This is a genomic window from Streptomyces sp. NPDC018610, assembly GCF_044391765.1.
Classification (GTDB): Bacteria; Actinomycetota; Actinomycetes; order Streptomycetales; family Streptomycetaceae; genus Streptomyces.
On the sequence record NZ_JBISAL010000011.1, the window covers coordinates 176,718 to 234,388 of the forward strand.

Annotated in this window: 45 protein-coding genes, 1 tRNA gene and 1 pseudogene (1 of these 47 only partly in view); 31 read left to right on the forward strand and 16 right to left on the reverse strand. The window is 73.2% G+C overall.

The window, feature by feature from the left end; all coding sequences use genetic code 11:
* The coding region (locus tag ACH5A8_RS27260; RefSeq protein ID WP_399006235.1) for a DEAD/DEAH box helicase at window positions 1–1,984 on the reverse strand (1,984 nt) is incomplete at its 3' end.
* Between the two features lie 495 nt (window positions 1,985–2,479).
* Between ACH5A8_RS27260 and ACH5A8_RS27265 the strand changes: the two genes are divergently transcribed.
* Window positions 2,480–3,226, forward strand: a complete 747-nt coding sequence (locus ACH5A8_RS27265) for a ferritin-like fold-containing protein (protein WP_399006237.1) — start codon at window positions 2,480–2,482, stop codon at window positions 3,224–3,226.
* Between the two features lie 71 nt (window positions 3,227–3,297).
* Here the strand turns inward: ACH5A8_RS27265 and ACH5A8_RS27270 are convergent, their stop codons facing one another.
* From ACH5A8_RS27270 to ACH5A8_RS27285, 4 genes are all read right to left on the reverse strand, one after another.
* Window positions 3,298–3,585 carry a hypothetical protein gene (locus tag ACH5A8_RS27270; RefSeq protein WP_399006239.1) on the reverse strand — a complete coding sequence of 96 codons (288 nt, stop codon included), beginning with the start codon at window positions 3,583–3,585 and terminating at the stop codon, window positions 3,298–3,300.
* A gap of 227 nt (window positions 3,586–3,812) precedes the next feature.
* A complete protein-coding gene (locus ACH5A8_RS27275; RefSeq protein ID WP_189705270.1) occupies window positions 3,813–4,040 on the reverse strand; it encodes a DUF3107 domain-containing protein in 228 nt (75 codons plus the stop codon).
* Window positions 4,041–4,201: 161 nt separating this feature from the next.
* The gene (locus tag ACH5A8_RS27280; protein ID WP_399006241.1) at window positions 4,202–4,846 is read right to left on the reverse strand and encodes a TetR/AcrR family transcriptional regulator; all 645 of its coding nucleotides are present in this window, start codon (window positions 4,844–4,846) and stop codon (window positions 4,202–4,204) included.
* Between the two features lie 295 nt (window positions 4,847–5,141).
* Window positions 5,142–5,357 (reverse strand): hypothetical protein, encoded by a 216-nt coding sequence (locus ACH5A8_RS27285; RefSeq protein WP_399006243.1) that lies wholly within the window; start codon window positions 5,355–5,357, stop codon window positions 5,142–5,144.
* 195 nt (window positions 5,358–5,552) lie between these two features.
* On the opposite strand from ACH5A8_RS27285, the gene ACH5A8_RS27290 reads away from it, so the two are divergent.
* From ACH5A8_RS27290 to moeZ, 8 genes and pseudogenes are all read left to right on the forward strand, one after another.
* Window positions 5,553–6,632, forward strand: coding sequence for an alpha/beta fold hydrolase (locus ACH5A8_RS27290; RefSeq protein ID WP_399006245.1), 1,080 nt, complete (start codon window positions 5,553–5,555; stop codon window positions 6,630–6,632).
* A gap of 8 nt (window positions 6,633–6,640) precedes the next feature.
* Window positions 6,641–8,530: a DUF3152 domain-containing protein gene (locus ACH5A8_RS27295; RefSeq protein ID WP_399006246.1), complete on the forward strand. Its 1,890-nt coding sequence runs from the start codon at window positions 6,641–6,643 to the stop codon at window positions 8,528–8,530.
* A pseudogene (locus tag ACH5A8_RS27300) lies at window positions 8,485–8,952 on the forward strand (ATP-binding cassette domain-containing protein); the annotation flags it as partial. The gene ACH5A8_RS27295 and the pseudogene ACH5A8_RS27300, both read left to right, overlap by 46 nt.
* A 221-nt stretch (window positions 8,953–9,173) precedes the next feature.
* Entirely contained in the window at window positions 9,174–10,901 is a 1,728-nt protein-coding gene (locus tag ACH5A8_RS27305; protein WP_399006248.1) for a DUF3492 domain-containing protein, read from the forward strand.
* 23 nt (window positions 10,902–10,924) lie between these two features.
* On the forward strand, window positions 10,925–12,118 hold the full coding sequence (locus ACH5A8_RS27310) for a hypothetical protein (protein ID WP_399006250.1): 1,194 nt from the start codon (window positions 10,925–10,927) through the stop codon (window positions 12,116–12,118).
* A 438-nt stretch (window positions 12,119–12,556) separates the two neighbouring features.
* Window positions 12,557–13,519 carry an NAD-dependent epimerase/dehydratase family protein gene (locus tag ACH5A8_RS27315; RefSeq protein WP_399006252.1) on the forward strand — a complete coding sequence of 321 codons (963 nt, stop codon included), beginning with the start codon at window positions 12,557–12,559 and terminating at the stop codon, window positions 13,517–13,519.
* Window positions 13,507–14,256 carry a spherulation-specific family 4 protein gene (locus tag ACH5A8_RS27320; RefSeq protein ID WP_399006254.1) on the forward strand — a complete coding sequence of 250 codons (750 nt, stop codon included), beginning with the start codon at window positions 13,507–13,509 and terminating at the stop codon, window positions 14,254–14,256. Before ACH5A8_RS27315 ends, ACH5A8_RS27320 begins: the two co-directional genes overlap by 13 nt.
* A 63-nt stretch (window positions 14,257–14,319) precedes the next feature.
* The gene (gene moeZ / locus ACH5A8_RS27325) at window positions 14,320–15,498 is read left to right on the forward strand and encodes an adenylyltransferase/sulfurtransferase MoeZ (RefSeq protein ID WP_399006256.1); all 1,179 of its coding nucleotides are present in this window, start codon (window positions 14,320–14,322) and stop codon (window positions 15,496–15,498) included.
* Between the two features lie 291 nt (window positions 15,499–15,789).
* On the opposite strand, the gene ACH5A8_RS27330 is transcribed toward moeZ, so the two are convergent.
* Together ACH5A8_RS27330 and ACH5A8_RS27335 are read right to left on the reverse strand one after the other, a co-directional pair.
* Window positions 15,790–17,343 carry an alpha/beta hydrolase gene (locus ACH5A8_RS27330; protein ID WP_399006258.1) on the reverse strand — a complete coding sequence of 518 codons (1,554 nt, stop codon included), beginning with the start codon at window positions 17,341–17,343 and terminating at the stop codon, window positions 15,790–15,792.
* Between the two features lie 116 nt (window positions 17,344–17,459).
* Window positions 17,460–20,411 (reverse strand): lysylphosphatidylglycerol synthase domain-containing protein, encoded by a 2,952-nt coding sequence (locus ACH5A8_RS27335; RefSeq protein ID WP_399006260.1) that lies wholly within the window; start codon window positions 20,409–20,411, stop codon window positions 17,460–17,462.
* 186 nt (window positions 20,412–20,597) lie between these two features.
* Between ACH5A8_RS27335 and ACH5A8_RS27340 the strand changes: the two genes are divergently transcribed.
* The 5 genes from ACH5A8_RS27340 to nudC all read left to right on the forward strand — a co-directional run bounded on the left by ACH5A8_RS27340 (window position 20,598) and on the right by nudC (window position 31,110).
* Window positions 20,598–20,984: an MGMT family protein gene (locus ACH5A8_RS27340; protein WP_399006262.1), complete on the forward strand. Its 387-nt coding sequence runs from the start codon at window positions 20,598–20,600 to the stop codon at window positions 20,982–20,984.
* Window positions 20,985–21,287: 303 nt separating this feature from the next.
* Window positions 21,288–24,878, forward strand: a complete 3,591-nt coding sequence (locus tag ACH5A8_RS27345; protein ID WP_399006264.1) for an ATP-dependent helicase — start codon at window positions 21,288–21,290, stop codon at window positions 24,876–24,878.
* A gap of 101 nt (window positions 24,879–24,979) precedes the next feature.
* Complete coding sequence (locus ACH5A8_RS27350) at window positions 24,980–28,594, forward strand: UvrD-helicase domain-containing protein (protein ID WP_399006266.1); 3,615 nt, start codon at window positions 24,980–24,982, stop codon at window positions 28,592–28,594.
* Between the two features lie 10 nt (window positions 28,595–28,604).
* Window positions 28,605–30,008, forward strand: a complete 1,404-nt coding sequence (locus ACH5A8_RS27355) for a dipeptidase (protein WP_399006268.1) — start codon at window positions 28,605–28,607, stop codon at window positions 30,006–30,008.
* Window positions 30,009–30,165: 157 nt separating this feature from the next.
* A complete protein-coding gene (nudC, locus tag ACH5A8_RS27360) occupies window positions 30,166–31,110 on the forward strand; it encodes an NAD(+) diphosphatase (RefSeq protein ID WP_399006270.1) in 945 nt (314 codons plus the stop codon).
* A 76-nt stretch (window positions 31,111–31,186) separates the two neighbouring features.
* Here nudC and ACH5A8_RS27365 read toward each other — a convergent pair whose 3' ends face one another.
* Entirely contained in the window at window positions 31,187–31,429 is a 243-nt protein-coding gene (locus ACH5A8_RS27365) for a mycoredoxin (RefSeq protein WP_399006272.1), read from the reverse strand.
* A gap of 122 nt (window positions 31,430–31,551) precedes the next feature.
* Here ACH5A8_RS27365 and ACH5A8_RS27370 point away from each other — a divergent pair, with 122 nt between their 5' ends.
* The 5 genes from ACH5A8_RS27370 to ACH5A8_RS27390 all read left to right on the forward strand — a co-directional run bounded on the left by ACH5A8_RS27370 (window position 31,552) and on the right by ACH5A8_RS27390 (window position 35,676).
* Window positions 31,552–33,849 (forward strand): ATP-dependent DNA helicase UvrD2, encoded by a 2,298-nt coding sequence (locus tag ACH5A8_RS27370; protein ID WP_399006274.1) that lies wholly within the window; start codon window positions 31,552–31,554, stop codon window positions 33,847–33,849.
* A 165-nt stretch (window positions 33,850–34,014) separates the two neighbouring features.
* Window positions 34,015–34,335 carry a hypothetical protein gene (locus ACH5A8_RS27375; protein WP_399006276.1) on the forward strand — a complete coding sequence of 107 codons (321 nt, stop codon included), beginning with the start codon at window positions 34,015–34,017 and terminating at the stop codon, window positions 34,333–34,335.
* A 173-nt stretch (window positions 34,336–34,508) separates the two neighbouring features.
* A complete protein-coding gene (locus ACH5A8_RS27380) occupies window positions 34,509–34,877 on the forward strand; it encodes a WhiB family transcriptional regulator (RefSeq protein ID WP_030183342.1) in 369 nt (122 codons plus the stop codon).
* Entirely contained in the window at window positions 34,874–35,197 is a 324-nt protein-coding gene (locus ACH5A8_RS27385) for a hypothetical protein (RefSeq protein ID WP_399006278.1), read from the forward strand. The genes ACH5A8_RS27380 and ACH5A8_RS27385 overlap by 4 nt, the downstream gene beginning before the upstream one ends.
* Window positions 35,198–35,337: 140 nt before the next feature.
* Window positions 35,338–35,676, forward strand: coding sequence for a hypothetical protein (locus ACH5A8_RS27390; RefSeq protein WP_399006598.1), 339 nt, complete (start codon window positions 35,338–35,340; stop codon window positions 35,674–35,676).
* A gap of 16 nt (window positions 35,677–35,692) precedes the next feature.
* On the opposite strand, the gene ACH5A8_RS27395 is transcribed toward ACH5A8_RS27390, so the two are convergent.
* On the reverse strand, window positions 35,693–37,060 hold the full coding sequence (locus ACH5A8_RS27395; RefSeq protein WP_399006280.1) for an ABC1 kinase family protein: 1,368 nt from the start codon (window positions 37,058–37,060) through the stop codon (window positions 35,693–35,695).
* Entirely contained in the window at window positions 37,053–38,270 is a 1,218-nt protein-coding gene (locus ACH5A8_RS27400; protein ID WP_399006282.1) for a TOMM precursor leader peptide-binding protein, read from the reverse strand. Before ACH5A8_RS27400 ends, ACH5A8_RS27395 begins: the two co-directional genes overlap by 8 nt.
* A 283-nt stretch (window positions 38,271–38,553) precedes the next feature.
* On the opposite strand from ACH5A8_RS27400, the gene ACH5A8_RS27405 reads away from it, so the two are divergent.
* The 4 genes from ACH5A8_RS27405 to ACH5A8_RS27420 all read left to right on the forward strand — a co-directional run bounded on the left by ACH5A8_RS27405 (window position 38,554) and on the right by ACH5A8_RS27420 (window position 42,454).
* Window positions 38,554–39,150 carry a M48 family metallopeptidase gene (locus ACH5A8_RS27405; protein ID WP_399006284.1) on the forward strand — a complete coding sequence of 199 codons (597 nt, stop codon included), beginning with the start codon at window positions 38,554–38,556 and terminating at the stop codon, window positions 39,148–39,150.
* Between the two features lie 154 nt (window positions 39,151–39,304).
* Entirely contained in the window at window positions 39,305–40,990 is a 1,686-nt protein-coding gene (locus tag ACH5A8_RS27410; protein ID WP_399006286.1) for a TerD family protein, read from the forward strand.
* A gap of 11 nt (window positions 40,991–41,001) precedes the next feature.
* Complete coding sequence (locus tag ACH5A8_RS27415; RefSeq protein WP_399006288.1) at window positions 41,002–41,682, forward strand: AIM24 family protein; 681 nt, start codon at window positions 41,002–41,004, stop codon at window positions 41,680–41,682.
* 16 nt (window positions 41,683–41,698) lie between these two features.
* On the forward strand, window positions 41,699–42,454 hold the full coding sequence (locus tag ACH5A8_RS27420) for an AIM24 family protein (RefSeq protein ID WP_399006290.1): 756 nt from the start codon (window positions 41,699–41,701) through the stop codon (window positions 42,452–42,454).
* A 75-nt stretch (window positions 42,455–42,529) separates the two neighbouring features.
* On the opposite strand, the gene ACH5A8_RS27425 is transcribed toward ACH5A8_RS27420, so the two are convergent.
* Both ACH5A8_RS27425 and ACH5A8_RS27430 read right to left on the reverse strand, forming a co-directional pair.
* A complete protein-coding gene (locus tag ACH5A8_RS27425) occupies window positions 42,530–43,045 on the reverse strand; it encodes an NUDIX hydrolase (protein ID WP_399006292.1) in 516 nt (171 codons plus the stop codon).
* Window positions 43,042–44,523: a zinc-dependent metalloprotease gene (locus ACH5A8_RS27430; protein ID WP_399006294.1), complete on the reverse strand. Its 1,482-nt coding sequence runs from the start codon at window positions 44,521–44,523 to the stop codon at window positions 43,042–43,044. The genes ACH5A8_RS27425 and ACH5A8_RS27430 overlap by 4 nt, the downstream gene beginning before the upstream one ends.
* A 192-nt stretch (window positions 44,524–44,715) precedes the next feature.
* Between ACH5A8_RS27430 and ACH5A8_RS27435 the strand changes: the two genes are divergently transcribed.
* The 4 genes from ACH5A8_RS27435 (at window position 44,716) to ACH5A8_RS27450 (ending at window position 48,010) form a co-directional block, all read left to right on the forward strand.
* On the forward strand, window positions 44,716–45,831 hold the full coding sequence (locus tag ACH5A8_RS27435) for an SDR family oxidoreductase (RefSeq protein WP_399006296.1): 1,116 nt from the start codon (window positions 44,716–44,718) through the stop codon (window positions 45,829–45,831).
* Window positions 45,832–46,093: 262 nt separating this feature from the next.
* On the forward strand, window positions 46,094–46,555 hold the full coding sequence (locus ACH5A8_RS27440; protein ID WP_399006298.1) for a molybdenum cofactor biosynthesis protein MoaE: 462 nt from the start codon (window positions 46,094–46,096) through the stop codon (window positions 46,553–46,555).
* 163 nt (window positions 46,556–46,718) lie between these two features.
* The gene (locus ACH5A8_RS27445; protein WP_399006600.1) at window positions 46,719–46,850 is read left to right on the forward strand and encodes a hypothetical protein; all 132 of its coding nucleotides are present in this window, start codon (window positions 46,719–46,721) and stop codon (window positions 46,848–46,850) included.
* Window positions 46,851–46,912: 62 nt separating this feature from the next.
* A complete protein-coding gene (locus tag ACH5A8_RS27450) occupies window positions 46,913–48,010 on the forward strand; it encodes a PDZ domain-containing protein (protein ID WP_399006300.1) in 1,098 nt (365 codons plus the stop codon).
* A 51-nt stretch (window positions 48,011–48,061) separates the two neighbouring features.
* On the opposite strand, the gene ACH5A8_RS27455 is transcribed toward ACH5A8_RS27450, so the two are convergent.
* Entirely contained in the window at window positions 48,062–48,604 is a 543-nt protein-coding gene (locus tag ACH5A8_RS27455; RefSeq protein ID WP_399006302.1) for a PPA1309 family protein, read from the reverse strand.
* A gap of 176 nt (window positions 48,605–48,780) precedes the next feature.
* Here ACH5A8_RS27455 and ACH5A8_RS27460 point away from each other — a divergent pair, with 176 nt between their 5' ends.
* The 3 genes from ACH5A8_RS27460 (at window position 48,781) to ACH5A8_RS27470 (ending at window position 54,087) form a co-directional block, all read left to right on the forward strand.
* A complete protein-coding gene (locus ACH5A8_RS27460) occupies window positions 48,781–51,801 on the forward strand; it encodes a UPF0182 family protein (RefSeq protein WP_399006586.1) in 3,021 nt (1,006 codons plus the stop codon).
* Window positions 51,802–52,016: 215 nt separating this feature from the next.
* Window positions 52,017–53,852, forward strand: a complete 1,836-nt coding sequence (locus ACH5A8_RS27465; protein WP_399006304.1) for a sel1 repeat family protein — start codon at window positions 52,017–52,019, stop codon at window positions 53,850–53,852.
* A 161-nt stretch (window positions 53,853–54,013) separates the two neighbouring features.
* Window positions 54,014–54,087, forward strand: a tRNA-Met gene (locus ACH5A8_RS27470).
* Between the two features lie 150 nt (window positions 54,088–54,237).
* Here ACH5A8_RS27470 and ACH5A8_RS27475 read toward each other — a convergent pair.
* Window positions 54,238–54,654, reverse strand: coding sequence for a Fur family transcriptional regulator (locus ACH5A8_RS27475; protein ID WP_399006306.1), 417 nt, complete (start codon window positions 54,652–54,654; stop codon window positions 54,238–54,240).
* A 144-nt stretch (window positions 54,655–54,798) separates the two neighbouring features.
* Here ACH5A8_RS27475 and ACH5A8_RS27480 point away from each other — a divergent pair, with 144 nt between their 5' ends.
* Window positions 54,799–56,250, forward strand: a complete 1,452-nt coding sequence (locus ACH5A8_RS27480; RefSeq protein ID WP_399006308.1) for a catalase — start codon at window positions 54,799–54,801, stop codon at window positions 56,248–56,250.
* Window positions 56,251–56,349: 99 nt separating this feature from the next.
* On the opposite strand, the gene ACH5A8_RS27485 is transcribed toward ACH5A8_RS27480, so the two are convergent.
* Both ACH5A8_RS27485 and hisN read right to left on the reverse strand, forming a co-directional pair.
* A complete protein-coding gene (locus ACH5A8_RS27485; RefSeq protein ID WP_399006309.1) occupies window positions 56,350–56,751 on the reverse strand; it encodes a cyclic nucleotide-binding/CBS domain-containing protein in 402 nt (133 codons plus the stop codon).
* Between the two features lie 216 nt (window positions 56,752–56,967).
* A protein-coding gene (gene hisN, locus ACH5A8_RS27490) for a histidinol-phosphatase (RefSeq protein ID WP_399006310.1) crosses the window boundary here: on the reverse strand, window positions 56,968–57,671 show its 3' portion. The gene runs 97 nt beyond the window's last position; 704 of the gene's 801 nt are visible here — the last part of the coding sequence; the start codon falls outside the window, past its right edge; its stop codon occupies window positions 56,968–56,970.

A 57,671-nucleotide genomic window follows, 5' to 3' on the forward strand; every position in this document is an offset into this window, starting at 1 on the left:
CGGTCTTGCGGGTGCGCTTCGGCTTCGCCTCGGTGGCCTCCGCCGTGTCCGCCGACTCCACCACGGCGGTGGCCGCCGGCGCGGCCTCGACGGCCTTGCGGGTACGGCGACGCGGCTTGGCCTCCGGCTCGGCGACGGCGCCCTCGGCGGCGTCCACCGCCGTCTCGGGGGCCGCGGCGGCCTTCCGGGTGCGGCGCGGCTTGGTCTCCGGCTCGGCGGCAGCGCCTTCGGCCGTGTCGACCGTCGCTTCGGCGGCCGGGGCCGCCTTCTTGCGGGTGCGGCGCGGGGCCGGCGCGGTCTCCTGCGCCTCGGGCGTGACGGTCGCCGCCTCGGCCGCGGCCTGGACGTCGCCCGTCGTCGCCGTCTCCTCCGCGGACCTGCGGGTCCTGCGGCGGCGCGCCTTCGCCGGGGCCTCGGCCGCGTCGACGGCCGGAGCCGTGGCGGTCACGGACGCGGCCGGCGCCGCGCTCTCCGCCGTCACCGCGGCCTGCGCCACGGTCTCGACGGCCGGCTCGCTCGCCGTCGTCGCCGTCGCGGCGGCCGTCGGCTGGCCCGGGGCGCCGCCGCGCGTGCGCCGACGACGGCGCGGGGTGCGGGTGGCCGTGGCCTCCTCGGCGGCCTCGGCCTCGGCGGGCGTGCCCGCGGTGGTCGACTCCGCCGCGGCGGAGTCCACCAGGGCGCCGCCACGGGTGCGGCGGCGACGGCGCGGGGTGCGCGCCGAGCGCTCGCGCTCGCGTTCGGCGGGACGTGCCTCGTCCCGGCCGCCACGACCGCCGCGGCCACCGCGGCCACCGGTCTCGCCGAGGTCCTCCAGCACCTCCGCGTCCAGACCGGCGCGGGTGCGCTCCGAGCGCGGCAGGATGCCCTTCGTGCCCTGGGGGATGCCCAGGTCGGAGAACAGGTGCGGGGAGGTGGAGTACGTCTCCGGCGGGTCGTTGAAGCCCAGCTGCAGCGCCTTGTTGATCAGCTGCCAGCGCGGGATGTCGTCCCAGTCGACGAGGGTGATCGCCGTGCCCTTGGCGCCCGCGCGGCCGGTACGGCCGATGCGGTGCAGGTACGTCTTCTCCTCTTCGGGCGACTGGTAGTTGATGACGTGCGTGACGCCCTCGACGTCGATGCCGCGGGCGGCGACGTCGGTGCAGACGAGCACGTCGACCTTGCCGTTGCGGAAGGCGCGCAGCGCCTGCTCGCGGGCGCCCTGGCCGAGGTCGCCGTGGACCGCGCCGGAGGCGAAACCGCGCTGCTTGAGCTGGTCGGCGAGGTCGGCCGCCGTGCGCTTGGTGCGGCAGAAGATCATCGCCAGCCCGCGGCCCTCGGCCTGCAGGATGCGCGCGACCATCTCGGGCTTGTCCATGTTGTGCGCGCGGTAGATGAACTGCGTGGTGTTGGCCACCGTCGCGCCCTCGTCGTCCGGCGCGGTGGCGCGGATGTGCGTGGGCTGCGACATGTAGCGGCGGGCCAGACCGATCACGGCGCCCGGCATGGTGGCCGAGAACAGCATGGTCTGCCGCTTCACCGGCAGCATGTCGATGATCTTCTCGACGTCGGGCAGGAAGCCCAGGTCGAGCATCTCGTCGGCCTCGTCCAGGACGAGCGCCTTGACGTGCTTCAGGTTCAGCTTCTTCTGGCCGGCCAGGTCGAGCAGACGGCCCGGGGTGCCGACGACGACGTCGACGCCGTTCTTCAGGGCCTCGACCTGGGGCTCGTAGGCCCGGCCGCCGTAGATCGCGACGACCCGCACGTTGCGCACCTTGCCGGCGGTCAGCAGGTCGTTGGTGACCTGCGTGCACAGCTCGCGCGTGGGGACGACGACGAGTGCCTGGGGGGCGTCGGTGAGGGCCTCGGGCCGGGCGCGGCCGGCCTCGACGTCGGCGGGGACGGTCACGCGCTCCAGGAGCGGAAGGCCGAAGCCGAGCGTCTTGCCGGTGCCGGTCTTGGCCTGGCCGATGACGTCCGTGCCCGTGAGGGCCACGGGCAGCGTCATCTCCTGGATGGGGAAGGGGGTGGTGATGCCGACGGCTTCCAGCGCCTCGGCGGTCTCGGGAAGGATGCCGAGTTCTCGGAACGTGGTAGTCAGGGTGCTGCCTCTTCTGTGTGTGTGCGGCGCGAGGCGAGCGCGGGGGTCGTGTCGTCTGACCGTGCCGGGGACGTCGGTCGCCTCGGGGGGCGACTCGATGGCACAGGACCACAGCCGACGCTCTAGCGCTCGTACCGCTGAGGGTGTCCCTCCGATCCCCGTACGCGCAGTGCCGTACGGTCAGGGAGGGCTGTCGGGTCGGAGCCGATCGGGCCACCGACCGGGCATCCTCATGCGTGCGCCCTGTCGGCATACGTCCGAATGCATCGGCGTACTCGGCGGGCGCATTACCACCATACCCCGGATTGCCGCACACGCGATGGCCGGTTTGGTCACGTAGTCGTCGTCACACTCGCTGACCAGGTCCTTACGGGGTGCGGTGAGCGGGCTATTGTGCGCTTCATGACGAGCTCTGACAAGTCCGACCACGTCTCCGACACCCCCGCCGCACGCACCGGGATCGCCGCCCAGGACTGGGCGACGGCCGCCGCCGACCCGCAGTACCGCGCCGCGGTCGTGGACCTGCTCGGCGCCCTCGCGTACGGCGAGCTGGCCGCGTTCGAGCGGCTCGCCGAGGACGCCAAGCTGGCGCCCACCCTCGCGGACAAGGCCGAACTGGCGAAGATGGCGTCGGCGGAGTTCCACCACTTCGAGCGGCTGCGCGACCGGCTCACCGAGATCGGTGCGGAGCCGACGGCGGCGATGGACCCGTTCGTGGCCGCGCTCGACGGCTTCCACAAGCAGACCGCGCCCTCGGACTGGCTGGAGGGGCTCGTCAAGGCGTACGTCGGCGACTCGATCGCCAGCGACTTCTACCGTGAGGTCGCCGCCCGTCTGGACACCGACACCCGTGAGCTGGTCCTGGCCGTCCTCGACGACACCGGTCACGCCGGTTTCGCGGTGGAGAAGGTGCGCGCGGCGATCGACGCGGATCCGCGGGTGGGCGGCCGGCTCGCCCTGTGGGCGCGGCGTCTGATGGGCGAGGCGCTGTCGCAGTCCCAGCGGGTCGTGGCCGACCGGGACGCGCTGTCCACGATGCTCGTCGGCGGAGTCGCCGACGGCTTCGACCTGGCCGAGGTCGGCAGGATGTTCTCCCGCATCACCGAGGCGCACACCAAGCGCATGGCCGCGCTGGGCCTGGCCGCCTGACGTGAGCCGGAGGCCTGTTCCGTCGCCGTCGAAGGCGCGCTGTCAGCGGGTGCGCCGCCGGCGGCGGCGGATCAGGCCGGCGCCGACCGCCGGCGCATTCTTCCCGCGGGGCGCACCAGCAGGGACAGCGAGGCGGTCGAGACGACCACCGCGCCGAGCAGGCTCGGCAGGAGGGGCCCGGAACCCAGCGCGCTGTGGGTGACGAAGTCGCCGAAGAGGGCGCCCGCGACGCCGGTCGACAGCACCAGCCGCCGGGACGGCAGCCGGTGGGACAGGCGGCGCAACAGCGCCATGCCGAACACCAGACCGAGCACGGCGGAGCCGAACGCCTCGAAGAACAACACGGTTCCCTCCCACATGGTCGGCCGGTGCTGACGGTCGTTCCGGTCATACCCCTGACCTGCGGAACCCAACCCTCCCCCATGGGCTGTTCGTGCGTCGCCCATGTGCCTGGCGGCCCAGGCGGGGCCGGGAGCGGAGACGGCCCGCCGAGGACGGAAACCGAGGAGGATTCGGGGAGCGAAGACACGAGGAGGGCCCGGCGGTTTCCGCCGGGCCCTCCTCGTGTCGCTGTCGCCTTCGCGTCCTACAGCGCGCCGAAGCCCACCTTGCGCGGGGCCGGCTCGCCCAGCTCGACGTACGCGAGACGCTCGGCCGGGACCAGCACCTTGCGGCCGTGCTCGTCCACGAGGGTCAGCAGCTGCGACTTGCCGGCCAGCGCCTCGGCCACCGCCCGCTCGACCTCCTCGGCGCTCTGACCGCTCTCCAGAACGATCTCGCGGGGCGCGTGCTGCACGCCGATCTTGACCTCCACGGCTATGTCCCTCCGACGGTCAGTGAAGTGCGCGACCTTCCGCGCCGTACCCAGCACACATTAGCCCGGTGAGGGGACGAACACGCTCCGCCGAAGCACGCCAGGAGCGAACAGGGCGCGGGAACAAACGCACGGACCGGCCGCGGGACGGGCGGCGTCGCTCAGTGCTGCTGGTCGCTGCCGTGCATCGGGAAGCCCGCGATGCCGCGCCACGCCAGCGACGTCAGCAGCTGCACCGCCTGGTCCCGGGGCACGCTGCGGTCGCTGTGCAGCCAGGAGCGGGCCACGACCTGGGCGAGACCGCCGAGGCCGGAGGCGAGCAGCATCGACTCCGCGCGCGAGAGGCCGGTGTCCTCGGCGATGACGTCGCAGATCGCCTCGGCGCACTCGTTGGTGACCTTGTCGACGCGCTCGCGCACCGCGGGCTCGTTCGTCAGGTCCGACTCGAACACCAGGCGGAAGGCGCCGCCGTCGTCCTCGACGTACGCGAAGTAGGCGTCCATCGTGGCCCGTACGCGCTGCTTGTTGTCGGTGGTCGACGCCAGCGCGCTGCGCACGGACTGGATGAGGGACTCGCAGTGCTGGTCCAGCAGGGCGAGATAGAGGTCGAGCTTGCCCGGGAAGTGCTGGTAGAGCACCGGCTTGCTGACGCCGGCGCGCTCGGCGATGTCGTCCATCGCGGCGGCGTGGTAGCCCTGCGCCACGAAGACCTCCTGGGCGGCGCCCAGCAGCTGGTTCCGTCGGGCACGGCGCGGCAGGCGCGTGCCTCGCGGGCGTGCCGCCTCTGTCTGCTCGATGGCTGTCACGCCGCCTCCCAAAGTCGTCCCTGTGCGGTGTGCGCCGCGCCGCCATCGTACTTTTCGGTAACCGTACTGTGCGCGGTGCGAGCACGAAATTTCACGGACCGGACGGTGGTGAAACCGGCGCAGAACGTTTCACACCGTTCCAGGCCGGGCAGCGACAGGCGTCCGTTCCGCCGTCGCCCGGCGGCGCTCCCGCGCCCCGTCGGCGGGCCGGCCGTCGGCGGGGCGCGTCACCGGTGGGTGCGTCACCGGCGCGGGCCCGCCGTGCCGGCGGCCGTCCGCTTCGCGGGCGACCACGTCACCGGTAGTCGTCCTCGTCGAGGGAGACGACCCGTGCCTGCTCGATGAGGTCGGCCTCGTTCCCGCGGTCCGGGTCCACTTCCGTCAGCGAGTCGTCCTGATCCGGCGCGATGTCGGTCTTCTGCTCTGCGGCGTCGCCCTCCGGCGCCTCGACGTCGATCTCGGCGCCGTTCTCATCCTCGAACGTGTCGGGCTCGGTCGGGTCGAATGCCATGCTGGGCTCCCTTCTCGTGGTCGTCCCCGGAACGAACGGGGGCTGATGCGGGTGCCCTCTGTACGAGCGTAGGAGACACCCGATCCGGACGCCATGCCGTGCACGGCCCGAACGTGAGTCCTTTGGGGCGGCATGGGGCCTATTTGTGACGGCGAACACATGAGCCATTGCGTGATCGTCTCGTAACATTGCCGCATGTCTTCGACCGAGCTGCCTCCCGTGCCGCCCGCCAACGTCCTTCCCAGGGTGGCACCCGTCGCGGCCGAAGAGGGCGAGCGGCTGCGCTCGGTCGAACTGCCGGGCATCACCCTGACGGTGCGTTCCCGGCCTCCCGTCCGCGAGGACCTCCCGCCCGCGCTCTACGTCCACGGGCTCGGCGGCTCCTCGCAGAACTGGTCGGCCCTGATGGCCCTGCTGGAGGACACCGTCGACGGCGAGGCCGTCGACCTGCCGGGCTTCGGCGACTCCCCGCCGCCGGACGACGGCAACTATTCGGTCACCGCGCACGCGCGCGCGGTGATCCACTTCCTCGACGCCTCCGGCCGCGGACCGGTCCACCTCGTGGGCAACTCGCTGGGCGGCGCCGTCTCCACGCGCGTGGCCGCGCTCCGCCCGGACCTGGTGCGCACGCTCACCCTCGTCTCGCCCGCGCTGCCCGAGCTGCGCGTGCAGCGCTCGGCGGTGCCGACCGGGCTGCTCGCCCTGCCGGGCGTGGCCGCCCTCTTCACCCGGCTCACCCGTCAGTGGACGGCCGAGCAGCGCGTCCGCGGGGTCATGGCCCTGTGTTACGGCGACCCCGAACGGGTGACGCCCGAGGGATTCCGCGACGCGGTGCGGGAGATGGAGCGGCGGCTGCAGCTGCCGTACTTCTGGGACGCGATGGCCCGCTCCGCGCGCGGGATCGTGGACGCGTACACGCTGGGCGGCCAGCACGGTCTGTGGCGTCAGGCCGAACGGGTGCTCGCCCCGACGCTGCTGGTCTACGGCGGCCGGGACCAGCTCGTGGGCTTCCGCATGGCGCGGCGGGCGGCGCGGGCGTTCCGCGACTCCCGTCTGCTCACCCTGCCGGACGCGGGACACGTGGCGATGATGGAGTACCCCGAGACGGTGGCGACCGCGTTCCGGGAACTGCTGACGGAGACCGGGGCGCGGACACGGTGGCGCGGGCCCGGGGAACCGGGGAAGCCGGCGGCACCGGGGGAGGGGGCCGCGGGCTCCGGAGGGACGGGGACCGATGCGGGGGCTTCCGGCATGACCATGGGCATGGGGGGCTGAGGGTCGAGGTGGGACGCCACAGCCGCCGCGGACCCGCCCCCAAGGGCGACAGCGCGCAGACGACCGGAGAGCGGGACGGCCAGGGCCGCCAGGACGGCCCCGAGGGCACGGAGGGACAGGAGCGGCGAGGACTCGGAAGCCGCCGGGGCGACCCGAACGGCCTCGCGGCCGGGGACGGCTGGGACGGTCGGTCGGGACCGGGCGCGATCGCCGCGCCGGGCGCGATGCCGCGACAGGGCGGGACGCCGGCGCCGGACGCGATGCCCCGGCAGAGCCAGGCGCCGGCCGGGCGGCCGCGGCAGGGCACGGTGCCGCCGGGGCGGCGGACCGGCGACGGCCAGGTCCCCGGGCAGCAGCGGCCGGGCGGCGGTCCGGTCCACACGGGACCGCGCCTCTCCGAGGGCACGCCCGCCCAGGGCGACCCCCGTCTCCCGGACGGCACGCCCGCCCGCGGTGTCCCCCGTCTTCCCGACGGCACACCCGCGCGGGGCGTCCCGAGGTTCCCCGACGGCGGCACGCCCGCCCGCGGTGTCCCCCGCTTCCCCGACGGCGGCACGCCCGCCCGCGGTGTCCCCCGCTTCCCCGACGGCGGCACACCCGCCCGGGGAGTCCCCCGTTCTCCCGACGGCACACCCGCCCAGGGAGTGCGGCGTCTTCACGACGGCACGCCGGCGCACGGTGTTCCCCGCCTGGCCGACGGCACCCCCGCCCGCGGTGTCCCGCAGGCTCGCGGCGGGCATCCGGAGCAGCGGGAAGCCGGCGGCGGCTGGGGCCGGCCGGGGCCTCGGGGCGAGGAAGCGGGCACCGGGAAGCGCGGGCGGCGAGGCACCCCAGGCGCCGCCGGCGCGGGTCCCTCCGCCGCTCCCGGCCTTCCCATTCCCCGGCAGCGGCAGGCGCCCCCCGGCGGCCCCCGGCAGGACTACCTCGACGCCTTCGACGAGGACGCCGACGTCTTCGTACCCCGGCCCCGCGACGCCGGGCAGCCCCCGTCCGGCCCCGCCGCCTCCACCGTGCCCGCCGTCCCGGCCGGGCCGGAAGGAGGGAACCGCGCCCCGGACGGCGCCGCGCCGGCCGCCGACGCGTCCACCCGTGGCAGGAACGTCCCCAAGGGGCGGACCTTCACCGGCATCGCCGCCGCGGCCGTCACCACCGTGCTCGCCGTCGTCGTCGCCGGACAGGTCACCGACGGCGGCGCGGGCACCCGGACCCAGGCGGCCCCGGGCGGCGTCGGCGACGTCCGCGGCACCACGGGCCCGGACGGCCAGGCGAGCCCGACGCCCTCCCCGCGCGCGGTGGCGCTGACGTACGCCCAGAAGATGAACACCAGGTATCCGCTCAGCCCGGCCCTCAAGGGATCGGGGAAGTTCGAGGCGGTGCCGGGCTACGCCAAGGCGCCCGGCAGGGGACGCAAGTACACCTACCGCGTCGACGTGGAGCAGGGTCTCGGGCTGGACGGCGCGCTCTTCGCCGACGCCGTGCAGAAGACCCTCAACGACGACCGCAGCTGGGCCCACGGCGGCGTACGCACCTTCGAGCGGATCTCCTCCGGCGAACCCGACTTCGTGATCACCCTCGCCAGCCCGGGCACCACCGCCACCTGGTGCGCCAAGTCCGGGCTGGACACCACCGAGGACAACGTCTCCTGCGACTCGGCCGCGACCGAGCGCGTGATGATCAACGCCTACCGGTGGGCCCAGGGCTCCAAGACCTACGGCGACGCGATGTACGCCTACCGGCAGATGCTGATCAACCACGAGGTCGGCCACCGGCTCGGCCACAACCACGTCACCTGCCAGAAGAACGGCGAGCTGGCGCCCGTCATGCAGCAGCAGACCAAGTTCCTCGACCACGACGGGATCCACTGTCTGCCCAACGCCTGGCCCTATCCGCGGAGTTGACGACCGGCGCGTGGATCGCGTCGACAATGCGCCGGATGGTTCGTTCGACTCCCTGCCGCGCGCGTGCCGTCGAAGCGCCGGAGCGCGTCGGCATCCCAACGCGGCGCGGCGCTCCGGTCACGGCGCACGAGTTCAGCGGCGGCATGCGCCGGCGCGCTCTGATCGCCATGGCGCCGGCCTGCGCGCCCGACCTGCTGATCGCCGACGAGCCGGCCACCGCGCTCGACGTGACCGTCCAGGCGCAGATCCTCGAGCTGCTGCACACGCTGCGCGAGGAGACCGGGACGGGCCTGCCGCTCGTCACCCACGACGTGGGCGTCGTCGCCGAGAGCGTGGACGAGGTGCTGGTCATACGCGACGGGCGGGCGGTCGAGCACGGACCGGTCGCCACCGTCCTCCGCGCCGCCGGCCACGGCGTGACGGGAGGCGCGTGAAGTGACGTTTCGTGGTCGAGTGATCCCCTAGCGCGACCGAACGCGACCCGCACGGGAAAGTCACGACCGTTCACCCCTTCTGGTGGCGCGATGGACAACCGTCCGTCGCGCCACCGGCATGTCCGCATACCTTCGTCCCGCTGCGCGCCGCCGACACCGTCCGGCGGCCATCAACACGGCAGAGACCGAAGGAGATCGGGGGTGCACGCGTGCGCATCGGACTGGTGACGGAAGGTGGCTATCCGTATGTGAGCGGTGACGCCGGACTCTGGTGCGAACGGCTCGTACGCGGGCTCGGACAGCACGAGTTCGACCTCTACGCGCTCAGCCGCAGCCGACAGCAGGAGGACGAGGGCTGGCTCCCGTTGCCGCAGCACGTCGGCCGGGTCCGTACGGCGTCCCTGTGGGCCTCGGCCGACGACGGCCCGGCGTACGGGCGCCGTGCGCGCCGCCACTTCGCCGAGTGCTACGGCGAACTGGCGGCGGCCCTGGCCACGGCGAGCAACGCCGACCTCTGCGACACGGCCGGCCGCGGCGGCCCGGACGTCGAGGCGGACCGTTTCGCCAGGGCGCTCTACGGGCTCGCCGAACTCGCCCGTGACGAGGGCGGGCTCGCGGGCGCCCTGCGCTCGGAGACCGCCGTCCGTGCCCTCGAACGCGCCTGCCGCGCACCCGGCGCGCAGCGCGCGGCGCGCCAGGCGCGCGTCCCCGACCTCCTCGCGGTCGCCGCCCACCTCGAACGCGCCCTGCGCCCCCTCTCGCTCGACTGGCACGAGGACGACGGCCTCGGCGCCGCCGACCTGTGCCACACGGCGGCCGGCGGCACGACCGCGCTGCCGGGACTCCTCGCCCGCCACTTCTGCGACGTCCCCCTGCTGGTCACCGAGTACGGCGTGCCGCTGCGCGCGCACTACCTGGCCGCCCGAGACGACGTCGCACCGGCCGAGCGGGCCCTGCTCGCCGCCTTCCACGGCTCCCTCGCCGCCGAGGTCTACCGACGGGCCGCCGTGGTCACCCACGGCAACGCCCACGCCCGCCGCTGGCAGGAGCGCTGCGGCGCGGACCGCGCCAGGCTGCGCACCGTCCACCCCGGCCTGGACGCCACCGCCTTCACCGAGGTCGGCGAGTCCCCGGAGCCCGCCGACCCGGACACGCTGGTGTGGGTGGGCCGCGTCGAACCCACCAAGGACCTGGTGTCCCTGCTGCACGCCTTCACGCGGGTGCGCACGGCGCTGCCGAAGGCGCGGCTCAGGATCGTGGGGTCGGCGACCGGCCCCGAAGCAGCCGCCTACCTCGGCCACTGCAAGGCGCTGGCCGCCCAGCTCTTCCCCGACGAGGCCACGGGCCCGCACACCGCCGGCGACAACCCGGTCTCCTTCGAGGAGATCGGCGGCCCCGAGGCGCCGAGCCGCGCCGACGCCTACGCGGCTGGCTCGGTGATCGTCCTGTCGAGCGTCGTGGAGGGCTTCCCGCTGGGCCTCGTCGCGGCCATGCTCTGCGGTCGCGCGACGGTCTCCACCGACGTCGGAGCCGTCGTCGAGGTCGTCGGGGGCACGGGTCTGGTCGTGCCCCCGCGCAATCCGCAGGCGCTCGCGGAGGCGTGCGCGAGCCTGCTGGGCGACTCCGAGCGCCGTGCCCGCCTGGGCGCCGCCGCCCGCGCCCGAGCGCTCGAACTGTTCACCGTCGAGCAGAACATCGCGGCGTTCCACGGCATCTACCTGGAGATCGTCTCGCAGTGCCCGGTCCGGCGCGTCGTCCTCGACCGCTCGGGCGAACCGCTCCCGTTCGCCGCCCCGGCCGAGGCCCATGTCGCCGGCCGTTGGACCGGCCCGCCCGCCCCCGCCGCCTCCCTCGCGGCTCGCGGCGGCCCCGCCTGGGCGGCCACCGCCCCCGCCCGGACCCCGGCCCCGGCGTCCCCCACGGAGGCCACCCGATGACCACCCCGAAGAACCCGAGAGACATGAGGAGTCCAGAGGTCCCCGGAGCGGAGCACCCGCCGCTCACCCCGGCCGGCCACGTCCTCGACCGGACGCCCCCGCCGGCGGTCTCCCGGCGAGGCGGCGCCGACCCGGTCAAGGTGCTGATGCGTCGGCACCGCGACCTGTGCGAACGCGCGGTCGACCCGCTGGAGATCGCCGCGGGCCTGGAGGCGCACGGCGTCACCGACCGCACCGCCGCCCGCTTCCGCCATCGCGACGTCTTCTCCCTCGCCGAGGAGATGTACGCCCGGGTCGCCCGCGACACGGAGACGTCCCCGCACTCCGGCACCGCCGACCGGCCCCGAACCGGTCCCGGCCCCTTCCTGCTCACCCTGCTGCCCGGTGCCCTGTGCGCCGCCGGGATCGCCGGACTGCGCCTGGCCGAGGGCCGGACGCGCCTGACGGTGACCGCGGCCGCGGTCCTCGCCGTCGCCCTGGGCGTGCGCGCGGTCCTCCGCCGCGGCCCGCTGAGCGCCGCCCGGCACCGAGCGCCCGGCACCCGCACCCCCGGCACCCGCGCCTGGACGTGCTGGCTCCTCGGCTACGCCGCGCTCGGTGACGGACTGCTCGGCGCGGCCGTCGGCGGCGGCCCCGACGGACTGCCCGACGGCACCGCGGCCGGCGGCCCCTGGCCCCTGTCCACCACCTCCGTCCTGGCACTCACCCTCGCCCTCGCCCCGGCGGCCTGTGTCGCCCACCTCTTCGCCGTACGCGCCCGGCGGCGACTGGCGGTCAGCCGCGGCCTGGACGAGTTCGCCGCCTCCGCACGGCCCCTGCTCCTCGGCGCGTTCGCCCTGTTCCTGTGCGCGCTGGCCGTCCTCCTCGCCGTCTGCGGCGCGGTCCTGCACGAGCCGGCCGACCAGGCGCGGATCCTCACGCTGGGCGCCCTGCTGCTGCTCGCCCGCCTCCTCACCGTCCACGGCTCCACCCACGCCCCGGCCGTGGCCCTCGGCGCCGCCGCCACGGCCGAGGTGACGGCCCAGGCCAGCGTCTTCGCCGGCCGCCTGCCGGGCTGCGACCCGCTCGCCGTCCCGGTCGACACCGTCGTCACGGCCTGGGGCCCGGGCGCGGTGCCCGTACTGGCCTGTGGAGCCGCCGCCCTGGCCCTGCTGGTCCATGCGACCCGCGCACTGAGCCGCGCCTCGGCCCACGCGCGGACGGAGGGACAGCCGTGACGGGCCTCCGAGCGGCAGCCACGGGGACCACTGGAGTGGTGGCCGTGGCGGTGGCCGTCACAGGCGTCCGGGTGGCGACCGTGACAGTCCCTAGGACGCGAGCGGCCGGCCACCGCGTGGGCCGCCTCCGAGCGGGTCGCCTCCGAGCGCCCCGTCTTCGAGCAGGCCGTCTCCGAGCAGGCCGTGAGCACCCCGCGCACCGGCGCGCACCGCGCGCGCCCCACCGGCGCACCTCCCTGTGCGACCGCACCACCACGTGCGACAGCACCCGGCCGGGGCCCCAGCCGGGGCCCGCCCACCGCACGTCATCGGCCGCCGGCCGTACAGCCGGCGCCGAACGCACCACCTTTTTGAAGGAGAACACCAGATGACCACCGCCCGATCCGGAGCGTCCGGAGCATCCGGAGCCACCGGAGCGCACACCCCGGGAGCCGCCCGATGAGGGTTCTGCTGATCGGAGCCAACGGATACCTCGGCCGATTCGTCGCCGACCGGCTGCTCGCCGACCCGGCCGTCCAGCTCACCGCACTCGGCCGCGGCGACGACGCCGACGTCCGCTTCGACCTCGCCACCGGCAGCCCGGGAGCGCTCACTCGCTTCCTGGACGCCGTCCACCCCGGCGTCGTCGTCAACTGCGCGGGCGCCACGCGCGGCGGCGCTCGCGAACTCACCCGGCACAACACGGTCGCCGTCGCCACCGTCTGCGAGGCACTGCGCCGCAGCGGCTGCGGGGCCCGCCTGGTGCAGATCGGCTGCGGCGCGGAGTACGGCCCCAGCCAGCCCGGGTCCTCCACCGCCGAGGACGCGGTGCCCCGCCCCGGCGGCCCGTACGGCGTCAGCAAACTCGCCGCCACGGAACTGGTCCTCGGCTCCGGCCTGGACGCCGTCGTGCTCCGTGTCTTCTCGCCCGCCGGGCCGGGGACCCCGGCGGGCTCCCCGCTCGGCCGCCTGGCCGAGGCCATGCGCCGCGCCATGCAGTCCGGCGACAGCGACCTCAAGCTCGGCGGCCTCGGCGTCCAGCGCGACTTCATCGACGTCCGCGACGTGGCCCGCGCCGTGCACGCCGCCTCGCTCTCGGCCGCCCAGGGCGTCATCAACATCGGCTCGGGCCGAGCCGTCCGGCTGCGCGAGGCCGCCTCCGTCCTCGCCCGCGTGGCCGGATACGGCGGCACCCTGCTGGAGCTCGACGCCCCGCCCGGCGGCCACCTCAGGGCCGCCATCGGGCACCCCCGCACCGATCCGGACCACCCGGCCCCCGTCGCGTACCCGTACCCCGACGGCTGCGGCAGCTGGCAGCAGGCCGACGTGCGCACCGCCCGCGACCGGCTCGGCTGGCGGCCCCGGATCAGCCTCGAAGAGTCCCTGGCCGACATCTGGATGGAGGCGGCATGCCGCATCTGACCAGCACCACGACCGACTGTCCGAGCACCGGGATCCGCACCGGACTCGGCGCCCCCGGCTGCGCCCACCCCCTGCTCGCCCCCGCCGAGTGGAGCGCGCTCACCCGCCCCGGCACGCACCTGGACTGGGTGGTCCTCGACGTCGCCGACGGCCCCGGCGTCCAACCCGACCCGCACTGCCTGGACGCCGCCGGGCGGCTGCGCAACGCGGGCGTCCGCGTCCTCGGCCGCCTCGACATCGCGTACGGCGCCCGGTCCCGGACCGAACTGGTCACCGACGCGCACCGCTACCTCGAGTGGTACCAGGTCGACGGCTTCCTCCTGCGGCACTGCCCGGCCGACCGTGCCACGCTGCCCGAGGTCCGCCGCACGGTCACCTCGCTCCGCGCGCTCCGGGCCGACGCCCACATCGTCCTCGGCCACGGCACCCATCCGTATCCCGGCTACGCCGAGAACGCCGACCAACTGGTGACCTTCAGCGGCCCGTGGCGCGACTACCGGTGGTCGCAGGTGGCGGAGTGGACCGCCGAGTATCCGCCCGAGCGCTTCTGCCACTTCGTGCACGGCGTCCCGCGCGGCCATCTCGGCGAGGCGCTGCGCATCGCCCGCTGGCAGGGGGCGGCGACGGTCTGGTTCACCGACCGTACGGATCAGGGCGATCACGCCGGCCCCTGGGAGGGCCTGCCCGGCTACTGGGACGAGATCGTCTCGCGTACCGGAACAGGTGTCTCGGAATGAAGAAGGGCGTGGCAGTGTTACGGGGAGAACAACCGTAGTGATCGACCGACCAACGGAGTCCCCGTGTCGTTGCCACCCCTGGTCGAGCCGGCTTCCGAGCTCACCGTAGACGAGGTTCGCAGGTACTCCCGCCACCTGATCATCCCCGATGTGGGGATGGACGGGCAGAAGCGGCTGAAGAACGCCAAGGTGCTCTGTGTGGGCGCCGGCGGCCTGGGCTCGCCGGCGCTGATGTACATGGCCGCGGCGGGCGTCGGCACGCTCGGCATCGTGGAGTTCGACGAGGTCGACGAATCGAACCTGCAGCGCCAGGTCATCCACAGCCAGTCCGACATCGGCCGCTCCAAGGCCGAGTCCGCGCGTGACACCGTCAAGGGCATCAACCCGTACGTGAACGTGGTCCTTCACGAGGAGCGGCTCGAGGCCGACAACGTGATGGACATCTTCAGCCAGTACGACCTGATCGTCGACGGCACGGACAACTTCGCGACCCGCTACCTGGTCAACGACGCGTGCGTGCTCCTCGACAAGCCGTACGTGTGGGGGTCGATCTACCGCTTCGACGGCCAGGCCTCGGTCTTCTGGTCCGAGCACGGCCCCTGCTACCGCTGCCTCTACCCGGAGCCCCCGCCCCCCGGCATGGTCCCCTCCTGCGCCGAGGGCGGTGTCCTGGGCGTGCTGTGCGCGTCCATCGGCTCCATCCAGGTCAACGAGGCGATCAAGCTCCTCGCGGGCATCGGCGAGCCGCTGGTCGGCCGCCTGATGATCTACGACGCCCTGGAGATGCAGTACCGCCAGGTCAAGGTCCGCAAGGACCCCGACTGCGCGGTCTGCGGCGAGAACCCGACCGTCACCGAGCTCATCGACTACGAGGCCTTCTGCGGCGTCGTCTCCGAGGAGGCCCAGGCGGCGGCCGCCGACTCGACGATCACTCCCAAGCAGCTCAAGGAGTGGATCGACGAAGGCGAGAACCTCGAGCTCATCGACGTTCGCGAGCCCAACGAGTTCGAGATCGTCGCCATTCCGGGCGCCCGCCTGATCCCGAAGAACGAGTTCCTCATGGGCACCGCCCTGGAGACCCTCCCGCACGACAAGAAGATCGTCTTGAACTGCAAGACGGGTGTCCGCAGTGCGGAAGTCCTCGCTGTGCTGAAGTCCGCGGGCTTCGCCGACGCCGTCCACGTCGGCGGCGGCGTCATCGGCTGGGTCAACCAGATCGAACCGCACAAGCCGGTGTACTGAGCCTCCGGCTCGGTCCGCTCCGTTCCTCCGGCGGGGGTCGCGCGCACCTCGGGTGCTCGTGGCCCCCGCCGTTCGCGTGGGCGGGCGCCGTCGGATTCGGGTACCGACCCGTCGGGCGGACGAGCCCGTCCTCCACCGTGCGTGACGCGACATACCGCCCCCCTCGTCGTGGGCCCCGGCGGATCGGCCGCCGGTGGCTGTCACGCCATGGTAGGCAGGCCGGGACGGACGGGTGAGGGCCTGTGGATAACCCTCTGACCTGGGGATTTCCGGTAGCCGGGGGGTGCCGGGCTAGGCGCAGACCGTTCCCGGCGCGGGGACCTTGCCGTTCAGCAGGTAGCCGTCGACCGCGTTCTGGACGCACTTGTTCTTGCTGTCGTAGGAGCCGTGGCCCTGGCCCTTGTAGGTCAGTTCGACGGCGACGCCCTTGCCCAGCGCGTCCACCATCTTCTTCGCGCCCTCGTACGGGGTGGCCGGGTCGCCGGTGTTGCCCACGACGAGGATCGGCGCCGAACCGGGCGCGCTCACATCGGGGTGGTCGGCCGCGCCCTTGACCGGCCAGTCGGTGCAGCTGAGCATGCCCCAGGCCAGGAACTCCCCGAACAGCGGCGAGGCGGCCCGGAACTCCGGCAGCTTCTTCAGCACGTAGGCGGTGTCGTACCGCTGCTTCTCGTCGGCGCAGTTGATGGCGACGTTCGCCGCCGTGATGTTGCTGTACTCGCCGTTCTGGTCGCGGCCGTTCAGCGCGTCGGACAGCAGCATCAGGATTCTGCCGTCCCCCTCGTAGGCCTCCTCCAGCCCTTCGGTGAGCGGCTGCCACAGTTCCTTGGAGTAGAGGGCCTGAGCGATGCCGTTGGTCGCCGCGGTCTCGGTCAGCCGGCGCGGGAAGACACCCGGGATCGGATCGCTGTCGAGCTTCCTGAGCAGGGCGGCGATGCGGTTCTCGACGTCCTGCGCGGAGTCGCCGAGGGGACAGTCGGCCACCTTCGACACACAGTCCCGCGCGAAGTTGTCCAAGGCCAGCTGGAACCCCTTGGCCTGGCCGAGCGAGCTCTGCTCGGGGTCCTGCGTGGGGTCGACGACCCCGTCGAGGACGGCGCGGCCCACGTGCCCCGGGAACAGGTGGGCGTACACACCGCCCAGTTCGGTGCCGTAGGAGATGCCGAAGTAGTGCAGCTTCTCGTCGCCGAGGACCTGGCGCATCAGGTCCATGTCGCGGGCCGCGTCCGTGGTGGCCACATGCGGGAGGACCTTCGCGGAGTTCCTCTCGCACGCCGCGTTGAACTGCTCGGTGTTCTTCAGATAGGCGTTCCGCTCGGCGGCGTCGTCGGGCGTCCCGTCCTGCTGGAAGTACTGGTCGAGCCGGCTGTCGCTCTCGCACTTGACGCCCGCGCTGCGGCCCACGCCGCGCGGGTCGAAGCTGACCAGGTCGTAGCGGGTGCGCAGCTTGGCGTAGTCGGAGGCGAACGCGGGCAGGGTGCTGACGCCCGAGCCTCCCGGCCCGCCGAAGTTGAAGATCAGCGAGCCGATGCGCTCGCCCGGCCCGCTCGCCTTCGCCCGGATCAGCGCGATGCCGATGGTCTCGCCCCGGGGTTTGTCCCAGTCCAGGGGCGCGCGCATGGTGGCGCACTGCCAGGCGCCGCCGCCCGGCAGCGGGGACGGCGCCGTGCCGCCGCCCTCGGCCGCGGAGGGCGGCGGACAGTCCTTCCAGGTCAGCTTCTGCGTCGCCAGGTCCCCGCCGCCGCCTCCGGGATCGGCGTCGTCGCCGCACCCCGCCACCAGGGCGGCCAGCAGGACGGCGGTCGAGGTCAGGGCGGCGGCGCGCAGCCCGCGGGGATTCGGCATGCCTTCATCCTCACGCCGTGGGGGGCCTGACGCGCGGGACGCGGGCCGTCCGGGCTACCCGGCACGCAGGCGTCCTCGTCCCGGACCTCCTGGCAGGAAGCTCGGGGACCCCTGGCCTAGAGGAACCCCTTGCGGCTGAGGTGGTTGAAGGCCAGCCAGCCCGGCAGCACCGGCAGCCACAGCGTCAGCAGCCGGAACATCAGCACCGCCGGCGCGGCCACCTCCTTGGGCAGGCCCACGGCGATCAGGCCGACCGTCAGCGTCGCCTCGACCGCGCCCACCCCGCCCGGGGTCGGGGCGGCGGAGCCCAGGGCGTTGCCGGCGAGGAAGACGACGGCGACGCTGGCGATGCTCAGCGAGGTCGACTCGTCGCCGAAGGCGCGGATGGAGGCGTCCAGGCACATCACGAAGCAGGCCGTGAGCAGCAGCATGCCGCCGATGCCCGTGACGAGCTTCTGCGGCCGCTGCAGCACGTCCAGCATGCGCGGCACGACGCCCGCGAACAGGGACCGTACGCGGGTGACGACGAACTTCCGCAGGAACGGCACGGAGGTGACCACCAGCACCAGCACCGCGACCGTCAGCAGACCCGCGATGACCGTCCGGGACGGCGACAGCGACGGCGTCTTCTCGGTGCCGGTGAGATAGCCGAACGACAGCAGCATCAGGATGTGACAGCCGAGCCCGAACAGCTGCGACGCGCCCACGCTCGCCACCGCCAGTCCGGGCCGTACGCCGGACCGCTGCAGGAAGCGTGTGTTGAGGGCCACGCCGCCGACCGCCGCCGGCGCCACGATCTTCACGAACGATCCGGCGACCTGGGCCGCCACGGTCCGCACGAAGGACACCCGCTCCGGCACGAAGCCCAGCAGCGCCATCGCGGCGGCCACGTAACTGAGGGCCGAGAACAGCACCGCCGCCACCAGCCAGCCCCACTGGGCGTGCGCGAAGAGCGTGCCGAACTGGATGTGCGTGAGCTGGGTGAGCAGGTAGTAGGCGCCGATGGCGCCCGCGATGAAACTGATCAGGGTGCGGGGCCGGATCCGCTCCAGCCGGGCAGGCTCGACCGGCGCCTGCGGCCTGATCCGCAGCACCTGGTGACGGATCTGCGTCAGCAGGTCCTCTTCGCGGGCCTCGTCCAACGCCTCGTCGAGGGCCCGCTTCTCCGCGCGTGCCTCGGCCCGCTCGGCCTTCTTGTCCGGCTTGTCGGGCTTCTCCGGCGCGGACGGCCCGGCCTCGTTCGCGGCCTGCTCCAGCCGGGCCTGCTTGGCCTGCCTGGACGCCTCCAGGACCGCCTCGCGCTCCCGCTGCGCCCGCTCCCGGGCCAGTCTGCGCAGCGTCGCGCGGGTGCTGCGCGTCAGCGCGATGGGCTGCAGCATGGGCAGGCAGTCGGCGACCGCGTCGGGCCCGAGGACACCGACGGCCGAGGCCACGGCGCGCTCGGCGCCCACCCGCAGGCCGAGCGTCGTCACCAGCTGTGCGACGTCCATGCGCAGCAGCAGGTCGCCGGCCGCGATCTCGCCACCGCGCAGATCGGTGAGGACCACCCTGCCGGAACGATCCACCACGATCGCGTCACCGGCCAGCCTGCGGTGCGCGATGCGCCGCGACTGCAGCGCGCGCACCTGCTGCCAGGTGTGGTGCAGCAACTCGTCGGTGATCTCCTCGTCGGCCAGCGAGTCGAGGGTGTGCCCGCCGGTGTGCTCGTAGACCAGCATCACCGCGTCGGGGCCCAGCTCGGAGGTCGCGATCAGCTTGGGCGCGTTGGCGCCGGCCGCGATGGCCGCGTAGGCGAGCAGCGCCTCCTGCTCCAGGGCCTGGCGCAGCGACTGCAGGCTGCTGCGGGTGGCGAAGCCGCGCAGGGTGAGGTTGCGCCACGCCCGGTAGAAGAAGCCTTGTGCCTGCTGTTCGCGGTCGACGACCGTGACGTCCAGAGGCGGGCCGTCCTCCAGGGTGACGAAGTAGCGCCGGCCGCGGTCGCCGCCGTCCGCGGCGCTCTCCGCCGGTTCCTCGCGGGCCGCGCTGACGGGGTGGAAGCCGACGGTCCGCAGGCCCGCCATCAGCGTCCGTCCCGTGGGCCGGACGTTCGGCGAGCCGACCGCGTACAGGGTGCCGTAGGCGATGGTCCAGCCGATCAGCACCGTCAGGATGATCGAGAACGGTGTCGTGTAGCCGGTGACCAGCATCGAGAAGGCGTCCAGCAGCAGCACGATCAGCAGCACCGAGCGCCAGCGCGGTCTGCGGGACATGCCCACCGCGGTCATGTACGCGATGACCGGGGCGAGGTAGCCGTGCACCGGGTCGGTCAGCGCGTGGAGGTCGCCGGGGGAGGGCTGGGTGAGCGCCTCCTGGATCGAGTGCGGGGCGGCCTTGGCCACCCACAGGTCGGTGGCGAGCGTCACCCCGTGCGCGAGGACCGCGGCGAGGACGCCGTCGGCGATGCGCAGGCCGTCGCGTTTGATCAGGCGTTCGATCGCGAAGGCGACCGGCACCAGGAGGATCGCGATGCTGGAGACCAGGCCGGCGATCTTGATGAGCAGGTCCGGCGCCTGACCGGTGCCCTTGTTGATGTCCTGCTCGAGGCCCGAGGTGGTGCCGTGCGCGAACGCGGCGATCGCCAGCAGGACGACGATGGCGAGCACGCCCACGAGGAGCCGCATCAGGTCCGAGGGGCGGTGCACGCGCGCGGGGAGCAGCGGTTCGTCGCCCTCCACCTCGTCGATGTGGGTCACGTCGGACGAGCCGTCGTCCGGCTTCCGCGGTGCCGCGGCCGCTTCCTGGTGCCGGGTCGCGCCCGCCTTCCGGCCGGCCGCCGTGCGGCCCTGTCCGACCGTGCCGTCCTGTCCGACCGCGCGGTCCTGCTCGGTCGTACCGTCCTGCTCGGTCGCGCCGTCCTCGCCGGTCACGCGGTCCTCAGCGGCCTCGTGGTCCCGACCGGCCGTGCGGGCCCGGTCGTCGCCGCCGTCGCCGCCGGTCGCGCGACATGCGCCGTTCGTGTCCGTACCTGGACGCGACGAGACCCCAGAGGTGCCCTCCGCGCCGTCGGGGTGCACACCCTGCTGCTTCATGCTCTCTTCTTGGTCTCGTATCACCGGTCACCGCCCGCACGATGGTGGCATGCCCGACCGACACTCGGGGGCATCAGGGTGCGGATGCGGGGTCCGCCAGTCTGCCCGAAGCGTCGCGCGGCGGCGACGGGCACGCCCGTTCCCCGGCCCCTCGCGCTGTCGGTGGTGTACGGCAGGATGGGTCGGATGAGCGAAGTGAGCCCTGCGGGCGCCGACGGCGCGGAGCATGCCGAGGAGCTGCCCGAGTACGCCGAGCGCGTCCTGGAGGTCGCCGAACTGATCCCGCCGGGCCGCGTCATGACGTACGGGGACGTCGCCGAGTGGCTGGAGGAGGGCGGGCCCCGCCAGGTCGGCCGGGTGATGGCCCTCTACGGGGGAGCCGTCCCCTGGTGGCGGGTCGTACGCGCCGACGGCAGGCTGCTCCCGGGACATGAGCTGCGGGCCCTCGACCGCTACCGCGCGGAGAGCACGCCCCTGAAGGAGGCGAGCAGGACGGCCGAGGGCCACCTGCCCCGGATCGACATGAGGCGGGCCCGCTGGGACGGCGGCGGACGTGCGCAGGGTCACACCTGACAGCTTCCGTCATCCGGCGGCCCGAAGGGGAGCCCGTGGCCCGTACGGGCGAATCCGGGCACGGGCCGGAGATGCCGTACGTTCGTGCATTGCGGGACACACGTGACGGCAGCGCTCCCGGGTGCGGACGGAGGGCGAGGGGAAGCCCTGCTTCCGCGGTGGCGTCGGCGTAGCGTCGGCTGAGCGTGTCCTCCCGCACCCCGCGGGCCCCGCCCCCTTCGCACCCGGAGGCGGCCTCCGCGACCACGGCGCCCGGCGCCGGCAGTGACAGACCCCAGCACACCACCAGGACCGGCGAACCACGTGAGCTCCTCCTCCACCACCAGGCCCCTGCCGCACCTCCAGGTACGGCAGGAAGACCGTGGCGCCTACCGGCTGGTGCGCACCCCGCCCCAGGTGCCCGAGCCCCCTCGCCTCGACGCCGCCCAGCGCGCCGTCGTCGATCACGAGGCCGGCCCGCTGCTCGTCCTCGCGGGCCCGGGCACCGGCAAGACCACCACCCTCGTCGAGTCCGTGGCCCGGCGTGTCGCCCGCGGCCAGGACCCCGAGCGGATCCTGGTGCTGACGTTCAGCCGCAAGGCGGCGGTCGAACTGCGTGACCGCATGGCGCTGCGCACCGGGGCGGCACACGCGCCCCGGGCGACCACCTTCCACTCGTTCTGCTACGCCCTGGTCCGCGCCCATCAGGACAGCGGGCTGTTCGTGGAGCCCCTGCGGCTGCTGTCCGGCCCCGAACAGGACGTCACCGTCCGCGGCCTCCTGGCGGGACAGACCGACCTGGAGCGGCTGGGCCTCGCCCACGTGCGCTGGCCGGACGAACTGCGGGCCTGCCTGACCACCCGCGGCTTCGCCGACGAGGTCCGCGCGGTCCTCGCCCGAAGCCGTGAACTCGGTCTGGGCCCCGACGCCCTGGCCGCCTTCGCGCGCCGCATCGGCCGCCCCGACTGGCAGGCGGCGGCCCTCTTCCTCGCCGAGTACCTCGACGTCCTGGACCTCCAGGGCGTCCTCGACTACGCCGAACTCGTCCACCGCGCGGTGCTCCTCGCCCGCCGCCCAGAGGTAGCCGACCGGCTCGCCGCGCGGTACGACGCGGTCTACGTCGACGAGTACCAGGACACCGATCCGGCCCAGGTGCGGCTGCTGCGGGCGCTGGCCGGGGGCGGCCGGACGCTGCTCGCCTTCGGCGACCCCGACCAGTCGATCTACGCGTTCCGGGGCGCCGACGTGAACGGCATCCTGCAGTTCCCGCAGATGTTCCCGCGCGCGGACGGCGCTCCGGCGCCCGTCGCGGTGCTGCGCACCTCGCGCCGCTCCGGGGCCGCGCTGCTGGGCGCGTCCCGGCTGCTGGCCCAGCGCATGCCGCTCACCCGCCTGCCGGCGGACAAGGCCCGCGCCCATCGGGAGCTCGTCCCGGAGCGGGACGGCGGTCGCGTGGAGGTCCACACGTACCCGACGCCCGGCACCGAGGTGGACAACATCGCCGACGTCCTGCGCCGCGCCCACCTGGAGGACGGCGTGCCGTGGGGCGAGATGGCCGTCCTGGTGCGCGCCGGCGCCCGCACCATACCCACCCTCCGGCGCGCCCTGACGTCGGCCGGCGTCCCCCTGGACATCGACGGCGACGACCTCCCCCTGCGCCACGAACCGGCGGTGGCCCCGCTGCTGACGGCACTGCGCGCGGTGGCGACGGCGGAGGCGGCGCGACGGTCCGGGACGACCGCCGAGCCCCCGGAGCCCGAGCCGACGGAGCCCGAGCCGACGGAGCCCGAGCCGACGGAGCCCGAGCCGACGGAGCCCGAGCCGACGGAGCCCGAGCCGACGGAGCCCGAAGCGTCGGACGGGCGCACCGCGGTCCGGACGGCGGACGGGAGCACGGAAGCCCACGCGGCAGACGGAGGTACGGAGGCCGAAGCGAAGGACCGGCACACGGAGGCTCAGGCGACAGACAGCCGCACGGAGACTCGAGCGGCGGACGGGCGTGCGGCGGCCGGGCACGCGGAGGACGACGCCCCCGCCCCCTGCTGGCTCGACACCGAGACCGCCCTCACCCTCCTCGCCTCGCCGCTCGCCGGCATGGACGCGGCCGACCTGCGCCGCCTCGGCCGCGCGCTGCGTGAGGAGGAACGGGCGGCGGGCAACCCCGTGCCGCCCCCTTCGGACGAACTGCTCGCCCGCGCGCTGGCCGAACCGGAGCGCCTGGTCGCGCACGACCCGGCGTACGCGCGGGGCGCCCAGCGCCTGGGCGCGCTGCTGAGGAAGGCCAGGGAGCGCCTGGCGGGCGGCGGCACCGCCGAGGAGGCGCTGTGGGACCTGTGGGAGGGCACGCCGTGGCCCGGCCGTCTGGAGCGGGCCGCGCGGCGCGGCGGCGCCGCGGGCCGCAACGCCGACCGGGACCTGGACGCCGTGTGCGCGCTGTTCGCGACCGCCGGCCGCGCCGAGGAGCGCACCGGCGGCCGGGGCGCGCTGAACTTCCTGGAGGAGATCGAGGCGCAGGACATCGCCGCCGACACGCTCACCCGGCGCGCCGTACGCCCCGACGCGGTGCGCCTGATGACCGCGCACCGCTCCAAGGGGCTGCAATGGCGGCTGGTCGTCGTCGCGGGCGTCCAGGAGGGCCTGTGGCCGGACCTGCGCCGCCGTGGCTCCCTGCTGGAGGCCGACCGCATCGGCCGCGACGGCCTGGCCGAACCGCTCACCCCGGGCGCGCTGCTGGCGGAGGAACGCCGGCTGTTCTACGTGGCCGTCACGCGCGCGCGTGAACGGCTGGTCGTCACCGCCGTGAAGGCGCCCGCGGAGGACGGGGACCAGCCCTCCCGCTTCCTCACCGAGCTCGGCGTCGAGCCCCAGGACGTCACCGGCCGCCCCCGCCGCCCGCTGTCCGTGGCGGCGCTGGTCGCCGAGCTGCGCGCCACGACCGTCGACCCGGGCGTGTCCGAGACCCTGAGGGAGGCCGCCGCCCGTCGGCTGGCCCGTCTCGCCGCGCTCGCCGACGACGAGGGCCGCCCGCTGGTGCCCGCCGCCCACCCCGACCGCTGGTGGGGGATGGACGATCCGACCGCGAGCAAGGTGCCGCTGCGCGACCGCGACGAGCCCGTCGTGCTCTCCGGGAGCGCCCTCGACCAGCTCGCCAACACCTGTGCGCTGCAGTGGTTCCTCGGCCGCGAGGTGAAGGCCGACGCGCCCGCCAGCGCCGCCCAGGGGTTCGGCAACGTGGTGCACGTCCTGGCCGACGAGGTCGCCTCCGGTCGCAGCCCCGCCGACCTCGCGGTCCTCATGGAGCGCCTGGAGACGGTCTGGAACGCCCTCGCCTTCGACGCGCCCTGGAAGTCGGCGCAGGAGCGGGACAACGCGCGCGTGGCGCTCGAACGCTTCCTGGAGTGGCACGTCCTGGACCGCTCCGGCCGCACCGCGGTGGCCAGCGAGCACACCTTCGACGTGACCCTGACGGCGGGCGGGCACCAGGTGCGCATCCGCGGCTCCATGGACCGGGTCGAGGCGGACGGCGAGGGCCGCGCCTACGTCGTCGACTTCAAGACCGGCAAGCAGGCGCCCACCGGGGCCGAGGTGGCCCGTCACCCGCAGCTGGCCGTCTACCAGCTGGCCGTCCGTGAGGGCGCCGTCGACGAGGCATTCGACGGCGTGCGCCCCGAGCCGGGCGGGGCAGAACTCGTCCAGCTGCGCCAGGGAGCGGCCAAGCGGGACGGCGGCGACAGCCTGCCCAAGGTGCAGGCACAGGAGCCGCTGGAAGGGGAGTGGGTCGGCGAGCTGCTGGCGACCGCCGCCGGGAAGGTCCTCGACGAGAGGTTCGCACCGACCGCCGGCCAGCACTGCGCGCACTGTGCCTTCCGGGCCTCCTGCAGTGCCCGGCCGGAAGGACGCCAGGTCGTCGAGTGAGGCACGTGACGAACCGCACCACCGGTGCCGACCTGCGTCTTTCCTGACCCGGAGGGGCGATCGGGCACGCGTTGTCAGTCCCCGCCGCTAGCCTCTTCGACGTGCCCGCCCGTATCACCGACCCCGAGCAGCTCAAGGAGCTGCTGGGGATTCCGTTCACCCCGGAGCAGACGGCCTGCATCATCGCGCCGCCCGCCCCGCAGGTGATCGTGGCCGGCGCCGGGTCCGGCAAGACGACCGTGATGGCGGCCCGCGTGGTCTGGCTGGTCGGCACCGGCCAGGTCGCCCCCGAACAGGTGCTCGGCCTCACCTTCACCAACAAGGCCGCCGGCGAGCTCGCCGAGCGCGTCCGCAAGGCGCTGATCAGGGCCGGCGTCACCGACCCCGACGTCATCGACCCGGACCACCCGCCGGGCGAGCCGGTGATCTCCACCTATCACGCCTTCGCCGGCCGCCTGCTGACCGACCACGGTCTGCGCATCGGCCTCGAACCCACCACCCGCCTCCTCGCCGACGCCACCCGCTACCAGCTCGCAGCGCGGGTGCTCCGCGAGGCGCCGGGCCCTTACCCGGCGCTGACCCGTTCCTTCCCGGACCTGGTGAGCGACCTCCTCGCCCTCGACGCCGAGCTCGCCGAACACCTCGTACGCCCCGAGGACCTGCGCGCCTGGGACGGCGGACTGCTGCGCGCCCTGGAGGGTGCCAAGCTGTCCAACGCCGACCTGCGCAAGGTGCCCGAGACGGCCGCCGCCCGCCGGGACCTGGCCGAGCTGGTGCTGCGCTACCGGGCCGCCAAGCGCGAGCGGGACCTGCTCGACTTCGGCGACCAGATCGCGCTGGCGGCACGGCTCGCCCGGGTCCCCGAGGTCGGCCGGCTCCTGCGCGAGGAGTTCCGGGTCGTCCTCCTCGACGAGTACCAGGACACCTCGGTCGCCCAGCGCATCCTGCTCGCGGGTCTCTTCGGCGACGGCACCGGACACCCGGTGACCGCCGTGGGCGACCCCTGCCAGGCGATCTACGGCTGGCGCGGCGCGTCCGTCGCCAACCTCGACGACTTCCCCGACCACTTCGCGCACGCCGACGGCCGCCCGGCGACCCGGCAGGCGCTCGGCGAGAACCGCCGCAGCGGGGGCCGCCTCCTCGACCTCGCCAACGGCCTCGCCGAACCCCTGCGCGCCATGCACGCGGGCGTGGCGGCCCTGCGCCCCGCCCCCGGAGCCGAGCGCGACGGGCTGGTGCGCTGCGCCCTGCTGCCCACCCACGCCGAGGAGATCGAGTGGCTCGCCGACTCGATCGCCCACCTCGTACGGACCGGGAAGGCGCCCGGCGAGATCGCCGTCCTGTGCCGTACGGCGACCGACTTCGCCGAGATCCAGGGCGCCCTGGTCGCCAAGGACGTCCCCGTCGAGGTGGTCGGCCTGTCCGGGCTGCTGCACCTGCCCGAGGTGGCCGACCTCGTCGCCGTCTGCGAGGTCCTCCAGGACCCGGGCGCCAACGCCTCACTGGTGCGGCTGCTGACCGGCCCGCGCTGGCGGATCGGCCCGCGCGACCTCGCGCTCCTGGGACGACGGGCGAGGCTCCTCGTCGCCCACGCGCGCGCGACCGACGACGACCCCGACCGCCGGCTCGCCGAGGCCGTCGAAGGCGTCGACCCGGCCGAGGTCGTCTCGCTCGCCGACGCCCTCGACACGTTCCTGGACAGTCCGCTGGACGGCCGCGGGGACGACGACGGGCTGCCGTTCTCCCCGGAGGCGCGGGTGCGGTTCGCCCGGCTCGCGGCCGAGCTGCGCGACCTGCGCCGCTCGCTGTCCGACCCGCTCATGGACGTACTGCACCGCGTCCTGGCCGTCACCGGTCTGGAGGTGGAGCTGTCGGCGTCCCCGCACGCCCTGGCCGCCCGCCGCCGCGAGACCCTGTCGAACTTCCTGGACGTCGCGGCCTCCTTCGCCGCCAACGAGCGCGAGGCGTCCCTCCTGGCGTTCCTCGGGTTCCTGCGCACCGCGGCGCAGTACGAGAAGGGCCTCGACAACGCTCTGCCCGGCGGCGAGAACACCGTCAAGGTGCTCACCGCGCACAGGTCCAAGGGCCTGGAATGGGACGTCGTCGCCGTCCCCGGCCTGGTGACGGGCACCTTCCCCAGCGCCCAGGGCCGTGAGAAGTGGACCGCTCAGGCCAAGGTGCTGCCGCACGAGCTGCGCGGTGACGCGGACACCCTCCCCGACGTCGACGCCTGGGACTCCAAGGGCATGAAGGCCTTCCACGAGGCCATGAAGGAGCACCAGCACACCGAGGAACTCCGCCTCGGCTACGTCACCTTCACCCGCCCCCGTTCCCTGCTGCTCGGCTCCGGCCACTGGTGGGGACCCACCCAGAAGAAACCCCGCGGTCCGTCCGACTTCCTCCAGGCGCTGTACGAGCACTGCGCCGCCGGGCACGGCGAGATCGAGGCCTGGGCGGACGAACCGGAGGAGGACGAGGAGAACCCGGCCCTGCACCGGGCCGAGGCCGACCAGGTCTGGCCCCTGCCTCTGGACGAGACGGCCCTGCGCCGCCGCCGCGCCGCCGCCGCGACCGTCCACGCCCACCTGGACGCCCTCGCCGCGCGCGCGGACGACCGCCCGGCGACCGTCCACGGTCCGGGACCGCACGAGGACTCCGGTCCGCACGCCGCCCCCGACGCGTACGACGACCCCGACTGGCCGCCGCCCCCGGAGGACGACGATCCCTTCTACGGCGAGCCGCCTCACGACGAGCCCCCCTACGACGATCACCCCTACGGCGAACCTCCTCACGCCGACGAGGCCCCTTACGCCCACGAGCCCCCTTACGCCCACGAAGCCCTCGTCCCCGAGGACGCCCCCGACGACTGGGACTCCTGGAGCGGCGACCGCCCGGCGATCCCGCGCCAGGCGACGCCACCGGACCGGCACCGCGCGGCCCCCGAGCCCGAGCGGCCCGGCCGGACCGCCCCCCTGAGCCCGGAGGAGGCCCGCACCGTCGCCTCCTGGGACCGCGACCTCGACGCGCTCGCCGGAGAGCTCCGGCGAGCGCGGCAGAGCGTGACCGACGTGCCCCTGCCGACGACCCTGACCGCGTCGCAGGTGCTGCGCCTGGCCGCCGACCCGGACGCCTTCGCGCGGGAGCTCGCCCGGCCCATGCCGAGCCCTCCGCGGCCCGCGGCACGCCGCGGCACCCGCTTCCACGCCTGGGTGGAGACGCGCTTCGAGGCGCTCACGCTGCCCATGCTGGAGCCCGAGGAGCTGCCCGGCTCCGACGCCGAGATCGCCGACGAACGCGACCTGGAGACCCTGAAGGACGCCTTCGAGCGCACCGCGTACGCGCACCGCACACCCCTGTGCGTCGAGGCCGCCTTCCAGCTGGCGATCGCCGGCCGGGTCGTACGGGGCCGTATCGACGCCGTCTACCAGGAGGGCGACGGCGGCGAGGCGACGTACGAGATCGTGGACTGGAAGACGAACCGCTCCCGCACCGCCGACCCGCTCCAGCTCGCGGTGTACCGGCTGGCCTGGGCCGAGCAGCACGGCGTCCCCCTGGAGCGCGTCACGGCCGCGTTCGTGTACGTGCGCACCGGTGAGGTCGTCCGTCCGGACGGTCTGCCGGACCGGGCCGCGCTGGAGCGGCTGCTGCTCGGGGAGACCGGAGGCGGGCGGCAGTGTGACGAACCGCCCGAACGGGATGGCACCGAGTGCCGATAGGCTCGGGAGCATGAGTCAGACCCCGGACAGCGCCGTCCGCACGTACATCGAGCAGCACCGCAGGGCCTTCCTCGACGACCTCGCCGAGTGGCTCCGCATCCCCTCCGTGTCGGCCCAGCCCGATCACGCGCCCGACGTACGGCGCAGCGCCGACTGGCTCGCCGCCAAGCTCAGGGAGACCGGCTTCCCCACCGCCGAGGTCTGGCGGACCGCCGGCGCACCGGCCGTCTTCGCCGAATGGCCCTCCGAGGACCCCGAGGCCCCCACCGTCCTCGTCTACGGCCACCACGACGTGCAGCCGGCCGCCCGCGAGGACGGCTGGGACAGCGAGCCCTTCGAGCCGGTCCTCCGCGAGGGCCGCCTGTACGCGCGCGGGGCCGCGGACGACAAGGGCCAGGTGTTCTTCCACACACTCGGCGTCCGCGCGCACCTCGCCGCCACCGGGCGCACCGCCCCGGCCGTCCACCTGAAGCTGCTCATCGAGGGCGAGGAGGAGTCCGGCTCCCCGCACTTCCGCACTCTCGTGGAGAGCCACGCGGACCGGCTCGCCGCCGACGCCGTGATCGTCTCCGACACCGGTATGTGGTCCGAGGACACCCCGACGGTGTGCACCGGCATGCGCGGCCTCGCGGAGTGCGAAATCCGGCTGTCCGGTCCCGACCAGGACATCCACTCCGGCTCCTTCGGCGGCGCCGTGCCCAACCCGGCGACCGCCGCCGCCCGCCTGGTCGCCGCCCTGCACGACGAGCACGCGCGCGTGGCGATCCCCGGCTTCTACGACGGCGTCGTGGAGCTCACCGACCGCGAGCGCGAACTCTTCGCGGAGCTCCCCTTCGACGAGCAGCGCTGGCTGCGCACCGCCAAGTCCCGCGTCGCCCACGGCGAGGCCGGGCACACCACCCTGGAGCGCGTCTGGGCCCGTCCCACCGCCGAGGTCAACGGCATCGGCGGCGGCTACCAGGGCCCCGGAAGCAAGACGATCATCCCCGCCACGGCGATGGTCAAGCTGTCCTTCCGGCTGGTCGCGGGCCAGGACCCCGACCATGTCGAGAAGACCGTCCGCGCCTGGGTCGACGAGAACGTGACCGACGGGATCCGGCACGAAACGGTGTTCGGTTCGGCCACGCGCCCCTGCCTGACCCCGCTGGACCACCCCGCCCTGCAGTCCGTCGTCCGGGCCATGGGCCGCGCCTTCGGCGCACCCGTCCGCTTCACCCGTGAGGGAGGCTCCGGCCCGGCCGCCGACCTCCAGGAGGTCCTCGGCGCGCCCGTCCTCTTCCTGGGCATCTCCGTCCCCTCCGACGGCTGGCACGCCCCGAACGAGAAGGTCGAGCTCGACCTGCTGTTCAAGGGCGTCGAGACCAGCGCGTACCTGTGGGGCGACCTCGCCGAGCACTGGCGCGAGGCGTCCTGAGAGGCGGCCACCGTCCGGGGCGCCGTCCCGCGCGGAGCACACTGAAGGGGCCGCCGCGCCCCTTCAGGACCCGCCGGACCCGATCGACGCCTGTCCCACGTCCCGTTGAACCGCCGCCGAAACAACCGTTGTCGCAATGGGGGAGTTGGAAGCACCCGTGACCACCTGGACCGACCACACCACCGACCGCCCCGTCTCGCTCACCGCGCCCAGCGGCGTCGACCGGGCCGCCCACCACCGGCTCGACGAGGCCTGGCTCGCCGCGGCATGGAGCCACCCCACGACCCGCTGCTTCGTGGTCTCCGGCGGTCAGGCGCTCATCGACGAGACGCCCGACGGCCGCACCGAACTCGTCATGACCCCCTCCTTCGAGGCCCCGCTCACCGAGGCGCACCGCTACTTCCTCGGCACGGACGCGGACGGCGTCAGCTACTTCGCACTGCAGAAGGACTCGCTGCCCGGCCGCATGGACCAGTCCGCCCGCGCGGCGGGACTGCGCGAGGCGGGCCTGCTGCTGTCGCCGCGCGACGCGGGCCTGATGGTCCACGCGGTGGCCCTGGAGAACTGGCAGCGCCTGCACCGCTTCTGCTCCCGCTGCGGCGAGCGCACCGTGATCGCCGCGGCCGGCCACATCCGCCGCTGCCCGGCCTGCGGCGCCGAGCACTACCCGCGCACCGACCCGGCGGTGATCATGGCGGTCACCGACGACGAGGACCGCATCCTCCTCGGCCGCCAGGTGCACTGGCCCGAGGGCCGCTTCTCCACGCTCGCCGGTTTCGTCGAGCCGGGCGAGTCCATCGAGCAGTCCGTGCGCCGCGAGGTCCACGAGGAGGTCGGCATCGCCGTCGGCCAGGTCGAGTACGTGGCCAGCCAGCCCTGGCCGTTCCCCTCCAGCCTCATGCTCGGCTTCATGGCGCACGCCACCTCCACGGAGATCGACGTCGACGGCGACGAGATCCACGAGGCCCGCTGGTTCTCCCGCGAGGAACTGCGGGCGGCCTTCGAGTCCGGCGAGGTCCTGCCGCCGTACGGCATCTCCATCGCGGCCCGGCTCATCGAACTGTGGTACGGCAAGCCGCTGCCGACCAGGAGCATGGTCTGAGACCGTGACACACGCGTGAGGGCGGCCCCCGACATCACGGGGGCCGCCCTCACGCGCGGTCTGAGAACGTCCGGACTCAGACGCCGATCTTCTGCTTGACCTGCGCCAGCGACGGGTTCGTCAGCGTCGAACCGTCGTCGAAGAGCACGGTGGGAACCGTCTGGTTCCCGCCGTTCGCCTTCTCGACGAAGGCCGCGGACTCCGGGTCCTGCTCGATGTTGATCTCGGTGTACGCGATGCCTTCGCGGTCCATCTGGCTCTTCAGCCGGCGGCAGTAGCCGCACCACGTGGTGCTGTACATCGTCACGGTGCCCGGCATGTCTCTCGCGCTCCTTCGGCGGGTCGGGGACGTAGTGGTCGCAGTGGAGGAACGTACGCCATGGGCCCGTCATTCCCACTGGGGGTATCGGACCGACCGGCGGTGCGTGACCGGCGGACGTGATGACTGTCGCATCAGTACGACCGCAAGGGCCCGCCTGTGGACAACCGGCTCGCCCGTCTCCAGCGACCTGGCAGCATGGCTGTGTGACAGCAGCAACGCACTCCCCTCTCTTCCCGCCGGTACCGGACTCCGCCGACGCCGTGCTGGACGGGCTCGACCCGGAGCAGCGCGAGGTGGCCACCGCGCTGCAGGGACCGGTGTGCGTGCTGGCGGGCGCCGGAACCGGCAAGACCCGCGCCATCACCCACCGCATCGCCTACGGAGTGCGCGCCGGCATCCTCCAGCCCTCCAGCGTGCTCGCGGTCACCTTCACCAACCGTGCGGCGGGCGAGATGCGCGGCCGGCTGCGCCAGCTCGGCGCGCAGGGGGTGCAGGCCCGCACCTTCCACTCGGCCGCGCTGCGCCAGCTGCAGTACTTCTGGCCGAAAGCGATCGGTGGCAGCCTGCCCCGGCTCGTCGACCGCAAGATCCAGCTCGTCGCGGACGCGGCCGCCGCCTGCCGCGTCCGGCTGGACCGGGGCGAGCTGCGGGACGTCACCGCGGAGATCGAATGGTCCAAGGTCACCCAGACCGTCCCCGCCGACTACGCCCTCGCAGCCGCGAAGGCCGGCCGTGCGACGCCGCGTGACCCGGCCGAGGTCGCCCAGCTCTACTCCGTCTACGAGGACCTGAAGCGGGACCGCTCGGTCATCGACTTCGAGGACGTCCTGCTGCTGACCGTCGCCGTCCTCCAGGACCGGCGCGACATCGCCGAACAGGTCCGCGCCCAGTACCAGCACTTCGTGGTGGACGAGTACCAGGACGTCAGCCCGCTGCAGCAGCGCCTGCTGGAGTTGTGGCTGGGGGACCGGGACGACCTGTGCGTGGTCGGCGACGCCAGCCAGACGATCTACTCGTTCACAGGAGCAACCCCCGACCACCTCCTCGACTTCCGGGTCCGTCATCCCGGCGCCACCGTCGTCAAGCTGGTGCGCGACTACCGCTCCACTCCGCAGGTCGTCCGACTGGCCAACGGGCTGCTCGGCCAGGCCCGTGGCCGCGCCGCCGACCACCGGCTGGAACTGGTCTCCCAGCGCCCCGCCGGCCCGGAGCCCGAGTACACCGAGTACACCGACGAGCCCGCCGAGGCCGAGGGCGCCGCCCGCCGCATCCGCGACCTGCTCGACTCCGGCGTTCCGGCGAGCGAGATCGCGATCCTCTTCCGCACCAACGCCCAGTCCGAGACCTACGAGCAGGCCCTCGCGGACGCCGGCGTGCCCTATCAGCTGCGCGGAGCCGAGCGCTTCTTCGACCGGCCCGAGGTGCGCAAGGCGGGCGTCGCCCTGCGCGGCGCGGCCCGTTTCGGCGGCAACGACTCCCTTCTCGACGACGCCGTAGACCTGCCCTCGCAGGTGCGCGCCGTGCTCTCGGGCGAGGGCTGGACGCCGCAGCCCCCGGCCGGCTCCGGCGCCGTCAGGGAGCGCTGGGAGTCGCTCGCGGCGCTGGTGAACCTGGCCCGGGACTTCGCCGCCGCCCGACCCGGCGCCACCCTCGGCGACCTGGTGGCCGAGCTCGACGAGCGGGCCGGCTCCCAGCACGCGCCCACCGTCCAGGGCGTCACCCTCGCCTCGCTGCACTCGGCCAAGGGCCTGGAGTGGGACGTCGTCTTCCTGGTCGGCGTCGCCGAGGGAATGATGCCGATCACCTACGCCAGGACCGACGAGCAGGTCGAGGAGGAGCGCCGCCTGCTCTACGTCGGCGTCACCCGCGCCCGCGAGCGCCTGCACGTGTCCTGGGCGCTGGCCCGGTCGCCCGGAGGCCGCCCCAACCGCCGCCCCAGCAGGTTCCTCGACGGGCTGCGCCCCGGTTCGGCCGCCAGGTCCGCCCGCGCGGCGGCGGCCGCCTCCGGAGGCATCGAACGCGGGACGGGAACGCCCGCCGGACGGACGAGCCCCGCGGCGGCCGTCCCGCGGCGGACGCAGCGGACTCCGGCGCGGTGCCGGGTGTGCGGCCGGACGCTCACCGACGCCGGCGAGATGAAGCTGATGCGCTGCGACGACTGCCCCTCCGACATGGACGAGGGCCTGTACGAGCGGCTGCGCGAATGGCGTCAGGAACAGGCGCGGCGCAGCGGGCAGCCCGCCTTCTGCGTCTTCACCGACAGGACGCTGATGGCCATCGCCGAGGCCGTTCCCGACGACGAGCGCGAGCTCGCGCGCATCCCCGGCGTCGGGATGCGCAAGCTGCGCCGCCACGGGGCCGATGTTCTCGCCATCTGCGCAGGCCAGGACCCCGTGGGCGAGCGGGGCGAAGACTGATGCGAACTCGTCGGAAAAATAGTTTGCGCATGCCCCGGGAATCCCCATAGGTTCTTGGTCACGGGAACAGCGGCCTTCCTGAGGCCCTGATTCCGTGCTGTACTTGCGTATCCGCGTGGACTGGCCCGTCCCAGTCCCCCTAGACGCCGAGAGGAGGCGATTCCAGTGATCAGCATCAAGAGCAGCTTCTTCAGCACCGCCAAACTGACCGATCGCTCGGTCGTCTCCCTGTGCATGCTCGGCGTCTCGGACCAGGGCACCGGTCTGTCCGGCATTCCCGCCGTGCGTCCGGAGTCCTCCCTGCCTCTCTCGGGCCTTCCCGTCCGTGAGGGCAATGAGCGACCGACCAAGGCACTGGAAGCAGTAGCGGCACAGGCGCATGCCTATGCCTTTACGGCGGCCGGTGCCGGCGACCGGAAGCAGACGACGCAGCACCACCTGATGTGGGCCTTCCGTGGGCCAGAACCCTGGAGTGATCCAGCCTGATCGCCGATCAGGCCGGCGCCTTCAGGGCCGCGGAACCCCATCCGGGATCCGCGGCCCTTCTGTTTTCCCCGAACGGGGAGGACGGAGCGAAGGGGCCTCGGGACAAGAAAAGACCCGGTACCCAGCCGACAACCGGCCCACCGGCCGGACCGACCAGACGAGGAAGACGAACCGTGCAACTCGAAGCGCACGCCCCGTCCGTACCGCCTTCCGACACGATCCCCAAGCCCGGTCTCACGGAGGACCCGACCTTGATCCCCCTCACCGCGCTCACCGCGCTCGACGACGCCATCGAGAACCTCGGCGTGCCCGTCCCGTGCCGCTCCTACGACCCGGAGGTCTTCTTCGCCGAGTCGCCGGCGGACGTGGAGTACGCCAAGTCCCTCTGCCGCACCTGCCCGCTGATGGAGGCCTGCCTCGCCGGCGCCAAGGAGCGGCGCGAGCCCTGGGGCGTCTGGGGTGGCGAGCTGTTCGTCCAGGGTGTCGTCGTCGCCCGCAAGCGGCCGCGTGGCCGCCCGCGCAAGAACCCGGTCACAGCATGAACACCGCAGGAACGATCGACCGCCCCCTCACGCGAGACCCCCAGAAGCAGGCCCCGATGAAGCCGTCCACCAGCGAGCCCGCAGGCTCCGCGACCGAAGACGTCACCACCACCGGCGCGAACGACTCGCGTCAGAACAGGACCCGAGAGATGCAACTCATCCCCGAAGCCATGGCACGTGCGCATATGCACGAACGACTGCGGGAGGTGGAGGCGGAGCGCCACGCGCTGCGCCTGGTGACCGCCCGCCGGATGCAGCGCCGCGCCGAGCGCGCCTCGCGCCGCGCCCGTCGCGCGCTCGCCATGGCGGTCATGCACTGATCCCACCCACCTGCACACGCTGTGCAGCGGTGGCCTCCCCGTAGGAGGCGAACCCGTCGCGGGGGCCGGTCCGGCCGAACGGACCGGCCCCCGCGGTGCGTTGCGCCCATCGCGATGGGGGACGGCGGTATCGTCACCGCGTGACGAGTCTTTCCGAAGACCCCGGCCACAGGACGTCCGGCCGAGCGGACACCGGCCCCACCGGCGGCACTGGCTCGGGCCGAGCGGACACCGGCCGTCCCGGCTCAGGGCGCGAGGACGCGGGACGGGACGGATCCGGCGGCCAGGACCGCGGTCATGACGGCTCCGCCCCGCGGAGTCCGGCCCTGGTGTGCGCCCGCTGCGGTACCCCGGCCGACGGCCCGCCGGCCACCTGGACCTGCTCCGTGGAGAACGGCGTCCGCCGCTACTTCTGCGACGCCTGCTCCCGCGAGAACCTCCGCTCGATCGAAGGCCGGCTCGACTCACCCTGGTGGTGAACCGTCGGCCCCGCCCTCAGGCCTCGACGGCGGACTCCTCTTCCTCCTCCGCCTCGGCGACGAAGCCCGGCAGCCACTCCTCCAGCTCGTCCCGCAGCCGCACGGTGGCCCCGAGCTGGCACAGCACCCCGATAGTGCTCAACGTCACACGGTGTATCAGCAGGTAGGCCGGCGGCAGGTTGAGCCGCTTGCCGAGCTGGTAAGCGGGTGAGCGGGGATCGGCGATACGGGCCGCCTGGCCGCGCATCCAGCTCCGGGTGAAGGTGAACTCCTCCGCCTGCGCGGGTTCGATGATCGGCAGGAGGTAGTCGAGGACCGCCTCCGGATCCAGCTCGATCGAGTCCTTGACGAATCCCTCCGCGCACAGCATGTCGTAGACCGCGTCGGCCTCGCCGTCCAGCGTCATCCGCAGGGACTCGCCGATCGGCGCCGGCAGGCCGCCGGGCAGCCGGTCGACGGTGCCGAAGTCCAGCACGCCCAGCCGCCAGTCCTCCTCGCCGTCCGGGCCGCCGGGCAGCAGGCGGAAGTTGCCGGGGTGGGGATCGGCGTGCAGCAGGCCGGTGCGGGCCGGGCCGGAGAACAGGAACCGGGCGAGGAGCTGCCCGGCCCGGTCGCGCTGCTCCCGGGTGCCGTCCGCGATCACCTCCGACAGCGGCACGCCGTCGATCCACTCGGTGACCAGGACCTGCTCGCTCTGGTGGACCACCGCGGGGACGACCACGTCCGGGTCCTCCGTGAACTCCTCCGCGTGCGCCTGCTGCGCCTGGGCCTCCAGGCCGTAGTCCAGCTCCTCGGAGACCCGGTCCCTGAGCTCGGAGATCAGAGGCTTGATGTCCATACCGGGGATCAGCGGGCCCAGGAGGCGGGCGAACCGGCTCAGCTGCGCGAGATCCGACAGCAGGGCGTCGCCGGCGCCGGGGTACTGCACCTTGACCGCCACCTCGCGGCCGTCGTGCCACACCGCCCGGTGCACCTGCCCGATCGAGGCCGCCGCGGACGGCTTGTCCTCGAACTCCACGAACAGCTCGCGCCAGTCCTCCCCGAGCCGCTCCGCCAGCACGGCGTGCACGGTGCGCGTCGGCATCGGCGGCGCGGCCTCCTGGAGCTTGGTCAGCGCCGCCCGGTAGGGGCCGGCGACCTCCTCGGGCAGCGCCGACTCGAAGACGGACAGGGCCTGCCCGAACTTCATCGCCCCGCCCTTCAGCTCGCCGAGGACCTTGAACAACTGCTCGGCGGTGCGCTGCTGCAACTCGCGGCCGACGAGTTCCGCGGACTCCCCGACGATCCTCTTGCCGAACCCCCACGTCGCTCTCCCGGCGAAGCCGAGCGGGAGCGCGGCGAGCTTGGCGGTCCGGGTGACCGCCTTCCGGGGAAGATCAGACATGCGCCCTCCAAGTCCCAGCCGGCCGTGCCGCCCGAGCTGCCTGGCGGCAAGGCGTCGGTGACGGCCGTTGCCCAGCCATTGTCGCGCGTGGCTCGCCCTCTTTTGAGGTGTCTTCCGCCACGGTCTCGCGCGCCGCGCCGCAGGGGCAGGCCGGATGCGGCCACAGCGGCCGACCGTGCCAGTTCAAGCCGGGCGCGGACACCTCCCAGCGGGCGCCCGCGCTGGAGGGCGTGTCCCCGTCCAGGAAGGCGAGCGCGTGCGCCGCGGCCAGGCCGGCGACGGTCGTGCCGAGGGCCAGGTCGCAGGGGCGCGGAGGACGCGGTCTGCCCGACCGCCACTGGGCGACCAGACGCGGCCACGTCTCGTCCCGGTCCGTGCGGCCCCGGTGCAGACACTCGGCGCAGCTCGTCCGGCCGGGCAGGACCAGCGGGCCCACCACTCCGGTGGCCTCGACGACCCCGGCGTACAGATGCGGGGTCCCCGACGTGATCAGGGAGGCCGCCGCGGACGGATCGGGAGCGTGCACGCCGATGTCGTCGCGCGGGGCGAGGATCACCAGGGAGTACCCGACCTCGTCCTCCTCGTGGGGCGTCCGCGGGCCTCGGCGCGCCGGACGGTCCGGGGCCGCCCGGCGCACGGCCCGGCGCGCCGCCTCGGCTCGGCGCTCGCCGACCGCCTCGGCCGGCAGTCCGCCCGGGGCGACGTCCCACGGCTCGACACAGCCGCCGTCGAGCACGTCGACCTCACCGACCCCGGCTCCGGACAGCAGGGCGGCCAGCACCGCCCCCACCCGGCCGGCGCCGCGCACCCGCACGCGCAGGCAGCGCCGGGCGGCCAGCCGGTCGATCGCCTCGCCCGGCTCGCGCGCCACCAGCGAGAGCGAGGCCAGATCGGGCCGCAACCGGTCCATGACCTCCTTCTTCTGCCGAAGCGCCGCGGCCGCCGCGCCGCCGCCCCTGGCGTCGTCCAGCAGGCCCGCGCGGGCCAGCCGCTCCACCAGGCGGTCCACATGGCCCTCCGGCAGGTCCATGCGGCGGCCCTCCTCCCGCAGGAGCGGCAGGCCGCGGGTGCCGTTGAGCAGTTCCAGGAAACCGCCTGTCGCTGTGTCGACCGGGCCGAGCGTGAGCGCGTGCGCCGGGGTCATCCCGAACTGCACGGTGTCGAGGTCCCGCCAGCCGCGCCGGAGCGCGGGCTTCACCATCGGATGCACATGGACCCCCGTAGCCCGAAAGAAGAGAAAGGGAAGAAGGAGAGAAGGGGAAGGACGAGGGGACGACCCGGAGCCGCGAGAGGCTCACGGAACGTCCCGGTGCGCCGGCGAGCCGGTCATCGCTCCGCCGACGAGAGCCAGCATGCCCGCCCCGGCGAATCGGTGCCGAAAGTTGTCCACAGGCACGGGGTATTCGTCGTACGAATCAGACGGTCGGTGGGGGATCGGTGTGGAACGGTCCGGGACCCGGGACTTCCCCCGCTACACCCGGTAACGTCGGGGCGTGTCCGCCGACCCACTGCACCGCGCCAAGGCCCCGCAGCGCAGCAAGACGAGCCCGCCGCCGAGCGGCTCGGCGGCGAGCGCGATCGAGGTGCGCAGGAGCGACCGCCGCCGCAGGACGGTCTCCGCGTACCGCGAGGGCGATCGAACGATCGTGCTCATCCCCGCCCGGATGTCCGAGGCGGAGGAGCGGCGCTGGGTGACCGTCATGCTCGACAAGCTGGCCGCGCAGGAGAGCCGGCGGGCGCTCGGCGACGGGGAACTGGCCGAGCGGGCCGAGCGGCTGTCGGCCCAGTACCTCGACGACCGCGCCCGGCCGGCCTCGGTGCGCTGGGTCACCAACCAGAACACCCGCTGGGGCTCGTGCACCCCGGCGGAGGGCAGCATCCGGCTGTCGCACCGCCTGCAGGGCATGCCCGAGTACGTCGTCGACTACGTCCTGCTGCACGAGCTGGCCCATCTGCTCGTCCCGGGCCACGGCCCCCGCTTCTGGCGGCTGCTGGAGTCCTATCCGCGCACCGAGCGGGCCCGGGGCTACCTCGAAGGGGTGGCGGCCGCGAGCCGCCTGCCGCACCTGCCGGGCGCACGCGACGAGTGAGGGGCCCCGGGCCGCCTGGGCGCGGCTTCCCGGGCCGCCGCACGCCGCCGGGCGGGATTGTGTACCGGGTCTGTACCGACTCGGCCCGGTGTCGGCGTTTGCCGTTAGCCTGGCGCAACGAACTCGCACTCGGGATGGGGGACGGTCCTCACGCATGCCCAGGGAATTCCAACGCGGCCACAAGGCCAGGATCAGTGACCTGACCGCGGGCACGGATCTGTACGTCGGCGTGCAGATCTCCGCCCCCGGACTGACCTTCGACATCAGCTGCTTCGGCCTCGACGCCGACGAACGGCTCTCGGACGACCGGTACTTCGTGTTCTTCAACCAGCCGAAGTCCCCCGAGGAGTCCATTCAGCTACTGGGCGCCCAGGCCGGCGACACGGAGTCCTTCAGGGTCACCCTCGACCGGATCCCGCCGCAGATCCGGAAGCTCTCCTTCACGGCGACGGTCGACGGCGCCGGACAGATGTCGCAGATCGGCCCCGGGTACCTGCGCATCGTGGCGGGCGGCGAGGAAGTGGCCCGGTACGCGTTCAGCGGGTCGGAGTTCTCCACCGAACGCGCCGTGATGCTCGGCGACATCTACCTCAAGGACGTGTGGCGGTTCGCCGCTGTCGGCCAGGGGTTCGACGGCGGCCTGGAGGCGCTGCTGAAGAACTTCGGCGGCGAGGTCCTGGAGGAGGAGGCCCCCGCCCCGGCGCAGGCCCCGCAGCAGCCGCGGACCGGCGGCGCCCCGGGTTTCGCCCCGCCCGCCCAGGCCGCCGCGCCGCCGTCGTTCGGCGCGCCGTCCGGACCCCCCGCGCCCGCCCCGGCCCCGCCCGCGCCGCAGCCCGCCGTACACGGCTACGCGCCGTCCGGAGCCACCCCGCCGCCCTCACCCCCAATGCCGTCCGTGCATGCCGCGCCGACGCTCATCGCGCCGATGACCCCGCCCGCCGGCGGCACCGTCCCGCCGCCCCCGCCGGCCCCCGCGCCCTACGGGCCTCCGGGCCAGCAGCCGCCGTACGGCCACCAGGCGCCCGGCCCCGGCGCGCCGCCGCCCGGTTACGGTCAGCCCACGCCCCCGCCCGGTCACGGCCAGCCCACGCCGCCTCCCGGTTACGGCCAGCCGTCGTCGTACGGGCAGGTCCCCGGGCAGACCGCGCCCTACGGCACCCCGCAGGGCGCTCCCCAGGGCACCGGCGTGGCCGCCGCGCTGCAGAGGTTCAAGGAGACGCCGACCGGTCAGCGCTGGACCCCGCAGAACGGCAAGCTGATCCGCGCCGACCTCGGCATCGGCGGCCGGCCCGTGCTGGCCAGGCAGGGCAGCATGGTGCTCTACCAGGGCAAGGTCGACTTCAGCTACAAGGGCGCGGGTTTCGCCGGCCGCATCGTCGGCAACGCCACCGGCCAGGAGATGCAGCTGATGCGCTGCACCGGCCAGGGCCAGGTGTTCTTCGCCGAGGAGTCCACCCATCTGCACCCGGTCGAGCTGCAGGGCGACGCGATCTGCGTCTCCGCGGAGAACGTCCTCGCCTTCGACGAGAGCCTCCAGTACGAGGTCCGCCGTATCGAGGGGCACGGCATCCCCGGCGGAGCCCTGTTCACCATGCAGTTCCAGGGGACCGGCACCGTCGTCGTCAAGACGCACGGCACGCCCGTGGTGCTGCCCGTGACGCCCACGACGTTCGTCGACTCCAACGCCGTCGTCGCCTGGTCGGCCGCGGCTCAGGTGATCGTCTCCAGCCAGGTGCGCATGCGCCGCAACGCCTACCCGGGACACACCGGCGAAGGCGTCAACCTCCAGTTCCGGGCGGCGCCCGGCAACTTCGTCGTCGTCCAGCCCTACGAGGTCTAGGGGAGCCCGTCATGAACCAGCCGCTCGCGGGCTACGCCCCCGCACCCGTCACGGCCCGCATGGAGAACCACGGCAACCACATGCTGAAGGTCGCCATGCAGACCGGGAACGACCTCTTCGCGCGCGTGGGGTCGATGGTCGCCTACGAAGGCTTCATCCAGTACGAGCCCAACCCGCCGGCCGTGCGCCAGATCGCCCGCGACTGGATCACCGGCGAGGGCGCCCCCCTGATGAAGTGCACCGGCGACGGTCTGCTCTACCTCGCCGACTACGGAGCCGACGTCGTCGTCGTCAACCTGGGCGGCGACGCCATCTCGGTGAACGCCACCAACCTCCTGGCCTTCGACGCGAGCCTCCAGTGGGGCGTCGAGCGGGTCAAGGGACTGGCGAAGTTCGCAGGCCAGGGTCTGTGGAACACCAAGATCTCCGGGCAGGGCTGGGTCGCGCTCACCTCCCGGGGCAAGCCGATCGTCGTCGACTGCGGCGGCGGCGAGAACGAGACGTACGTCGACCCGGACGCCCTCGTCGCCTGGTCGCCGAACCTCAAGGTGAAGGGCAAGCGCAGCTTCAAGGCGCAGTCCCTGATCGGCCGGGGCAGCGGCGAGGCCTACCAGATGGCGTTCTCCGGCACGGGCATCGTCGTGGTGCAGCCCAGCGAGGACAGCACCGACCGCCTCCGGTTCCGGGGCTGAGGGGGAGAAGAACACCATGCAGAGCCCGCTTTTCGCCTTCAACGACGCCCAGACCCAGGAGCGCTGGAGCCTGCAGAACAAGCAGATGCTGCGCGTCGTCCTGGAGGGCCACGACGACATCCTCGCCCGCAAGGGCACCATGGTCGCCTACCAGGGCCTCGTCGAGTTCGACGCCGAGTACCAGAACACCGGCCAGGCCTACGCCCGCGCGCGCACCGGCGAGGGCCTGGACCTGATGCGCTGCCACGGGCAGGGCACGGTCTTCCTGGCCAACCTCGCCCAGTACGTCCATGTGATGGACGTCGAGCAGGACGGTCTGACGGTGGACAGCAGCTATGTGCTGGCGATGGACTCCTCGCTGCACCACGAGGTCATCGCTGTCGACAGCGTGTACGGCATCTCCGGCTCCGGGAAGTACCAGCTGAACATCACCGGGCGCGGCAAGGTGGCCCTGATGACCTCCGGCGCGCCGCTGCTGATGCAGGTGACGCCCGACAAGTACGTCAACTGCGACGCCGACGCCATCGTCGCCTGGTCCACCGGTCTGCGGGTGCAGATGCAGGCCCAGACGCACTCCTCCGGAGTGTGGCGGCGGCGCGGCAACACCGGCGAGGGCTGGGAGCTCAGCTTCATGGGCAGCGGCTACGCGCTCGTCCAGCCCAGTGAGCTGCTGCCGCCGCAGAACGCGGTGGTCGGGCAGGGGATCGCCGCGCAGTTCGGCATGGGGCAGCAGGGGGCGCGGGGGCAGAACCAGGGGAACGCCTGGAGCTGAGCCCGGCGCGCCGTGGACCGCGTGGAGGTGAGGGGTGACCGCCTTGGCGGCCACCCCTCACTCACGTCTGCGTGGTCAGAGCCTCGCGCGAGTCGCCGTCAGCAGGTGGACGACCGAGTCGTCGGCCACCTCCGCGACCGTGTCGTAGGGGAACCAGCGCAGGTCCAGGGACTCGTCGCTGATGGCCTCGACGGCCCCGGGCGGGGCGAGTGCCGCGTACTGGACGTCGAGGTGCCAGGCGCACGGCGTGTGATGGCGGTCCAGGCGGACCGGACCGCCGGGCAGCAGGGCCAGCCCCTCGATGCCCGACTCCTCGGTCGCCTCGCGCAGCGCGGCGGCCATGAGCGTCGTGTCGTCCGGCTCGCAGTGGCCGCCCATCTGCAGCCACATCCGCATCTTCCGGTGCAGGGTCAGCAGCACCCGGCCGCCCTCCGGGTCGACCACCAGGGCGCTCGCCGTGATGTGCCCGGCCCCGCAGGACTTCCACAGGCCGTCCGCGTGGACCGCCAGGTGGTCCAGATAGGCCTGACGCAGCTCCGGCTGGTCCTCGTACCCCTTCAGGACGAGGACCGTGTCGTCGTAGAGGCTCACTCGGCGCCGTCGCCCTCGCCGTCGTCGCCCCGGGTCTCGCCGTCGTCCCCCTCGCCGTCCTCGGCCGTGTCCTTCTTGCGCAGGTCGGGCTTGGGGCCGGAGCCTCCGGCCGCCTCGCCGAGCATCCTGTCGAGCTCGGAGAAGTCCAGCTGCTCGCGGTGGACGAAGCCGTCCGGGTCGTCCAGGTCGGCGGCCGTCGGGAGCATGTCCGGGTGGGCCCACAGGGCGTCGCGGCCCTCCACCCCGCGCGCGTCGGTGAGCGAGGCCCACAGGCGGGAGGCGTCGCGCAGCCGGCGCGGACGCAGCTCCAGGCCGATCAGCGTGGCGAACGTCTGCTCGGCCGGTCCGCCCGAGGCGCGACGGCGCCGCAGCGTCTCGCGCAGCGCGTCGGCGGACGACAGACGCGGCTTCGCGGCGGCGTGCACCACCGCGTCCACCCAGCCCTCGACGAGCGCCAGAGCGGTCTCCAGACGGGCCAGGGCGGCCTTCTGCTCGGGAGTGTCCTCCGGCTGGAACATGCCCTGCTGGAGGGCGTCCTGCAGCTGCTCGGGGTTCTGCGGGTCGAACTGGCCGACCACGTCCTCCAGCTTCGCGGTGTCGACCTTGATCCCGCGCGCGTACCCGTCGACCGCGCCGAACAGGTGCGAGCGCAGCCACGGCACGTGCGCGAACAGGCGCTGGTGGGCGGCCTCGCGCAGGGCCAGGTACAGCCGCACCTCGTCCTGGGGGACCCCCAGGTCCTTGCCGAACTTCTCGATGTTCACCGGCAGCAGGGCGGCCCGGCCGGCCTGGCCGAGCGGCAGGCCGATGTCGCTCGAGCCGACGACCTCGCCGGCCAGCACGCCGACGGCCTGCCCGATCTGCGTGCCGAACATGGCACCGCCCATGGAGCGCATCATGCCGATCAGCGGGCCGGCCATGGCCTGCATCTCCTCGGGCAGCACATCGCCCATGGCGGCGCCGACGCGCTCGGCGACCGGGTCGACGAGCTCCTGCCAGGCGGGCAGGGTCGCCTCGACCCACTCCGCGCGGGACCACGCCACCGCGGAGGCCGCGCCGGAGGGCAGGGACGTCACGTCGTCCAGCCACAGGTCGGCCAGGCGGACGGCCTCCTGGACGGCGGAGCGCTCGGCGGGGCCGACACTCGCGTCCTTGGTGCCGTCCGAGGTGCCCTGGGCGACCGTCTGGCGGGCGATCTGCTTGGCCATGTCCCAGTTCACCGGGCCGCCCTCGTAGGAGAGCATCTGGCCCAGCTGCTGGAACGCGGCGCCCAGGTCGGTGGGGTTCAGCGAGCCGAACATGGCAGCGAGCGGATTGTCGGCGCCGGGCCCGCCAAGGCCTCCGGCCCCGGGCAGCCCGAAACCGAACGGGTTGGCCGGTCCCTGCCCACCACCGCTCTGCTGGTCCTTCTTCTTGCCCTCGTCGCCGTCGTCCGGCTCCTCCGGCGGAAGGCCGAATCCGAATGGGGTGTCACTCACGGGGTTCCTCGGCTGGTAAGGCCACCGGTTCTCTCCGGCGGCGCGGCTGCCCGACATCACCACCCAGCGTAGACACCGTGAGCGGTTCGGGCCTCGGTGCTTCGCCGACAGAAGGCCTGCGGCAGGATGGATGCCACCTGGTACGTACGCGTCATTCGCGCCCGTATGGAAGACAACCGCTGGAGACGCCCGGTGAGTTCCCCAGATCCACAGGTTCGCGCAGCGCGAAACCACGAGAGCACCCCCGCCGTGCGCGGACCCGTCGTCGCGGTCACCGGAGCCGCGAGCGGGGTCGGCGCCCTGCTCACCGAGCGGCTGGCCGCGTCCGACGAGATCAGGCAGGTCATCGCCATCGACGAGCGGCGCGGCGAGTGCGCGGCCGCGCGCTGGCACATCCTCGACGTGCGGGATCCGGCGATCGCCGACAAGCTGCGCGGCGCCGACGTCGTGGTGCACCTGGCGCTCGACCTCGACCTGGAGACCGACGCCGCCGCCCGTACGGCGTACAACGTCCGGGGGACGCAGACCGTGCTGACCGCCGCCGCGGCGGCCGGTGTGCACCGGGTCGTCCTGTGCACCTCCGCGATGGTCTACGGGGCGCTGCCCGACAACGAGCTGCCGCTGTCCGAGGACGCGGAGCTGCGGGCGACCGCGGAGGCGACCGGGGTCGGAGACCTGCTGGAGGTCGAGCGGCTGGCCCGCCGCGCTCCGCGCGCGCACCCCGGGCTGAACGTCACCGTGGTACGCCCGGCCGTCCTGGTCGGCGGCGGCACCGACACCGCGCTGACCAGGTATTTCGAGTCGCCGCGGCTGCTCGTGGTGGCCGGGTCGCGGCCCGCGTGGCAGTTCTGTCACGTGGAGGACCTGTGCGGCGCGCTGGAGTACGCGGTGCTGGAGAAGGTCGACGGGGAGCTGGCCGTGGGCTGCGACGGGTGGCTGGAGCAGGAGGAGGTCGAGGAGCTCAGCGGGATCCGGCGGATGGAGCTGCCGTCGGCGGTCGCGCTCGGCGCGGCGGCACGGCTGCACCGGATCGGACTGACGCCGTCGCCGGCGGGGGACCTGGCGTACACGATGTACCCGTGGGTGGTCAGCGGGAGCCGATTGCACGACGCGGGGTGGCGGCCGAGGTGGACCAACGAGGAGGTGCTGGCGGAGCTGCTGGAGGAGGTCTCCGGACGGCACACCGTGGCCGGGCGGCGGCTGGGGCGCAAGGACGCGACGGCGGCGGGGGCGGCCGGGGCGACGGTGGCGCTGCTGGGCGCCGCGGCCGTGGTGCGGCGGGCCCGGAAGGCCCGGCGGCGGATCTGAGGGCGCTCAGGGGCCTTCGGGGGCCTCGTTCCGCCCCCGGCCTCCCCTGCCCGCCCCGGCCTCCCCTGTCCGTCCCGACGCCGCTGCCCGTCCCGCCCCCGGGAGGCTGCCGCACCTGGACCCCCGCGGTCGGCCCGAACGGCCTCGTCCCCCGAACGCCGGACGGGCCGGGCATCCCTGTAGGACCTCACAAAGGCGCACGCGTGTGTGCCGGGCGATAGTGCCATTTCGGGGTGGCGCGGGCGTGCGGCACGATGGGGGCATGGCACCGAGCAACGATCACCCGGGCGAGTACGCGGCCGACGACCCCATCAAGCTGATCGCCGTCCGGGACACCCCGCTCTCCCTGGACGAGGTCTTCAAGCTCCTCGGGGACGACGCGGCCGGCGGCACCGCGCTCTTCGTGGGCACCGTGCGCGACCACGACGGGGGCGCCGACGTCGACGAGCTCGGGTACTCCGCCCACCCGAGCGCCGAGGCCGAGATGCGGCGGATCGCCGAGAAGGTCGTCGCCCAGTACCCGGTGCGGGCGCTCGCCGCGGTGCACCGGGTGGGGGACCTGCGGGTCGGGGACCTCGCCGTCGTCGTCGGCGTGTCGTGCCCGCACCGGGGGGAGGCCTTCGAGGCCTGCCGGAAGCTGATCGACGACCTCAAGCACGAGGCGCCGATCTGGAAGCACCAGAGGTTCTCCGACGGCACCGAGGAGTGGGTGGGAGCCTGCTGAGACACCCGCGGGTGAGTCCCGCCGTACCTCCGGTTGCGTAACCGCCCCCCGGGCATGAGCGTTGTCACTGCGAATGGTTAATCTGCTGATCAGTCAGTAGCGGTCGCTCGATCGGTGTTGGGAGGTCGGCATGGCGGCGCTCGCCTGGTTGCTGATTCCGCTTGTGGCTGCGATAGCCGCCGGACTGTGGGGGAGCTGGTCGAACCGCACCCGCAAGGTGCGCAGCGACGGCCCCGAGCTGGACGGGTACGCCCGGTTCCGCGAGGCCATGGAGAGGTCCACGTCCCGCACGTGAGGCGGGTCAGCGGACGGCGGCCCTGACGGTGCGCCGACAGGCCCGTCCCGTACTGTCGAGTCATGCCACGCCGCACCGCGACGATGCTCGCCTCCACCCTGATGCTGATCGCGCTCCTGTGCGCGGGGGTCTTCCTCCCCGTGCCGTACTCGGAGATGTCCCCGGGACCGACGGTCAACACTCTCGGCGAGCACGGCGGCGAGCCGGTGCTGCAGATCTCCGGGCACAAGACGTATCCGACCGACGGCCACCTCAACATGACGACCGTCCGGGTCACCAGCGCCGACTACCGGATGAACCTCGTCGAGGCCGTCTACGGCTGGCTGGCGCACGACGACAAGATCGTCCCGCACGACACGCTCTACCCCGACGGCAAGACGGAGGAGCAGTCCACCCAGGAGAACGCCGAGGAGTTCAGCCAGTCCCAGGAGAGCGCCAAGGTCGCGGCCCTGAAGGAACTCGGCATCCCGGTGAAGTCGTGGGTGATCGTCTCCACCGTCGTCAAGGGCAGCCCGGCCCAGGGCAGGCTGCACGCCGGTGACGTCATCAAGGCCGTGGACGGCACCGCGGTCAAGCAGCCCTCCGACGTCGCCCGGCTGGTCACCCGGCACAAGCCCGGGCAGAAGGTCGTCTTCACCATCGTCCCGGCCAAGGACCAGGCCGCCGCCGCGAAGCAGAACAAGACGGCGACCGTCACCAAGGACGTCGCCCTCACCACGGTCGAGTCCGACGACAGCGGGGCCGAGCGCGCCATCGTCGGCATCTCCGCCGGGACCGATCACACGTTCCCGTTCACGGTCGACATCAAGCTCGCCGACGTCGGCGGCCCCAGCGCGGGCCTGATGTTCGCGCTCGGCATCTACGACAAGCTCACCCCGGGCAGCCTGACCGGAGGCAAGTTCGTGGCCGGCACCGGGACGATCGACGACGACGGCAAGGTCGGCCCGATCGGCGGCGTGGAGATGAAGACCGTCGGCGCGCGCGACAAGGGCGCCCAGTACTTCCTGACGCCCGCCGACAACTGCGCGGCCGCCGCCGCGGACACCCCCTCCGGACTCACCCTCGTCAAGGTGAAGACCATCGACGACGCCCTCGGCGCCCTCAAGGACATCAGCTCGGGGAGGACCGCCGACCTGCCGAAGTGCACCGCCAAGGGCTGAGCGGCCCGGCGGGCGTGCCCGGGGCCCGCGGTACGGGCCCCGGGCCGCGCCTCAGTCCTCGAACGTCGCCGCCAGCGCGTCCGCCAGCCCCGGCACCAGTCCGGAGCCCGTGAGGACCTCCGTGGCGGAGTCCTTCTCGCGCAGGCGCAGCGCCGAGTCCCGGGCGCCGTCGCGCAGGACCGCGACCGTCATGCGGACCTCCTGGCGCTCGGGGTGGTCGGCCACCCACCTGGCGAGCTTCGCCTCGTTCAGGCCCTGCGGGACCTGCGCCTCCGCGGACGGCGGCAGCATCAGGCGCTCCACGGTCAGCGCGCAGCCGACCACGGCGTCGGGCCAGGCGATCGTGGCGAGGAACTCGTCGAGCGGCTGGTTCGACGGGATCTCGTCCTGCTCGATCGGGGTGAGACCGGTGGTCTCCTGCTCGTCCTCCAGTCCGAGCTGGGCCGCGAGGGCGGGTTCCTGGGTCCTGAGCCGCGCGGTGTCTACGAGGGCGAAGAGGCGAGCGGGCTGGTCCCAGCCGAGGCCGGAGGCGTACTCGTCGATCTCGAGCACGGCCCGGGTGAGGGGGTTCGCTGCCATGGGAGTGTTGGACATGGTCACAATCCTGCCTCGTTACCGGCCGGAATCGGGAACCGAGTAAACGGTGAGTAAGTTGCATAGGTGTGGGCCCGGGAACCGAGGGCGCACCGTGGGGCCCGCGAACACGGGGGCCTGACGCAGACGACAGTGACCAACAGCGAACTTTCGAGGTGCGCACCTTGGCTTTCCAGATGCCGGACCGTGGCGGAGGCCCCACAGGGCCGCGGATCAGAGTCGGCCGCCCGTCCCGGCGGGCCCGGATCCTGCTGACGACACTGGGCGTCCTGGCCGTCCTCGGCATGGCGTTCACGATGTTCGCGGGCTTCTGGACGGACTGGCTGTGGTACCGGTCGGTGAAGTACTCGTCGGTCTTCACCACCACCCTGTCGACCAAGGTCGGGCTGTTCTTCGTCTTCGGCCTGCTGATGGCGGCGGCGGTCGGCTTCAACGTCTGGCTCGCGCACCGGCTGCGGCCCCCGCTGAGCGCCATGTCGATGGAGCAGCAGAACCTCGACCGCTACCGGATGGGCATCGCGCCGTACAAGAAGTGGCTGCTGTGCGCTGTCACCGTCCTGGTGGGCCTGGTCGCGGGCGCCTCCGCCGCCGGCCAGTGGCGGACCTGGCTGATGTGGGTCAACGCCGTCCCGTTCCACAAGACGGACCCGCAGTTCCACCTCGACATCTCCTTCTACGCCTTCGACCTGCCCTGGTACCGGTTCCTGCTGGGCTTCGGCTTCGCCGCGGCGGTCCTGTCCCTGATCGCCGCCGCGCTGACCCACTACCTGTACGGCGGGCTGCGGGTCACCAGCCCCGGCCCGCGGGCCACGGCCGCCGCGACCGGGCACCTGTCGGTGCTGCTCGGCGTGTTCGTCGCCCTCAAGGCCGTCGCGTACTGGCTCGACCGGTACGGACTCGCGGTCAAGTCCAGCGACTTCAAGGCGACCGGCGACTGGACGGGCCTCCGGTACGTCGACGCCAACGCCTATCTGCCGGCCAAGACGATCCTGTTCTGCATCGCGGTCATCTGCGCCCTGCTGTTCTTCGCCACCCTGTGGCGGCGCACCTGGCAGCTGCCGGTCATCGGCTTCGGCCTGATGGTGCTCTCGGCGATCCTCATCGGCGGCCTGTACCCGGCGCTGGTCCAGAAGTTCGAGGTCCAGCCCAACGAGCAGGCCAAGGAGGCGCCGTACGTCGAGAAGAACATCGAGGCGACGCGTGAGGCGTACGGCATCGACGACACCAAGGTGTCCGGGTACGACGGGACGAGCAGGACCAAGGACAAGTCGACGCTGCGCGGCGAGGTCGGCAAGACGGCGAGCGTCCGCATACTCGACCCCAACATCGTCTCGCCCACGTTCCAGCAGAACCAGCAGATCCGGGGCTACTACGCCTTCCCGGCCAACCTGGACGTGGACCGCTACCCCACCAAGGACGGCAAGGTCCAGGACACGGTCGTCGGACTGCGCGAGCTGAACCTGGACGGCGTCAAGAAGAACTGGATCAACACGCACTTCCGGTACACCCACGGCTACGGCCTGGTCGCGGCCAAGGGTACCGAGGCGAGCAACGGCGAGCCGGTCTTCACCGAGAAGAACGTACCGACCACCGGCGACCTCGGGACGTACGAACCGCGGGTCTACTACGGCGAGAAGACCACCACCTACTCGATCGTCGGCGGGCCCCAGAAGGAGATCGACTACCCCGCGGGCGACGGCGAGGCGACCACCACCTACCAGGGCAAGAGCGGCGTCAGCCTGTCCAGCACGCTCAACCGGGCCGCGTACGCGCTGGCGTTCGGCGAGCCGCAGATCCTCTACTCCGGCGCGATCGGCGACGGCTCGCGGATCCTGTACAACCGCACGCCCAAGGAGCGCGTCGAGGCGGTGGCGCCCTGGCTGACCATCGACGGCGACGCCTATCCGGCGGTGGTGGACGGCCACATCCAGTGGATCGTCGACGCCTACACGACGACGAACGGCTACCCGTACGCCTCTCGTACGACGCTCGGCGACACCACCGCGGACTCGCTGACCTACAACAACGACCAGCGCGCGGTGGTGGCCCAGCAGAACCGGGTCAACTACATCCGCAACTCGGTGAAGGCGACCGTCGACGCCTACACCGGCGAGGTCAAGCTGTACCAGTGGGACGCAGAGGACCCGGTCCTGAAGACCTGGATGAAGGCGTTCCCGGGAACGGTGAAGCCCAAGTCGGACATCTCCTCCGACCTGATGGCCCATCTGCGCTACCCGCAGGACCTGTTCAAGGTCCAGCGCGAACTGCTCACCCGCTACCACGTGCAGGACGCGCAGACCTTCCTCAGCGGCAGCGAGGTGTGGCAGGTGCCGGAGGACCCGACCACCAAGTCGGGCAACGCGGTGCCGCCGTACTACCTGACGATGAAGATGCCCGACCAGGACGCGCAGGCGTTCTCGCTGACGACGACCTTCACCCCGAACGGCCGGGAGACCCTGAGCGCGTTCATGGCGGTCGACTCCCAGGCCGGCACCCCCGACTACGGCAAGATCAGAATCCTGAAGCTGCCGGCGAGCACGACGGTCGGCGGGCCCAAACAGGTGCAGAGCCAGTTCAACTCCAACTCGCAGCAGAACATCGCCGAGTTCGTCAAGCTCATCAGAGGCGGCGACTCGGAGATCGAGTACGGCAACCTGCTGACGATCCCGCTGGACGGCGGACTGCTCTACGTGGAACCGGTCTACGTGCGCGGTCAGCTCAAGTACCCGCTGATGCGCAAGGTCCTGGTGACCTTCGGTCACGCCACCGCGTTCGAGGACACGCTCGACAAGGCCCTCGACAAGGTCTTCGGGGCCTCGGGCGCGCAGACCACGCCACCGGACGGCGGCACCGGCACCACGAATCCGCCCACGTCGGGCGATCCGACGGTCGAGCAGGCGCTCAAGGACGCCCAGAAGGCCTTCGACGAGGGACAGAAGGCGCTGAAGGTGCCCGACTTCGCGGCGTACGACAAGGCCCAGAAGGACCTTCAGGCCGCCCTCGCGCGTGCGGAGAAGGCACAGGCCGAGGCGGACAAGGCAGCGAGCGCGGGAGCCGAGAACGGCTCCGGGAGCGACAAGAGCGCCTCGGGGGACGCCAAGAGCGGTTCCCAGGACGGCAAGTCCGGTTCCGGGGACGGGAAGAGCGGCGCTGAGGGAGCCGCGAGCGGCGCCGGGGACGGCAAGAGCGGCGGTTGATCGTCCGCTGCTGGACGCAAGGCCCGGATCCCACGCGGATCCGGGCCTTCCGTTCGTGGGCGAACGGATGTTCCGACGTGTGGACCGCCGCGCCGTGGTGGGGAGTTGGGCGATCTGTGTTTGACTTGTCTCTCTGTGGGCATGTCGACAAAACGCTGAAGTGACCTCACTGGCTGCGGTATACCAGGTGTACCCGGGTTGCGGGTGGTGCGACGATGGACGTTATGGGGGACAAGGTAACTCTGTTCGATTCAGGGCGATTTGCACAGGCCGCCGACCCCGTGGAGATCGTGGACGGGGTCCGGGACGAGAGCGGCGCCGCCGCCGACGAGGTCGCCGAACTGGCGCGCCGCCGGCTCGCCGCCGAAGCCGGGGACGCCGAGGCGATGAGCGTCCTCGGCGCCATGCTGCTGCGCCGGGGGGACCTCGACGGAGCCGAACCCCATCTGCGGGCCGCCACCGCGGCCGGCGACCGCGCCGCCGCCAACAACCTGGGCGTCCTGCTCCAGCAGCGGGGCTACCCGGACGAGGCGGCCGGCTGGTGGCGGATCGCCGCCGTCGCCGGATCCGCCCCGGCCGCGCACGCGCTCGGCCGGCACCACCGCGAGCGCGGCGACGAGCCCGCCGCCGAGTACTGGCTGCGCCAGTCCGCCGAGCAGGGGCACGTGCTCGGCGCCTACGCGCTCGCCGACCTGCTGGAGCACCGGGCGGACCCCGGGGCGGAGCGCTGGATGCGGGTCGCGGCCGAACGCGGGCACCGTGAGGCGGCGTACCGGCTGGCCCGGGCGCTGGACCGGAGGGCCGCCGAGGACGGCCCCGCGGACGGCGACGGCGCCGACCCGCAGGCGGAGGCCGAGCAGTGGTACCGCCAGGCCGCCGCGCGCGGCCACCGGCGGGCCGCGCTGCACCTCGGCGCGATCCTGGAGAAGCGGGGGGAACTGAAGGAGGCCGGCCGCTGGTACCTGACGTCCGCCAAGGACGGCGAGCCGCGGGCCGCCTGCGCGCTCGGCTTCCTGCTGCGCGACGCCGGGGACACCGAGAGCGCCGCCGTGTGGTGGCTGCGCGCCGCCCAGGACGGCGACGGCAACGCCGCCAACGCGCTGGGCGCGCTGCACGCCGAGCGCGGCGAGACGCAGACCGCCGAGCGGTGGTACCGGGCGGCGATGGACGCCGGCGACGTGAACGGCGCCTACAACCTGGCCCTGCTCTGCGCCGAGCAGGGGCGGACCCCGCAGGCCGAGCAGTGGTACCGGCGCGCGGCCTACGCCGGCCACCGGGAGGCCGCGAACGCGCTGGCCGTGCTGCTGCTCCAGGGCGGCGACACGACCGGGGCCGAGCCGTGGTTCTCCAAGGCCGCGGAGGCCGGGAGCGTGGACGCCGCGTTCAACCTGGGGATCCTCTACGCGGGCCGTGACCTGACGGCCGAGGCCCTGCGGTGGTACGAGCGGGCCGCCGCCGCCGGGCACACGGAGGCGGCGCTCCAGGTGGGCATCGCCCGGCTGCGCGCCGGGGACGAGCAGGAGGCCGAGCGGCATCTGCGGTGCGCGGCCGGCGGCGGCAGCGCGGAGGCCGCCTACCGGCTGGCGACCGTGCTCGACGCCCGGCGGCCGCCCGTGCCCGCGCACGAGCTCGGGGAGTCGGCGGTCCACGAGAAGACCGAGTGCGAGGAGTGGTACGAGCGGGCGGCGACCCAGGGGCACCGGCGGGCGCAGGTTCGGGTGGGCATGCTCGCCGCGGCCCGGGGGGACGTGGTCGAGGCGGCGCGGTGGTACCGCACCGCGGCGGAGGCCGGGTCCCGCAACGGCGCCTTCAACCTGGGACTGCTGCTCGCCCGGGAGGGGAGCGAGCCGGAGGCGGCGGTGTGGTGGACCCGGGCCGCCGACGCCGGACACGGGCGGGCGGCGCTGCGCCTCGCCCTCGTCTACGCGCGCCGGGGGGAACTGGCCGAAGGACAGCGCTGGGCGGACCGGGCCGCGGCTCTCGGGCCGCGCGAGGTCGCCCAGAGGGCCACCCGCCTCCGGGACGCGCTGCGCGAGGAACTGTCGGCGTGAACCACCGCCCGGGCGCTCCGGCGCTCGGGCGACGCGGCGTCCGCCTGACGTGGGCACCCGGGCGACACCCCCGTGTCGCCCGGCGCCCTCGGGCCGTATGGCGGGTCGTCCGAAGCGATTTGCTTCAGGGCCCGTCGACCACGTAGTGTTCTATTCATCGACGCGGGGTGGAGCAGCTCGGTAGCTCGCTGGGCTCATAACCCAGAGGTCGCAGGTTCAAATCCTGTCCCCGCTACTGAAGGCCGAGGGCCGGAATCCGATCAGGATTCCGGCCCTCGGTTTTTGTGGCCGGTGGGCGGACGCACGGACGCGTACGGACGTGCCCGTGCTCGTCGGCGCACCGAGAAGCCCCGGCACCCTTCGGTGCCGGGGCTTCTCGGGTGCGTCAGGCCGACGCGCAGCTCGGGCAGAGCCCGCGGTACGTCACCTCGACGTCCGAGACCATGAAGCCGAAGCGCTCGGTGTCCGGGAGGTCGGCGAGCGGATTGCCGCTCGGATGGACGTCACGGATCGCGCCGCAGCCGGCGCAGACCAGGTGATGGTGCGGCCGGTGGGCGTTGGGGTCGTACCGCTTGGCGCGCTTGTCGGTGCTGACCTCGAGCACCTCGCCCAGCGTGACCAGCTCGCCCAGCGTGTTGTACACGGTCGCCCGGGAGATCTCGGGCAGCTTCGCCACGGCGCGCGCATGGACCTCGTCGGCGGTCAGGTGCACGTGCTCGCCGTCCAGGACCTCGGCCACGACGCGGCGCTGCGCGGTCATCCGCCATCCGCGTCCGCGCAGCCGTTCCAGAAGGTCGCTCATACCCACCAGCCTAACAGCAAGGGGAACAGATCCCGAACGAGTGTGACTTTGGAGCTTCACTTGACTTAGACAATGTCCATTGTAGGATCGAGCATGGCTTTGGCCAAGCGACAGGATCAGACGAACGTGCAAGCAGGAGGCGACGTGACCCAGGGACCGCTCACGACGGAGGCCGGCGCTCCGGTCGCCGACAACCAGAACAGCGAGACCGCGGGTGTCGGCGGCCCGGTTCTCGTCCAGGACCAGCTCCTGCTGGAGAAGCTCGCCCACTTCAACCGCGAGCGCATCCCGGAGCGCGTGGTGCACGCCCGCGGCGCCGGCGCCTACGGCACCTTCACGGTGACGGCCGACGTCACCCGGTACACGCGCGCCAAGTTCCTCTCCCAGGTCGGCAAGCAGACGGAGACCTTCCTCCGCTTCTCCACCGTGGCCGGCAACCTCGGCGCCGCGGACGCCGTCCGTGACCCGCGCGGCTTCGCGCTGAAGTTCTACACCGAGGAGGGCAACTACGACCTCGTCGGCAACAACACCCCGGTGTTCTTCATCAAGGACGCCATCAAGTTCCCCGACTTCATCCACACCCAGAAGCGCGACCCCTACACGGGTTCGACCGAGCCGGACAACGTCTGGGACTTCTGGAGCCTGTCCCCGGAGTCCACGCACCAGGTGACCTGGCTCTTCGGTGACCGCGGCATCCCGGCGTCGTACCGCCACATGGACGGCTTCGGCTCGCACACCTACCAGTGGAACAACGAGGCCGGCGAGGTCTTCTGGGTCAAGTACCACTTCAAGACCGGCCAGGGCATCAAGTGCCTGACCGCCGAGGAGGCGGACGTCCTCGCGGGCAAGGACCCCGACTCGCACCAGCGCGACCTGCGCGAGGCGATCGAGCGCGGCGAGTTCCCGTCCTGGACCGTCGGCGTGCAGATCATGCCCGCCGCCGAAGCCGCGACCTACCGCTTCAACCCGTTCGACCTGACCAAGGTGTGGTCGCACGCGGACTACCCGGTCATCGAGATCGGCAAGCTGGAGCTCAACCGCAACCCGGAGAACGTCTTCGCCGAGGTCGAACAGTCGATCTTCTCCCCGGCGCACTTCGTGCCCGGCATCGGCCCGTCCCCGGACAAGATGCTCCAGGGCCGCCTCTTCGCCTACGGCGACGCCCACCGCTACCGCGTCGGCATCAACGCCGACCACCTGCCGGTGAACCGCCCGCACGCCACCGAGGCGCGCACCAACTCCCGTGACGGCTACCTGTACGACGGCCGCCACAAGGGCGCGAAGAACTACGAGCCGAACAGCTTCGGCGGCCCGTTCCAGACGGACCGGCCGCTGTGGCAGCCGGTCCCCGTCTCCGGCGTCACCGGCGACCACGAGGCGCCGCTGCACGCCGAGGACAACGACTTCGTCCAGGCCGGCGACCTGTACCGGCTGATGACGGACGAGGAGAAGGACCGCCTGATCGGCAACCTGGCGGGCGCCCTCTCACAGGTCTCGCGCGAGGACATCGTCGAGCGCGCGATCAACAACTTCCGCCAGGCGGACGGCGACTTCGGCAAGCGGCTGGACGCCGCGGTCCAGGCCCTGCGCGGCTGATTCCAGCACTGGACCGCTTGTCGTCGGCAGTGGGCCGGGCCCTTCGGGGCCCGGCCCGTTGTCGTGCGCCCGTGCGGTCCCGGCCGTCACCCCGCCCGGTCAGGCGGGAACCCGCGCCGCGTGCTGCCGGGCGGGCGCCCAGCAGCGGATGATGTCGCGGACCGAGACGACGCCCGCCGGTTCGCCGCGGTCGAGGACGATCAGATGGCGGAAACCGCCGTGCGTCATGGCGCGGGCCGCCTCCTCCAGGGTCCAGGACGGCGCGGCGAACACGACGTCGGTGGTGGTGTGGGCGTGGGCGTGTTCGGTGTCCGGGTTCTGGCCCAGGCCGACGGAGTTGAGGATGTCCCGTTCGGTGAGGATGCCGATGCCGCCGGCGTCGGGGTCGTGGACCACGGCGGCGCCGACGCGGCGTGCGGACATCAGGGCGGCTGCCTGCCGCAGGGTGTGCGCGGGGCCGATGGTGAGGACCACCGTGCTCATGGCGTCGCGGACGAGCATGGGATGGAGCCACCTCCTCATGGAATCCACTCGGTTCATGGATTCACGAGTTCACAAGTGGGGGGACTCCCAGAGTCGCAGGCAAAGCAAGGGTCAACAAGAGGGCGCGCGCGGCCGGTTGGGGGCGTGCGCGGGCGTCTCTCATTCCCCGGCGGCGCTGGTCGAGACAACCCGGTATCTCGTCGGTGGCGCCGGCCGAGACACCCCGGCATCGCGTCAGTGGCGCCGGCCGAGATATCCCAGCATCTCGTCGTGCAGCAGACCGTTGGACGCGGCGGCGTTGCCGCTGTGCGGGCCGGGACGGCCGTCGAGGCCGGTGAAGACGCCGCCGGCCTCCGTGACGATGATCGCGTTGGCCGCCATGTCCCACAGCGACAGCTCGGGTTCGGCGCAGAAGTCGACCGAGCCCTCGGCGACCATCATGTAGGGCCAGAAGTCGCCGTAGGCCCGGGTCCGCCACACCTCGCGGGTCAGGTCCAGGAAGCCGTTCAGCCGGCCCTGCTCCTCCCAGCCGCTGAGCGAGGAGTACGCGAAGGACGCGTCCGAGAGCCGCGCCACCTGCGAGACCTTCAGCCGGGACGCCTGGGACAGACTGCGGCCGGTGAAGGCGCCGTGTCCCTCGGCGGCCCACCAGCGGCGCCCGAGGGCGGGCGCGGAGACCACTCCGACGACGGGCCGGTAGCCGCCCTCCCCGGCCTCCATCAGCGAGATCAGGGTGGCCCACACCGGGACGCCGCGCACGTAGTTCTTGGTGCCGTCGATCGGGTCGATCACCCAGCGGCGCGGGCCGGTGCCCTCGACGCCGTACTCCTCGCCGAGGACCGCGTCACGGGGACGGGCGCGCTGGAGCTGGCCGCGGATCAGTTCCTCCGCCGCCTTGTCCGCTTCGCTGACCGGGGTCATGTCCGGCTTCGTCTCGA

Bases quoted from the DNA above. Each gene is read 5' to 3' on its own strand.
- ACH5A8_RS27265 (WP_399006237.1), top strand. From the start codon at position 2,480: ATGACGAGCTCTGACAAGTCCGACCACGTCTCCGACACCCCCGCCGCA.
- ACH5A8_RS27270 (WP_399006239.1), bottom strand. From the start codon at position 3,585: ATGTGGGAGGGAACCGTGTTGTTCTTCGAGGCGTTCGGCTCCGCCGTG.
- ACH5A8_RS27285 (WP_399006243.1), bottom strand. From the start codon at position 5,357: ATGGCATTCGACCCGACCGAGCCCGACACGTTCGAGGATGAGAACGGC.
- ACH5A8_RS27290 (WP_399006245.1), top strand. From the start codon at position 5,553: ATGTCTTCGACCGAGCTGCCTCCCGTGCCGCCCGCCAACGTCCTTCCC.
- ACH5A8_RS27310 (WP_399006250.1), top strand. From the start codon at position 10,925: ATGAGGAGTCCAGAGGTCCCCGGAGCGGAGCACCCGCCGCTCACCCCG.
- ACH5A8_RS27315 (WP_399006252.1), top strand. From the start codon at position 12,557: ATGAGGGTTCTGCTGATCGGAGCCAACGGATACCTCGGCCGATTCGTC.
- ACH5A8_RS27320 (WP_399006254.1), top strand. From the start codon at position 13,507: ATGCCGCATCTGACCAGCACCACGACCGACTGTCCGAGCACCGGGATC.
- ACH5A8_RS27330 (WP_399006258.1), bottom strand. From the start codon at position 17,343: ATGCCGAATCCCCGCGGGCTGCGCGCCGCCGCCCTGACCTCGACCGCC.
- ACH5A8_RS27335 (WP_399006260.1), bottom strand. From the start codon at position 20,411: ATGAAGCAGCAGGGTGTGCACCCCGACGGCGCGGAGGGCACCTCTGGG.
- ACH5A8_RS27340 (WP_399006262.1), top strand. From the start codon at position 20,598: ATGAGCGAAGTGAGCCCTGCGGGCGCCGACGGCGCGGAGCATGCCGAG.
- ACH5A8_RS27355 (WP_399006268.1), top strand. From the start codon at position 28,605: ATGAGTCAGACCCCGGACAGCGCCGTCCGCACGTACATCGAGCAGCAC.
- ACH5A8_RS27365 (WP_399006272.1), bottom strand. From the start codon at position 31,429: ATGCCGGGCACCGTGACGATGTACAGCACCACGTGGTGCGGCTACTGC.
- ACH5A8_RS27370 (WP_399006274.1), top strand. From the start codon at position 31,552: ATGACTGTCGCATCAGTACGACCGCAAGGGCCCGCCTGTGGACAACCG.
- ACH5A8_RS27385 (WP_399006278.1), top strand. From the start codon at position 34,874: ATGAACACCGCAGGAACGATCGACCGCCCCCTCACGCGAGACCCCCAG.
- ACH5A8_RS27395 (WP_399006280.1), bottom strand. From the start codon at position 37,060: ATGTCTGATCTTCCCCGGAAGGCGGTCACCCGGACCGCCAAGCTCGCC.
- ACH5A8_RS27410 (WP_399006286.1), top strand. From the start codon at position 39,305: ATGCCCAGGGAATTCCAACGCGGCCACAAGGCCAGGATCAGTGACCTG.
- ACH5A8_RS27415 (WP_399006288.1), top strand. From the start codon at position 41,002: ATGAACCAGCCGCTCGCGGGCTACGCCCCCGCACCCGTCACGGCCCGC.
- ACH5A8_RS27420 (WP_399006290.1), top strand. From the start codon at position 41,699: ATGCAGAGCCCGCTTTTCGCCTTCAACGACGCCCAGACCCAGGAGCGC.
- ACH5A8_RS27440 (WP_399006298.1), top strand. From the start codon at position 46,094: ATGGCACCGAGCAACGATCACCCGGGCGAGTACGCGGCCGACGACCCC.
- ACH5A8_RS27450 (WP_399006300.1), top strand. From the start codon at position 46,913: ATGCCACGCCGCACCGCGACGATGCTCGCCTCCACCCTGATGCTGATC.
- ACH5A8_RS27455 (WP_399006302.1), bottom strand. From the start codon at position 48,604: ATGTCCAACACTCCCATGGCAGCGAACCCCCTCACCCGGGCCGTGCTC.
- ACH5A8_RS27460 (WP_399006586.1), top strand. From the start codon at position 48,781: ATGCCGGACCGTGGCGGAGGCCCCACAGGGCCGCGGATCAGAGTCGGC.
- ACH5A8_RS27465 (WP_399006304.1), top strand. From the start codon at position 52,017: ATGGACGTTATGGGGGACAAGGTAACTCTGTTCGATTCAGGGCGATTT.
- ACH5A8_RS27475 (WP_399006306.1), bottom strand. From the start codon at position 54,654: ATGAGCGACCTTCTGGAACGGCTGCGCGGACGCGGATGGCGGATGACC.
- ACH5A8_RS27485 (WP_399006309.1), bottom strand. From the start codon at position 56,751: ATGCTCGTCCGCGACGCCATGAGCACGGTGGTCCTCACCATCGGCCCC.